We start from the raw sequence: 43,630 nt of genomic DNA, 5'->3' as shown, positions 1-43,630 counted from the left end.
TTAACAAATCAAAAGGGGTTTTAATAACTGGCTTAAAGCTGAAAGCTTTCCGGAACCCCCAGCCTAGCTGGGGGTTTTCTGTGCACAATAAAAAACCCCGCATCGCGGGGTTTTTTCACATCAGTGACGATGGATTACATCATCGGCAGGGCCAGTCGCACAATGCTGATCAGCGGCTGCGGGTAGATACCCAGCACCAGCACCAGCAGTGCGGAGATCAGCACCACGATACCGCCCGCGCTGTACTGCCAGTTAGACGGCGCATCGCGGTTTGGTTTTTCCGGCGCGCTCAGGTACAGGCTCACCGCCACACGCAGATAGTAGTAGAGACCAATCGCGGAACCGACAACCACTGCGCCAACCAGCCACCACAGGTGCGCCTGGACGCCGACGGCCAGCACGTAGAACTTACCGATAAAGCCAAGGGTCATTGGGATACCGGCCAGAGACAGCATCATCACGGTCATCACTGCCGCCAGAATCGGGCGGTGCCAGAACAGACCACGGTAGGCGTACAGAGATTCTGCATCCGGGCCACGGTATGGGCTGGACATCAGGCTAACAACGCCGAACGCGCCGAGGCTGCTGAACAGGTAGCCTGCCAGATACACGCCAACGGTTTCCATCGACATCTCGCCGCTGTGCAACGCAATCAGCGCCACCAGCAGGTAACCGAGGTGAGAGATAGAAGAGTAACCGAGCAGACGTTTAATGTTGGTCTGGCTCAGCGCCATCAGGTTACCGAAGATGATGGAGGCGAAGGCGATAAGGCCCAGCACCACGCGTACCGCTTCGCTGTCGCCAACCGGGGCGTACAGGAACAGACGCATCACCACGCCGAAGATAGCAATCTTGCTGGCGGTCGCCAGGAAGGTAGATACCGGCGCAGGCGCCCCCTGATAAACGTCCGGCGTCCACAGATGGAACGGCACCAGAGACAGTTTAAAGCCGAGGCCGACGATCATCATCCCCAGGCCTGCCAGCAGCAGCGGTTCGTGCAGCATGTTGTCGCTGAGGCTCTTACCGAGCGCCACGAAGGAGAGGCTACCGGATTCAGCGTACAGCAGCGCCATACCGAACAGCAGGAACGACGACGCGGCGGCGGACAGGATGGTGTACTTGATGCTCGCTTCCAGTGAACGCTTCTGCCGATAGGCGTAACCAATCAGGCCGAACAGCGGCAGGGAAATCAGTTCAATACCAAGGAACAGCGCCGCCAGATGGTTGGCGTTCGCCAGCAGAATGCCGCCCATCGCAGCAATCAGCACCAGCAGGTAGAACTCTTCCTTGTTGTCGGTATAGCCCTCAAGCCACGGGTAGGCAAAGGTACAGGTTGCAAGGCTCGCCAGCAGCACCAGGCCGGTGTAGAGCATCGCATAGGCATCAACGCGCATCAGCGGCGTGACGTCCATGGCCCCCGCCTGGCCAACAAACCAGAGCGAGACCAGCGCGGCGTTAAGCCCCAGCACCGACAGCGTGGCATTGAGGAAGTGATTGCGTCGCCACGCAATGGAGAGCATCACAACCACCACCGTCAAGCCGACGATCAGCAGCGGTAATAGCGCGATCAGTTGTTGTGGAGTTATTGTCATGGCGAATTACGGCCTTGTAGTTGAAACAGAATTAACAAACCACTGCTGGATGTTACTCATCGCAGAATGTGACGTGTCCAGAATCGGCTGCGGATAGAAGCCCAGCAGAACCAGAAGCACGACCAGCAACAGGACGATAAACAGCTCGCGCAGCGACATCCCTGGCAGTTCTTTTGCCGCGATTTCACTCTTCGCTTTACCAAAGTACGCACGGTGCAGCATCGCCAGCGAGTAGACGGAAGCGAACACCAGACCGAAGGTCGAAATCACCGTAATCACCGGAACCACATGGTAGCTGCCGAACAGGATCATGAATTCGCCGACGAAGTTACCGGTACCCGGCATCCCCAGCGTACAGACCGCGAAGAACAGCGACAGCGCAGGCAGCCATTTAATTTTGCTCCACAGGCCGCCCATCTGACGCATGTCGCGGGTGTGCAGACGTTCGTAAAGCTGACCACACAGGATGAACAGGCCGGCGGCGGACAGACCGTGCGCAATCATCTGGATAACCGCGCCCTGGTACGCCAGCTGGCTGCCGGTGTAGATAGCAATCAGCACGAAGCCCATGTGGGAAACGGAGGTGTAGGCAATCAGACGTTTGATGTCGTACTGGGTGAACGCCATCCATGCGCCGTAGAAGATACCAATCACACCCAGCCACATGGCGATAGGCGCGAACTCTGCAGAGGCGTTCGGGAACAGCGGCAGCGCGAAGCGCAGCAGACCGTAGGCCGCGGTTTTCAGCAAGATACCCGCAAGGTCAACGGAACCCGCAGTCGGTGCCTGCGAGTGCGCATCTGGCAGCCAGCCGTGCAGCGGCACCACCGGCATTTTCACCGCAAAGGCGATGAAGAAGCCCAGCATCAGCAGGTATTCCACGCCGTGGGACATTGGCGTCTTCAGCAGGTCCTGATAGTTGAAGGTCCATACGCCGGTCGCATTGTGGTGCACGAACACCAGCGCCAGGATGGCAATCAGCATCACCAGACCGCTCGCCTGGGTATAGATGAAGAACTTGGTGGCCGCCGTGATACGCGTTTTACCGTCAGAGGCTTTGTGGCCCCAGAGCGCTATCAGGAAGTACATCGGTACCAGCATCATCTCCCAGAAGAAGAAGAACAGGAACATGTCGATGGCCAGGAACACGCCGATAACGCCGCCCAGGATCCACATCAGGTTGAGGTGGAAGAAGCCCTGGTATTTCTGGATTTCATTCCAGGAACAGAGCACCGCCAGCACACCCAGCAGACCGGTCAACACCACCATCAGCAGCGACAGGCCGTCGAGCGCGAGGTGGATAGTAATCCCAAAGCGTGGAATCCACGGCAGGATGAACTCAGACTGCCACTGCGGCAGGCCGGTGGATTGGGTGAGTGAGTAGCCGCCCTGCAGCCACAGCTGCAGGCCAAGCGCCAGGGTCAGTCCCATGGTGATAAGCGCAATCCAGCGCGGCATCTTCACGCCAAAGCGTTCGGTCTGCCAGCAGAGGAAACCGCCGATAAAGGGAATCAGTATTAGCCAGGGTAATAACATGGCAATTCATTTCCTTATTAATCTATCCGGAGGCGACAAGCCTGCCAGAACAGGAAAACAGCACGACATTTTCATGGGGAGGAAGCTCCTCCCCAACGAATTAACGCAATACCATCAACAACGCCAGCACCACCACGGCACCGATGCTCATTGACGCCACATACCAGCGCAGATACCCGTTCTCGCTCAGTACCAGGCCTTTGCCTGCGAAGCGGGAGAGGATAGCCGGAATGTTCATCAAAGCATTGAGCGGGTCGCGCTTCAGCAGCCAGGCGATGCCAAGGAACGGCTTCACGAACACCTTGTCGTACAGCCAGTCAAAGCCCCAGGCGTTATACCACCAGGTCCCCAGCAGGCGGCCAGGCGCGCTGTTGGCGATGGAGGTCACCAGCGTGCGTTTGCCCAGCCACAGCCATGCGGCAATCAGGATACCGGCAATCGCCACGATGCCCGAGGTGATTTCCAGCGTCAGCACACGGCCGTGTTCCAACTCGGTCGTTGCCGGCAGTACGCCGTGCAGCGGTGGCACGATCAGCGCACCGATAAAGGTCGACAGCACCATCAGCACGATCAGCGGCAGGTGGTGGGTAATCCCCTTCCCTGCGTGGGCGTGGATCTGCTCTTTACCGTGGAAGACGATGAAGATCATACGGAAGGTATACAGCGAGGTCATGAATGCACCGACCAGGCCCGCTACCATCAGGTTGATATGACCGTTGGCCATCGCACCGGCTAAGATTTCGTCCTTACTGAAGAAGCCCGCGGTAATCAGCGGCAGCGCGGAGAGCGCGGCACCACCGACCAGGAAGCAGGCATACACCAGCGGAATCGACTTACGCAGGCCACCCATCTTGAAGATGTTCTGTTCGTGATGGCAGGCAAGGATCACCGAGCCGGACGCCAGGAACAGCAGCGCTTTGAAGAACGCGTGGGTCATCAGGTGGAAAATCGCCGCATCCCATGCCTGTACGCCAAGCGCCAGGAACATATAGCCAATCTGGCTCATGGTGGAGTAAGCGAGTACACGTTTGATGTCGGTCTGTACCAGCGCGGCAAAGCCTGCCAGCACCAGCGTTACCGCCCCAATAATACCAACCAGATGCAGCACTTCCGGCGTCAGCAGGAACAGGCCGTGGGTACGGGCAATCAGGTACACACCGGCGGTAACCATGGTCGCCGCGTGGATCAGTGCGGAAACAGGTGTTGGACCAGCCATCGCGTCCGCAAGCCAGGTCTGCAACGGCAGCTGCGCGGATTTACCCACCGCACCGCCCAGCAGCATCAGGGTTGCCCACATCAGCATGTTGTTGCCCGCCGCGAAGTGCGCAGGAGCCAGTTCAACCATTTCGCGGAAGTTCAGCGTGCCCAGCTCGTTGTAGAGAATGAACAGCGCGAACGCCAGGAATACATCACCGACACGGGTCACCACAAAGGCTTTCATTGCCGCGGCGCCGTTCTTCGGATCGGTGTAGTAGAAACCGATCAGCAGATAGGAGCACAGGCCCACGCCTTCCCAGCCGAGGTACATCAGCAGCAGGTTATCAGCCAGCACCAGCACCACCATGCTCGCGATAAACAGGTTGGTGTAGGCGAAGAAGCGGGAGTACCCCTCTTCCCCACGCATGTACCAGGAGGCGAACATGTGGATCAGGAAGCCGACGCCGGTAACCACGGAGAGCATGGTCAGGGACAGGCCGTCCAGCACCAGGCTAAAGCCGATGTTGAAGTCACCCACGGACATCCACGTCCACAGCGGCAGGCTAAATGCCTGTTTGCCGTTGGCGAAGAAATCCATGCCAGCATACGCCGTGACCAGCGCTGCGAGGCCAATTGACCCGACACCAACGGTGGCGGAGAGGTTCTCCGACCAGCGCCCGCGGGAGAAGGCCAGCAGGACAAAGCCAATAAATGGCAGAATAATGGTTAAGGCAAGCATGTTCATCCGCGCAACTCACTTACTGAATCGATGTTCAGGTTCTGGCGGCGACGATGGAGCTGCAGCAACAGCGCCAGGCCAATACTCGCTTCCGCAGCCGCGAGGGTAATGGCGAGGATATACATCACCTGACCGTCGGTCTGGCCCCAGTAGCTGCCGGCGACCACGAAGGCCAGCGCGGCGGCGTTAATCATAATTTCCAGCCCAATCAGCATAAACAGCAGGTTGCGGCGGATAACCAGACCGGTTAAACCCAGCACGAATAAAATCGCCGCGAGGATCAGCCCATGTTGTAAAGGAATCATGCGTGTTCCTCCGTTTTCCTTTTCGCGCTATCGCCAGTGCGGTTGCTCAGCACTTCGCCCACGCGGTCTTCACGACCGATATGGAAGGCCACAACCAGGCCTGCCAGCAGCAGCATCGATGCCAGTTCAACCGCCAGCACGTACGGCCCGAACAGGGCGATACCCACTTCTTTGGCGCTGATAGCGTTACCGTCAATACCCTGGTCGTTCAGGCCAATGATGGCGTACACCATCACCGCCAGCAGCACGGCAGAGAGAACCGCCGGGCCAATCCAGATTTGCGGCTTCAGCCACTGACGTTCCTGAGCGATTTCAGCACCGCCCAGGTTCAGCATCATCACCACGAAGACGAACAGCACCATGATGGCGCCCGCATAGACGATGATCTCCAGCGCACCAGCGAAGTAAGCGCCCAGCGAGAAGAACACCCCGGCAATAGCCAGCAGCGAGATGATCAGATACAGCAGCGCGTGTACCGGGTTAGTGTGCGTAATCACTCGCAGTGTCGCGAGGACAGCAATCAGGCCACAGATATAAAAAGCGAATTCCATTGCCCCTCTCCTTACGGTAACAGGCTCTTGACGTCGATAGGCTTAGCTTCGTTCTCTGCTTCGCCCTTATCTTTGCCGTCGATTGCCATACCCGCCATCCGGTAGAAGTTATATTCCGGGTATTTGCCCGGACCGGAAATCAGCAGATCCTCTTTTTCGTACACCAGATCCTGACGCTTGTATTCACCCAGTTCGAAGTCCGGGGTCAACTGAATCGCCGTGGTTGGGCACGCTTCTTCACACAGGCCGCAGAAGATGCAGCGTGAGAAGTTAATGCGGAAAAACTCCGGATACCAGCGGCCGTCTTTGGTCTCTGCTTTTTGCAGAGAGATACAGCCAACCGGGCAGGCTACCGCGCACAGGTTACAAGCAACGCAGCGCTCTTCGCCGTCCGGGTCGCGCGTCAGCACGATACGGCCACGATAGCGCGGCGGCAGGTAGACCGGCTCTTCCGGGTACATCTGCGTTTCGCGTTTGGCGAACGCATGCAGGCCGATCATCCAGATACTGCGTACCTGGGTGCCGAAGCCTACGAGTAATTCTTTTAAGGTCATGGTCTATAGCCCCTTATGGCTGCTGCCAGAGAATGACAGCCGCCGTTACCAGCAAGTTGATGAGCGTCAGCGGCAGGCAAACTTTCCAGCCGAAGGACATTACCTGGTCATAACGAGGACGCGGTAACGACGCACGAATCAAAATGAACATCATCATAAAGAACGCGGTTTTCAGCGCGAACCAGATGAATGGCGGTAAGAACGGGCCTTGCCAGCCACCGAAGAACAGCGTCACGATAAGCGCTGACACGGTGACGATACCGATGTATTCACCCACGAAGAACAGACCGAACTTCATGCCGGAATATTCAATGTGGTAACCATCGGCCAGTTCCTGCTCCGCTTCCGGTTGGTCAAACGGGTGACGGTGACAGACCGCCACGCCCGCAATCGCAAAGGTAATGAAGCCGAAGAACTGAGGAATGACGTTCCACAGGTGAGCCTGGTTATTGACGATGTCGGTCATGTTGAATGAACCGGCCTGCGCCACCACGCCCATCAGAGACAGACCCAGGAACACTTCGTAGCTCAGGGTCTGCGCAGACGCACGCATCGCACCCAGCAGCGAGTATTTGTTGTTGCTCGACCAGCCAGCGAACAGCACCGCGTAAACCGCAAGACCCGCCATCATCAGGAAGAACAGGATCCCGATGTTGAGGTCGGCGACCACCCAGCTTGGGCTGACCGGCACAATGGCGAAGGCCAGCAGCAGCGAGGTGAAGGCGATAACCGGCGCCAGCGTAAAGATCATGCGGTCCGTAAATTTCGGAACCCAGTCCTCTTTAAAGAACATTTTGATCATGTCGGCAACCAGCTGGAGCGAACCGCCCCAGCCTACGCGGTTTGGCCCGTAGCGGTTCTGGAACAGGCCCAGAAGGCGACGTTCGCCGAAGCTCATGAACGCCCCGCAGGTGACCACCACCAGCAGAATGACCACGGCCTTGACGATGCTAAGGAGGATCTCAATCAGATCCGGCGTTAACCAACTCATTGCTGTGCCTCCTGCAGATTATCAAGACGCGCGCCCGCCAGTGATGGAGCAATACCCGGCATGCCCATCGGCAAACCAACCTGCCCTGCCACCAGCCCGCTGGAAATCACCAGCGGCAGCGTGACGGTCTGACCATCAAAGCTGAACGCCATCTTCGCGCCTTCGTTTACGCCAAGCGCCGCGGCATCGGCCGGGTTGAGCTTGAGGTAAGGCTGCGGCATGCGGCTCTGGAACACCGGTGCGCGCTGTGACATCTCGTCGCTACCAAACAGATGGTAGTACGGAGCCACGCGCCATTTCCCGGCTTCAGCCTGGAAGCCTGCCGGTACGGTGGTGAAGTAATCCAGACCGTTTGCCGACGCTTCAATCAGACGTACGCCCGGGTCACCGTGACGCAGTTTGCCGCCCACTTCTGCCTGGAACTTGTTCCATGCCTGCGGGGAGTTCCAGCCAGGAGCCCAAGCGAATGGGATCTGCGAGCGCGGCGCGCCCGGCTGGTTGTTCCCTTCCATGGAGAAGGCGAACATGGTGTCTTTATCCTGCGGCTGACGCGGCTCGTGCACGCTAATGTTCGCACGCATCGCCGTACGACCGCTGTAGCGGTGCGGTTCACGCGCCAGCTTCTGGCCGCGAATACGGAAAGTTGCGTCCGGCGCGGCATCTTTAATGCCTGCCAGCTGCGGCAGCGCCGCGACGGCAGCGTCAATCACGTGGTCCAGCTGAGTCCAGTCAACCTGACGGTTTTCCAGGGTGCTGTGCAGCGAGTGCAGCCAGCGCCAGCTTTCCAGCATGATGGTTTTGCTGTCGTAGTAGCTTGGGTCATACACCTGGAAGAAGCGCTGTGCGCGGCCTTCGTTGTTGATGACCGTACCGTCGCTTTCAGCGAAGCTTGCCGCCGACAGCACCAGGTGCGCATGGTCCATAATCGCCGTGCGCTGATGGTCAATGACCATGACCAGCGGTGCTTTATCCAGCGCGGCGTTAACGCGGCTGGCAGCCGCATGACGGTGCAGGTCGTTTTCCAGCACGATAACCGCATCGGCAGCGCCGCTTTCCAGTTCATTCAGCGCCTCATCCAGAGAGCCGCCGCCAATCATGCCGAGGCCAACGCTGTTCACCGCACGGGCAATCATCGTCACGCCAACGTCAGAACCGCGGGCTTTCAGGGCTTTCGCCACGTTCGCTGCTGCCTGGATAACTTCCGCGCTACCGGCGTTGGTGCCGGAGATAATCAGCGGTTTTTTCGCCCCGGCCAGCGCCTGAACGATCACGTCGATCTTGCCCTGCAGGTCACTGCCGATACCGTCAACGGCCGGTGCGTTGTTGTCCAGCGCATGGGCAATGGCAAAGCCTAAACGCGCCTGGTCTTCAACCGGTGCGCGGTAGGTCCACGCGGCGATATCGTCCAGACGGGTGTCGTCGACGTTAGTGACAAACAGCGGGTGTTTCGCACGCTGGCCGATGTTGAGGATGGCCGCAATCTGCCAGTCAGCCACTTTCTGGGCCGCTGCCATTTCACGCGCTTTACCTTTCACCGCCTGGCGAACCGCCAGCGCGACGCGAGCGCCGGTCTGGGTAATGTCTTCACCCAGCACCAGTACCGCATCGTAAGATTCGATATCGCGCAGCGCAGGGGTATGAATGCCGCCTTCGCGCAGCACTTTCAGCGCCAGCTGCAGACGTTCCTGCTCGCCTTTAGCGATGCCGGTGTAGAAGTTATCCGCGCCCACCAGTTCACGCAGCGCGAAGTTGCTTTCCACGCTGGCGCGTGGGGAGCCGATACCAATCACTTTCTTCGACTGACGCAGAATATCCGCCGCGCCCTGCATCGCCTGTTCGGCGTTGAGGGTGATGAGGTCATCGCCACGGCGCTGAACCGGCTGACGCGGACGGTCTTTCAGGTTCACATAGCCATAGCCGAAACGACCGCGGTCGCAGAGGAAGTAGTGGTTCACGGTACCGTTGTAGCGGTTTTCGATACGACGCAGTTCGCCATAGCGCTCGCCCGGGCTGGTGTTACAGCCAATGGAGCACTGCTGGCAGATGCTTGGTGCAAACTGCATGTCCCACTTACGGTTGTAGCGCTCGGAGTGCGTCTTATCGGTAAATACGCCGGTCGGGCAAATTTCAACCAGGTTACCGGAGAATTCGCTTTCCAGGGTACCGTCTTCTGGACGGCCGAAGTAGACGTTGTCGTGCGCGCCGTACACACCAAGATCGGTGCCGTCAGCGTAGTCTTTGTAGTAACGCACGCAGCGGTAACAGGCGATGCAGCGGTTCATTTCGTGAGAGATGAACGGCCCCAGGTCCTGGTTGCGGTGGGTACGTTTAGTAAAGCGATAGCGACGGAAGCTATGGCCGGTCATTACGGTCATATCCTGAAGGTGGCAGTTACCGCCCTCTTCGCAGACCGGACAGTCGTGCGGGTGGTTAGTCATCAACCACTCCACCACGCTCTCGCGGAACTGCTTCGCTTCTGCGTCATCGATAGAAATAAAGGTGCCGTCGGATGCCGGTGTCATACAGGACATCACCAGGCGGCCACGCGTGTCTTCCGCGTTCTGATATTGCTTCACCGCACACTGGCGGCAAGCACCGACGCTCCCAAGCGCCGGGTGCCAGCAAAAGTAAGGAATATCAAGGCCCATAGAGAGACATGCCTGTAGCAGGTTGTCCGCTCCGTTGACCTCGTATTCTTTGCCGTCTACATGAATCGTAGCCATTAGCGTGCTTCCAGTTGGCTCAGCCGAGACCGAGCGTTAATCAAAATTCGTTCCCCTCACCCCGGCCCTCTCCCCAAAGGGGCGAGGGAGAAAACCGGACTGTTCCCTCTCCCCTTTGGGGAGAGGGTTAGGGTGAGGGGCAAAAATCACCAGCGCGTCTTTAGCAGGTTCGGCTGAATCCCGTTAATTGCATGGGTGTTGCTGAACTGCTGCTTGATGCCTGCTTCGAATTCTTCGCGGAAATATTTAATGGCGCTCTGCAGCGGCTCAACCGCACCAGGCGCGTGCGCGCAGAAGGTTTTACCCGGCCCTAAGAATCGACACAGTTGCTCAAGTGTCTCGATGTCGCCAGGCTGGCCTTCACCGCGCTCAAGGGCGCGCAGAATTTTGACGCTCCACGGCAAGCCGTCGCGGCATGGCGTACACCAACCGCAGGACTCGCGGGCGAAGAACTCTTCCAGGTTACGCACCAGCGGCACCATGCCAATCTCGTGGTCAACGGCCATCGCCAGCGCCGTACCCAGACGGCTGCCCGCTTTACCGATGCTTTCAAATTCCATCGGCAGATCAAGGTGCGATTCGGTCAGGAAGTCAGTCCCTGCGCCGCCCGGCTGCCAGGCCTTAAATTTCAGGCCATCACGCATGCCGCCAGCGTAGTCTTCAAGGATTTCACGTGCGGTGGTGCCAAACGGCAGTTCCCAGACGCCCGGGTTTTTCACACGCCCGGAGAAGCCCATCAGCTTGGTGCCGGCATCTTTACTGGTGGAGATGTTCTGATACCACTCAACGCCGTTGGCCAGAATCGCCGGAACGTTGCAGAGGGTTTCCACGTTGTTGACGCAGGTCGGTTTACCCCAGACGCCAGAGCTCGCCGGGAACGGCGGCTTGGAGCGTGGGTTAGCACGACGGCCTTCAAGGGAGTTAATCAGCGCGGTTTCTTCACCGCAGATGTAGCGCCCTGCCCCGGTGTGCACGAACAGCTCGAAGTCAAAACCGGTACCGAGAATGTTTTTCCCGAGCAGGCCCGCTTCGGTGGCTTCCGCAATGGCACGACGCAGGTGCTGCGCGGCTTCAATGTATTCGCCACGCAGGAAGATGTAACCGCGGTACGCCTTCAGGGCGAACGCGGAGATCAGCATGCCTTCCACCAGCAGGTGCGGCAGCTGTTCCATCAACAGGCGGTCTTTATAGGTGCCCGGCTCCATTTCATCGGCGTTACACAGCAGGTAACGGATGTTCATGGATTCGTCTTTCGGCATCAGGCTCCACTTCAGACCGGTGGAAAAGCCCGCGCCGCCGCGCCCTTTCAGGCCAGCGTCTTTTACCTGGTTGACGATTTCGTCCGGGGCCATCCCGGAGAGCGCTTTACGCGCACCGGCATAGCCGTTTTTCGCCTGATACTCTTCCAACCACACCGGCTGCTTGTCGTCGCGAAGACGCCAGGTCAGCGGGTGGGTTTCGGGAGTCAGAATAATATTTTTCATTATTTATACTGCTCCAGCAGGTCAGGAATGGCTTCCGGCGTCAGATGGCTGTGAGTGTCCTCATCAATCATCATGGTCGGCCCCTTGTCGCAGTTGCCCAGGCAGCAGGTCGGCAGCAGGGTGAAGCGGCCATCAAAAGTGGTTTGACCCGGTTTGATGTCGAGCTTCTTCTCAATCGCGGCCTGAATGCCCTGATAACCGGTGATGTGACACACCACGCTGTCGCAGTAGCGAATCACGTGACGGCCAACCGGCTGGCGGAAAATCTGGCTGTAGAACGTCGCCACACCTTCTACGTCGCTTGCCGGAATATCCAGAACTTCGGCAATCGCGTAAATCGCCCCGTCCGGCACCCAGCCACGCTGTTTCTGAACGATTTTCAGCGCTTCGATGGACGCCGCACGCGGGTCTTCGTAGTGGTGCTTCTCGTGCTCAATAGCTTCACGCTCTGCCGCACTCAGCTCAAAAGCCTCGGTTTGTGGTTGTTGATTCTCGTGCATAATTAGCGGTCCACGTCTGACATAACAAAATCAATACTACCCAGATAGACGATGAGGTCTGATACCAGGCTGCCACGGATCGCCGACGGAATCTGCTGCAGGTGCGCATAGCTCGGCGTACGGATACGGGTGCGGTAGCTCATGGTGCTGCCGTCGCTGGTCAGGTAGTAACTGTTAATACCCTTGGTCGCTTCCACCATCTGGAAGGACTCCTGCGCCGGCATAACCGGGCCCCAGGAAACCTGCAGGAAGTGGGTGATCAGGGTTTCGATGTGCTGCAGCGTGCGCTCTTTCGGTGGCGGCGTGGTCAGCGGGTGATCCGCCTTGAACGGGCCTTCCGGCATGTTGTCGAGGCACTGCTGAAGAATGCGCAGGCTCTGGCGCAGCTCTTCCACTTTCAGCATCACGCGGGTGTAGCAGTCAGAAACGCCACCGCCGGTCGGGATTTCGAAGTCGAAGTTTTCATAGCCAGAGTATGGACGCCATTTACGCACGTCGAAGCCGATACCGGTGGCACGCAGGCCGGCACCGGTGGTGCCCCACTCCAGCGCTTCTTTTGCGGTATAAGCAGCAACGCCGACGGAGCGACCTTTCAGAATGGTGTTACGCAGCGCGGCTTTCTCGTAGGAGTCCAGACGCTTTGGCATCCACTCAAGGAATTCACGCAGCAGACGATCCCAGCCGCGAGGCAGGTCGTGTGCCACGCCGCCGATGCGGAACCAGGCCGGGTGCATACGGAAACCGGTAATCGCTTCAACCAGGTCATAAATTTTCTGACGGTCGGTAAAGGCGAAGAAGACCGGGGTCATCGCGCCGACGTCCTGAATAAACGTCGAGATGTACAGCAGGTGGCTGTTGATGCGGAACAGTTCGGAGAGCATCACGCGAATCACGTTCACGCGGTCCGGCGTGGTGATTCCCGCCAGCTTCTCTACCGCCAGCACGTACGGCATTTCGTTCACGCAGCCGCCGAGGTACTCGATACGGTCGGTGTACGGAATGTAGCTGTGCCAGGATTGACGCTCGCCCATCTTCTCAGCGCCACGGTGGTGGTAGCCGATGTCCGGTACGCAGTCGACAATCTCTTCGCCATCAAGCTGCAGAATAATACGGAATGCACCGTGCGCAGACGGGTGGTTCGGGCCGAGGTTAAGGAACATGAAGTCCTCGTTTTCGGTCCCACGCTTCATGCCCCACTCTTCCGGTTTGAAGGTCAGCGCTTCCATTTCCAGATCCTGCTTGGCTTTGGTCAGCTCAAACGGATCGAATTCGGTGGCGCGCGCCGGATAGTCTTTACGCAGCGGATGGCCTTCCCAGGTCGGCGGCATCATGATGCGACGCAGGTTCGGGTGGCCGTTAAAGGTGATGCCGAACATTTCCCAGGTTTCACGCTCATACCAGTTGGCGTTCGGGAAAAGTTTGGTGATGGTCGCGACGTTCAGGTCGTTTTCAGACAATGCCACCTTGAGCATGATATCGCGATTGCGGTCTATTGAGATCAGGTGGTAGAAAACGGAAAAGTCCGCGGCAGGTAAACCTTCGCGGTGCGTACGCAGACGTTCGTCCATGCCGTGGAGATCGAAAAGCATGACGTAAGGCTTTGGCAATCTCTTCAGGAAGTCGACAATTTCAAGCAGCTGTTCGCGCTTAACCCAAACAACGGGAATCCCGGTGCGGGTGGCCTGAACGGTAAAAGCATCCGGCCCAAAACGGTTGCGCAGTTCGCCGATGACCGGATCATCAAGGTGATCGCGGGTTTGCCATGCGGCTGCGTCTTGCGCGGTTAAATCGGTCATATTGTTCACCATTGCAAAAGGTCCGTGGTGACTGCCGGGGTGGCCTTCGCGCTGTTGTATATTGATTTGCGAAGTCAAAAAGATGCCACCGCCCGCAGGCGCAAATTAAATCTCGTCCGGTGTCCGCAGATTCGTCACCGCAATGCGTTCGCCGCGTTTACGCTCGCGCTCCGATTGCATGTTGGCGCGGTAAACGCCCTGATCGCCAACAACCCACGACAGTGGGCGACGTTCTTTACCAATGGATTCCTGCAGCAGCATCAGCGCCTGCATGTAAGCTTCCGGGCGCGGAGGGCAGCCAGGAATGTACACGTCGACAGGAATGAATTTATCCACGCCCTGCACCACGGAGTAGATGTCATACATACCACCGGAGTTTGCGCAGGCGCCCATGGAGATAACCCATTTCGGTTCCAGCATCTGGTCGTACAGGCGCTGAATAACCGGAGCCATCTTGGTGAAGCAGGTACCGGCCACAACCATCAGGTCAGCCTGACGTGGGGACGCACGCAGTACTTCCGCACCAAAACGCGCAACGTCATGCACCGCAGTGAATGACGTCACCATTTCAACGTAGCAGCAAGAAAGGCCGAAGTTGTAAGGCCAGATTGAGTTCTTACGGCCCCAGTTGACCATGTCGTGAAGCGCGTGTTCGAGTTTCCCCATGTACACGCTTTTGTTCACCTCTTGCTCCAGGGGATCGGTAACAATCTCCTGTTTTTGCAGGGGGTAACGGTCGTTCTCACCGTTAGGATCTATGCGGGTGAGCGTATAATCCATCTTATTGCCTCGCTTTTACTGCGTATTACGGTTAGTGACGCTTTCGGTTTCTGAGTTAGCCAGCGTGCGGCGAGAACGCGCAGGCGTCCAATCAAGCGCGCCAATGCGAACGAGGTAAACCAGACCGGCCAGCAGCACAAATATGAAAATGGCGGCCTCGATAAAGCCAACCCAACCGCTTTCGCGAATAGACGTTGACCAGGCGTAGAGATAAAGCGCTTCCACGTCGAAGATGACGAAGAACATGGCGACCAGATAGAACTTCGCCGACAGACGCAAACGTGCGGAGCCAACGGAGTCGATACCCGATTCAAACGGGGTGTTTTTGCTTCTTGCGCGTGCGCGACCACCCAAGTACCAGCCGCCGATTAACATCAGGCAGCACAGGCCAATGGCAATGATCAGAAAGATAGCGAATGCCCAGTGATGAGCGATGATTTCAGTGGATGTTGACATACACAAAGCTTTACCAAATAGGTAGCATTACCACCTCTGCTCTTACCGGCAGATGGACGCTACATCGATTCATGGGGAGGATTAAAAAACCTGCAAACAGCCCAATTCGAAACATAGACCGCAAAATGTTGAGGTTTTTTACTCCTTTCTATAACCTTTTGTCAACTTTAACAAAAGTTTCCTCACATTAATTTACATCAAAAGCATTTCATTAACATTACGTGCCCTTTGATTTGATTCAGCTCAATAGACCCTGCGGTTTACGTGTTGTTGAATCGTGTCCGTTTTGTAGCGACAACAAGAATTACCCATCTATTTTGACAGGATTTTCTAATGATTCCTCCCCCTAATGAGGAGTATTTTCTTGATCTAAGACACGCTTTTGTTAATTCGCCCCGCAAAACGGCAACAATCTATCCGTTTTTTTAACATTAGCAGGTGATATGAAGTTGCGTTTGATGGTATGGCGTATGGATAGGAAAATAATTCTAATTACATGATTATTATCACATTATTAGATTTATTTTTTTTCTGGTTACCTGGAAGTACGAAAAAAGAACCGCAAACAGATTTTTCTTCGTCTACGATTCTTTTTTTGAATTTACATTTTGTTACTACATTTCGAGCGAGTTGTTAATCAAAGTCCCTTTCATGAATAAGGGGATTATCTCCCCCTTCCGAGGTATAGCTGCCCGCATTCGGCCACGGATCGTAACGCTGCTCCTGGGACTGGAAAATCATCTGCGCCAGTTCGTTTTCGCTCTCAACGTTGTAACTCAGCATATATTCCGTCTCCGGTAGATCCGGCATCCCCTCTCCTTTGCCAAGGGCGCGGAGATCCGGGCTCATCATCTCGGCCGGCCGGCCGGTAACGCCAAGACCCGCTTTAACCGCGGCGCGAACAGCGGAGAGCGTTGAGGCAACGTACGCCAGACGCCACGCAATACCGGCGTCATCCAGCGTTTGGATAATCATGTCGCGGAACGGGCTTGGATCGTCGAGCAACACCAGTGGTACCGGCTCTTCCGGGCGCAGGGTAAAGTCCGCCGCACAATACCAAAGCGTAGGCGACGTACGTAAAATCGTCGACTCAAAACCTTCCAGCGGATGCGTCGTCAGCGCCAGATCGACCTCTTTGCTTTTCAGCATCTCGGCCATCACGCAGTGACGTTTAACCCGCACATCCAGCGCCAGCTTTGGATAGGCAGAGCTAATGCGGTTCAACAGGAACGGGAGAATGGTATCAGAGGATTCATCCGATGAGCCAAGCGTTAGCTGCCCCTGCAGGGAACTAAACATTAGCGACGTGCATGCTTCATCATTGAAGCGCAGGATTTTCCGCGCATAGCCCAACAGCTGGATACCATGTTCGGTGAGGAGTTTATTCCGCCCATGGCGGGCAAAAAGCTCCTTCCCCACCAATTGTTCGAGGCGTTGCATTTGTTGGCTTACGGCGGATTGAGTACGGCACACTGCCGCCGCCGCCGCCGCGAAGGTGCTCAGGTCGGCAACAGCAACAAAGGTTCTCAGCAGATCGAGATCGAGATTCAGTATCGGACGATTGGCATTTATCATATTAATCCACTTACAGGTTCGGTGATCCGACCTGCCTAATTGATGCTGCACTCAAAAGTTCAGGCTAATCCTTTAAATCATCTTTCACCAATCATTGACGAATGACTGCCTGATGAGTGTCAGTATTAAATTTTCTGTTACTAACGTGAGTAACAGTTCCTTTTGCAATATATCCTTTGCCCTGAGGCTAATAATCCGTTTCGTTCTGGGTTCACTCTCGCGTAAGAAGTTGTAGGGGTGCCACCGCGATAATGCATCAGAATGAAGGTTGTACGTATAAAAGAAGCCAATAAATCCAATAAATAACATCAAGTTATGGAATCAGCTTTGATAATCATCAACAAAAACAGCTAATGAAAGTCTGGTGCTCATCCTCATATTAACCGAAAACCATAAGATTTATAAGCCTTAAATAAGTTCTATCTCAATAAAGAAAAAGGTTTAGATTCAAAACAATTTAAGAAATCTAACAATTCACAGGCATTACTTTTCAAAATATAAGAAAATATTAATTTTCATCATAAGCAATCCTTAACATCAACTTCACAAAAATGAGTATCATCCCTAATCCTTATTCGCCATTATTTAATTAAAAATTAAAAATGTTGAAGAATGCTTAAAGTATATCGAGTGGTCTTAGCACCTAAGCTAAATCACTTTCTTTTTACCAGATGTAAAACCTATACATCACTCAAAAGACAGTGATTTAAACTATTGAACAATAAATTAACAAAACATCCCACAATGATAGCCCGCATCAAGCAGTAAAAAACAATGTACCGGCAACGTAAGATGCACAAAATCTTCTACTGTTAACCCTTCAAAACCCCGGGGATGCGGAGTACATTGTTCCGTGCTGACTTCCACGGCAGGGAGTGGCAATAACAGCTAAAAAGGTCAACGATTCATGTCCCCCATTGAAAAATCCAGCAAGTTAGACAACGTCTGTTACGACATTCGTGGCCCAGTTCTTAAAGAGGCGAAGCGTCTTGAAGAAGAAGGCAATAAGGTCCTTAAACTTAACATCGGTAACCCGGCACCTTTCGGGTTCGACGCGCCGGATGAGATTCTGGTTGACGTGATCCGTAACCTGCCTACCGCCCAGGGCTACTGCGACTCCAAAGGGCTGTACTCCGCCCGTAAAGCCATCATGCAGCACTACCAGGCGCGCGGCATGCGCGACGTGACGGTAGAAGATATTTATATCGGCAACGGCGTGTCCGAGCTTATTGTTCAGGCGATGCAGGCGCTGCTGAACAGCGGTGATGAAATGCTGGTTCCCGCGCCGGATTACCCCCTGTGGACCGCGGCCGTTTCGCTCTCCAGCGGCAAAGCGGTGCATTACCTGTGCGACGAATCCGCCGACTGGTTCCCGGACTTAGACGATATTCGCGCTAAAATCACGCCACGCACCCGCGGGATTGTCATCATTAACCCCAACAACCCGACCGGCGCGGTCTATTCCAAAGAGCTGCTGCTGGAGATTGTTGAGATCGCCCGCGAGCACAACCTGATCATCTTCGCCGATGAAATCTACGACAAGATCCTCTATGACGAAGCGCAGCACCATTCGATCGCCGCGCTGGCACCGGATCTGCTGACCATTACCTTTAACGGTCTGTCCAAAACCTATCGCGTTGCCGGTTTCCGTCAGGGCTGGATGGTGCTGAACGGGCCGAAGAAACACGCCAAAGGCTATATTGAAGGGCTGGAAATGCTGGCCTCTATGCGCCTGTGCGCCAACGTGCCAGCGCAGCACGCTATTCAGACCGCGCTGGGCGGCTATCAAAGCATCAGCGAATTCATCACGCCGGGCGGTCGCCTGTACGAACAGCGCAACCGCGCGTGGGAGCTTATCAATGAGATCCCAGGCGTCTCCTGCGTGAAGCCGAAAGGTGCGCTGTACATGTTCCCGAAAATTGATGCTAAGCGCTTTAACATCCATGACGATCAGCGCATGGTGCTGGACTTCCTGCTGCAGGAGAAAGTGCTGTTGGTTCAGGGTACCGCCTTTAACTGGCCGTGGCCGGATCACGTGCGTATCGTGACCCTGCCGCGCGAAGATGATCTGGAGATGGCGATTACCCGCTTTGGTCGTTTCCTGTCGGGTTACCACCAGCTCTGATGCTGCTTATGGCCGCTGGTATTTGCATCCAGCGGCCATCTCTGCGCACAATGCCTTTACTGTTGTTAACGCGTAAGGGTCGTTATGAATCAGAGTCATTTTTTTGCCCACCTCTCCCGCCTCAAGTTAATCAACCGCTGGCCGCTGATGCGCAACGTGCGCACCGAAAACGTCTCTGAACACAGTCTGCAGGTCGCGATGGTCGCCCACGCGCTCGCCGCCATTAAAAACCGTAAGTTCAACGGTAAGGTTAACGCCGAACGTATTGCGCTGCTGGCGATGTATCACGACGCCTCTGAAGTCTTAACCGGGGATTTACCTACACCGGTGAAGTATTTCAACTCGCAGATTGCGCAGGAATATAAAGCGATTGAGAAAATCGCCCAGCAGAAGCTTATCGATATGGTGCCGGAAGAGTTGCACGATATTTTTGCGCCGCTTATCGACGAGCATCAGAGCAGCGATGAAGAAAAAGCCATTGTGAAACAGGCTGACGCGCTGTGCGCCTATCTGAAGTGTCTGGAGGAACTGTCGGCGGGCAACAATGAGTTCCTGCTGGCGAAAGGCCGCCTGGAGAAAACGCTGGCTTCACGCCGCAGCGAAGAGATGGACTATTTTATGGCGGTGTTTGTGCCAAGCTTCCATCTTTCGCTCGATGAAATAAGCCAGGATTCGCCGCTGTAGTCGTTCCCGCGATATTGTGTTTGTAGGCCGGATAAGACGTTTACGTCGCCATCCGGCACCGTGCGCCATTCTGCCATCCGGCACCGTGCGCCATTCTGCCTGATGGCGCTACGCTTATCGGGCCTACCATCGTGTGCTGCCCAGAAGCATCAGAACGGGAACAAAATCGGCACCAGCACTACGCAGACAATCATCACCAGCACGGTAAACGGCACGCCGATTTTCACAAAGTCGCTAAAGCTGTACTTCCCAGGCCCCAGCACCAGCGTATTCACCGGTGAAGAGACCGGCGTCATAAACGCAGCGGACGCGGCCATCGCCACTATCATCGCAAACGGATAGGGTGATACCCCCATCGATTTCGCCGTCGCCAGCGCAATTGGCGCCATCAGCACCGCCGTGGCGGTGTTGGAGATAAACAGGCCAATCGCTGCGCACATCACGAACAGGCAGCCCAGCATCAGATATGGCCCCTGCCCGCCGCCGATATCCATCAGCCCTTTCACCACCAGGTCAACCCCGCCGGTTTTTTGCAGCGCCAGCGCGAACGGCATCATGCCGACGATCAAAATAATACTCGGCCAGTGAATAGATTTGTAGGCGCTCTGGGCGTCGATACAGCGGAATTTCCCCATCAGCAGGCAGGCAATAATCGCCGCAATCGGGTTCGGAATTTCATCGGTCAGCATCAGCGCAACCATCAACACCAGGCAGAAGATGGCGTGGGGTGCCTGGCTGTGCGCCGGTGAGGCATCACTCACCTCCACCGGCAGATTCAGCACCACGAAGTCGCGGCCGTTTTGCGCCAGTTGGCTAATCAGCTTCCAGTTGCCCACCACCAGCACGATATCGCCCAACTGCAGCGGTTCATCAACCACCGAGCCGTCCAGCGCCTCGCCATCGCGCTTCATGCCAACCACATTCAGGCCGTAGCGGGTACGAAAGCCCATTTCACGCACGCTTTTTCCAAGCAGTTCAGATTCCGGGATCAGCGACACCTCCGCCATCCCTACGTCCAGCGCCTGGTCGGAGAAGTACTCACCGCGCAGCACCATCGGCTCCAGCATCTGCTCGCTGCAAAACTGGCGCAGGTCAATTTCCGCCGCCGACATATCAATTAGCAGCACGTCGCGGGCACGGAATTCCGACACCCCGTTCACGTTCACAATCACCCGGCGGAAACGACGCCAGCGTTCAACGCCAATAATGTTGGCCCCGTAACGTTCGCGCAACTTCATGTCGTCCAGTCGCTGACCAATCATCGGCGAGCCGGGGCGAATCGCCAGGCGACGAGCGCGCCCGGTAAGGTGATAATCGCGGATCAGGTCACGGAAGGTGCTGCGTTTGCGGCCATCGCGCGACGTATTGCCATCATCGCCTTTCAGCATAAAACGCATCACCAGCATGTAGAGGATGCCGAGCACCAGCACCACAAGGCCAATCGGCGTAACGCTGAAGAAACTAAAGCCTTCCAGCCCTTCACGAATCAGCTCACTGTTGATAACCAGGTTTGGCGGCGTGGCGACCAGCGTCATCATGCCGCTGATAAGCCCGGCGAAGCTGAGCGGCATCATCAGGCGAGAGGGAGAGATATTCATGCGCGCAGAGACGCTGAGCACCACAGGAATGAAGATGGCCACGACCCCGGTGGAGCTCATAAATGCCCCCAACCCGGCCACCGTCAGCATCAGGAAAACCAGCATTTTGGTTTCGCTGCTGCCCGCGGCCTGCACCAGCCAGGAGCCCATATTGGTTGCCACACCGGTTCGCACCAGGCCATCGCCGATGATAAACAGTGCGGCAATCAGAATAACGTTAGGATCGCTAAAACCAGAAAACGCTTCGCTAAGCGTCAATGTACCGCTGAGAACAAACGCGACAATAATGCCCAAAGCGATCGCATCCATGCGGACTTTACCGGTGGCAAAAAGCACAACCGCAATCGCTAACAGACAGAGCACCCAAATCAGTTCACCGTTCACAACATTTCCTTGTCATCAATTAAGCGGTTAGAGAATCAACTAAAAGGCGTTCACCATAGTGACAGAAAAAAGCCCCAACGGTGTGGGGCTAAATCATAAGATCAGGCATTCTGCGTGACGTTCACCGTGCCATCCGGCAGCTTCTCAACGCGAAGCGCCGATAGCGTAGAGAGCACAAAATCAACCTCAAGCAGCTCCGGCGTTTCCGGCGGCACGTTAACGGCAGCCACGTGGCAGCCAGCCGCGAGGCCCGACTGAACGCCCGCGGGCGCATCTTCCACCACCAGGCATGCCTGGGGCGGCAGCGCCAACTGTTCAGCCCCCAGCAGATAGGCATCTGGCTGCGGTTTACCACGCGTCACCTGCTCGGCGGTCACAAAGGCGTTCGGCTGCGGAAGCCCGGCCGCGCGGTGGCGCGCATAGGCCACCGGAATCGACCCCGAAGTGACAATCGCCCACGGAATCGCGTTGGCTTCCAGATACTCCAGCAGTTCAACGGCGCCCGGTAGTGCGCGGATACCGTTAAGATCTCCCGCTTCTATCTGCTCCAGCCGTAAGAACTCCGCCTGAATTTCCGCTTCCGATTTACCCGGCATAAAGTGGCGCAGCGTGGTGATCGCCTGCTTGCCGTGGATATAGTCCAGCACCGCTTCCGGGTCAACGCCGTAGCTGTCGGCCCAGAAGCGCCAGGAGCGTTCAATCACCGCCAGCGAGTCAACCAGCGTGCCGTCTAAATCAAAGAGGAAACCTCGACACTGCACGGAAGCCTCCATCAGGCGTTGATTATTTGGTTAATTTCGTTGCTGCTCAGATGATACTGGCGCGGGCAGCCGTGCCAGACGTTCAGCATGCGCTGGTATTTATCCCACATTGGGGTTTGCGCGTTAAAGCCGTGGGTGCCGGCATCAAAGTGGGTGTAACGGCCTTCAATGTTGACCATAAAGCGAACGTAGCCGAGGAAACGCGCTTCGGTCGCGGCATCAAAGCCCAGGAAGGTGACGCGGCGTTCGTCGATGGTGCTGGCGTCTTTCAGGTTAGTCCAGGAGACGTGCAGCGCGTGGTACATCTCCATGATGTCGATAACAATACGACAGGTCTCTTCTTTGAGTTCCCCAAATTCCCTATCCAGTTCACGCATCTGTAAACCATAACCACGTTCGATGATGGTCTGCAGGCGGCGGTAGCGCTCAGCGTTGTCGGGATCAAGCATGGTCATCATTTTGTATTGGTTAGACAAAATCAGACGTTGAGCATGGGTCATTTCCATTTTTCGACTCCTGTTGCGCTTTGCAGCATAAAAAAAGACACAATAATTGTGTCTTCTTTTATATGCGTTTTTCGCCCTCAATTACAAATCATCGAGGAAAGTTTTATCCAGTTGTTTGAAGGCGCGCTTAAGCGTGTCAGCCAGTGCCTGGTAATCCGGCTTGCCTTCGACCGGCGCCAGCGCCTGCCCCGACTCCTGCAATTTGCCGCGCACTTCATAAAACCACTGCAGTATAGAAGGGGGTAACGGCGTCACCGAGCGTTTACCCAGCCACCATAGCCCCTGCATTGGCAGGCTCAGCGCAAACAGCGCGGTAGCAACCGCAGGGCCAAGCTGGCCGCCAAGAGCGATTTGCCAGCACAGCGTAAAGATAGCCAGCGGCGGCATCAGACGGATGGCGTGGCGCGTTGCACGGATGACGCGGTTTTCAACAAACACCGGCGCGAGCCGTTTTTCCAGCGGCCACGTCTTTGCATAAAACTGCCCCCGGCTAAACAAACTGAAGAAACTGACCGGGCGTTGCTCGGGTGTCGACATGGCTTACCTCAACTTCACCTATAAAAATTAAAATATTTTTTAAAACAACAACTGAGTATGACATCGTTCAAAAAATTTTGGCATAGACCCTGCAATCGGGTATTCTGTGCCAGCTTGGGATAACGCGATTCTATACGCTCCAGCACTTCAAATTATCGCATATTCTGCCATTGGCGGAAAATTATGCAAAATGACTTAGAATCAATATGTATTTCTTAGATCATGCCTGAAAAGTGTCTCGGGCATGATGTTAATCATAAATGTCGGTGTCATCCTGCGCTACGCTTTATGACTCATTGACGTTTTTTTAGCCACGTATCATAAATAGGTACTTCCATGTCGAGTAAGTTAGTACTGGTTCTGAACTGCGGTAGCTCCTCCCTGAAATTTGCCATCATTGATGCAGTTAACGGTGAAGAATACCTCTCTGGTTTAGCCGAGTGTTTCCATCTTCCAGAAGCACGTATCAAGTGGAAAATGGATGGCGGTAAACAAGAGGCCGCTTTAGGTGCAGGCGCCGCTCACAGTGAAGCGCTGAACTTCATCGTTAATACTATTCTGGCACAAAAACCAGAACTGTCTGCTCAGCTGACCGCTATCGGCCACCGTATCGTACACGGCGGCGAGAAGTACACTAGCTCCGTTGTGATCGACGATTCCGTAATCCAGGGTATCAAAGACTCTGCGTCCTTCGCTCCGCTGCACAACCCGGCTCACCTGATCGGTATCGCAGAAGCGCTGAAATCCTTCCCTAACCTGAAAGACAAGAACGTTGCTGTGTTCGACACCGCGTTCCATCAGACCATGCCGGAAGAATCTTACCTTTATGCTCTGCCGTACAGCCTGTACAAAGAGCACGGCGTACGTCGCTACGGCGCACACGGCACCAGCCACTTCTATGTGACTCAGGAAGCCGCTAAAGTACTGAACAAGCCGGTTGAAGAAGTGAACATCATCACTTGTCACCTGGGCAACGGTGGTTCTGTTTCTGCTATCCGTAACGGTAAATGTGTTGATACCTCCATGGGTCTGACCCCACTGGAAGGTCTGGTAATGGGTACTCGCTCTGGCGACATCGACCCAGCCATCATTTTCCACCTGCATGACACTCTGGGCATGAGCATCGATCAGATCAACAAGATGCTGACTAAAGAGTCTGGCCTGCTGGGTCTGACCGAAGTGACCAGCGACTGCCGTTATGTAGAAGATAACTACAAAGAAAAAGCTGACGCTAAACGTGCAATGGACGTTTACTGCCACCGTCTGGCGAAATACATCGGTTCTTACACTGCACTGATGGAAGGTCGTCTGGATGCGGTTATCTTCACCGGTGGTATCGGTGAAAACGCCGCAATGGTTCGCGAACTGTCCCTGGGCAAACTGGGCGTTCTGGGCTTCGAAGTTGATCACGAACGCAACCTGGCTGCCCGTTTCGGCAAGTCTGGCTTCATCAACAAAGAAGGCACCCGTCCTGCCATCGTTATCCCGACCAACGAAGAACTGGTCATCGCACAAGACGCAAGCCGTCTGACTGCCTAATATCACACCGCCAGCTTAGCTGGCGGTGCTGTTTTGTATCCCGCCTGAAACTGGCGGTAACGAAAGAGGATAAACCGTGTCCCGTATTATTATGCTGATCCCTACCGGAACCAGCGTCGGCCTGACCAGCGTCAGCCTTGGCGTTATCCGTGCTATGGAACGCAAAGGCGTTCGTCTGAGCGTCTTTAAGCCAATCGCTCAGCCACGCACCGGTGGCGATGCGCCTGACCAGACTACCACTATCGTTCGCGCGAACTCATCTACCACGACTGCAGCTGAACCACTGAAGATGAGCCACGTAGAAGCCCTGCTCTCCAGCAATCAGAAAGATGTGCTGATGGAAGAGATCATCGCTAACTACCACGCGAATACCAAAGATGCTGAAGTGGTTCTGGTTGAAGGCCTGGTCCCAACCCGTAAACACCAGTTTGCTCAGTCTCTGAACTACGAAATTGCGAAAACGCTGAACGCGGAAATCGTCTTCGTCATGTCTCAGGGTACCGACACCCCAGAACAGCTGAACGAGCGTATTGAACTGACTCGTAACAGCTTCGGTGGCGCGAAAAACACCAACATCACCGGCGTTATCGTTAACAAACTGAACGCACCGGTTGATGAACAGGGCCGTACTCGCCCGGATCTGTCCGAGATCTTCGACGACTCTTCCAAAGCAAAAGTCGTTAAAATCGATGCCGACCAGCTGAAAACCTCCAGCACCCTGCCTGTTCTCGGCGCGGTACCATGGAGCTTCGATCTGATCGCCACTCGTGCTATCGATATGGCGCGTCACCTGAATGCGACCGTGATCAACGAAGGCGACATCAACACCCGCCGCGTGAAATCCGTCACCTTCTGCGCACGCAGCATCCCGCACATGCTGGAGCACTTCCGTGCAGGTTCCCTGCTGGTAACTTCCGCAGACCGTCCTGACGTTCTGGTTGCCGCTTGCCTCGCAGCAATGAACGGCGTGGAAATCGGTGCCCTGCTGCTGACCGGCGGCTACGAAATGGACGCGCGCATCACTAAGCTGTGCGAACGTGCATTCGAAACCGGCCTGCCGGTATTCATGGTGAACACCAACACCTGGCAGACCTCTCTGAGCCTGCAGAGCTTCAACCTGGAAGTTCCAGTTGATGACCGCGAGCGCATCGAGAAAGTTCAGGAATACGTGGCGAACTTTATCAATCCAGAGTGGATTGATTCCCTGACCGCGACTTCCGAACACAGCCGTCGTCTGTCTCCACCAGCGTTCCGCTACCAGCTGACCGAGCTGGCACGTAAAGCGGGCAAACGCGTTGTTCTGCCAGAAGGCGACGAACCACGTACCGTGAAAGCGGCTGCTATCTGTGCTGAACGCGGTATTGCGACCTGCGTACTGCTGGGTAACCCAGACGAGATCACCCGCGTTGCAGCGTCTCAGGGCGTTGAACTGGGCGCTGGCGTTGAAATCGTTGACCCAGAAGTGGTTCGCGAAAGCTACGTTGCTCGCCTGGTCGAACTGCGTAAGAACAAAGGCATGACCGAAACCGTTGCCCGCGAACAGCTGGAAGACAACGTGGTTCTCGGTACCCTGATGCTGGAACAAGACGACGTTGACGGTCTGGTTTCCGGTGCCGTTCACACCACTGCGAACACCATTCGTCCACCGCTGCAGCTTATTAAAACTGCGCCGGGCAGCTCTCTGGTGTCCTCCGTGTTCTTCATGCTGCTGCCAGAACAGGTTTACGTTTACGGCGACTGCGCGATCAACCCGGACCCAACTGCAGAGCAGCTGGCAGAAATCGCTATTCAGTCCGCTGAATCCGCGATTGCCTTCGGTATCGAACCACGCGTTGCGATGCTCTCCTACTCCACCGGTACCTCTGGTGCAGGTAGCGACGTAGAGAAAGTACGCGAAGCGACTCGTCTGGCGCAGGAAAAACGTCCTGACCTGATGATCGACGGCCCGCTGCAGTACGACGCCGCGGTTATGGCTGACGTTGCGAAATCCAAAGCACCGAACTCTCCGGTTGCAGGTCGCGCTACCGTGTTCATCTTCCCAGATCTGAACACCGGTAACACCACCTACAAAGCGGTACAGCGTTCTGCCGACCTGATCTCCATCGGGCCGATGCTGCAGGGTATGCGCAAGCCGGTGAACGATCTGTCTCGTGGCGCGCTGGTAGACGATATCGTCTACACCATCGCTCTGACCGCGATCCAGTCTTCACAGCAGCAGTAATCCTTATTCCGCCCGTTCGCGGGCGGTTTAAAGGCAAAAAAAATCCGGAGACGGGAAACCGCTCCGGATTTTTTATATCTGTCGTTTAGTCGCGCTTATTCCGCTTCTTCTTCAACGTGGGCTTCGTTGTTGGCATTGCGGGTCATCCACAGCGCCAGCGCCTTCAGCGAGTCGTCAGTAAACTCATCGCAGCGCGCGGTGATCTCTTCCGGCGTCATCCAGCGAACTTCGCTCACCTCTTCTTCCTGCAGCGCAAACGGCCCGTGAGAAACGCAGCTGAACAGGCTTCCCCAGACGCGACAGTTCTTATCTTCAAAGTAAAACTGCCCGTGATCGGCAAACGGTACGCCAGCGATACCCAACTCTTCTTCCGCTTCACGGCGAGCAGACTCCAGCAGCGGTTCGTCAGCCTGAACAACACCCCCAGCGGTGGCGTCCAGCTTACCCGGCTGATAGTCTTTCGTCTCCGTACGGCGCTGCACCAGAATGTTGCCCATACCGTCGTGGACGACGATATAGGTTGCCCGGTGCCGCAGACACTGCGCGCGCATCTGCTCACGGCTCGCTTGCGCGATGACCTCATTGTCTTCGTTGACAATATCGACCCATTCCGTGCTTGCCAAATGATTCTGCTCGACCATCCGTAAACCTTAAATTGAAAGCGCTCTTACGGCGCGTTTTATGATTGATGGGTAACTTACGGGTTAATGGCAACCTCTGCAATAACCTGTTGATCATTGAGTGCGAAAACCTGCAGCCTACCCTCGTCAAGCATCCCATAGCTTGCGGCAAAACCGCCTTTGGGAATGCTAACCGAACCGGGGTTAAATAAGAATATATCGCCGCGTTTTTCTGCCACCGGCAGGTGGGTATGACCATACGCCAGCACGTCTCCAGCCGACAGCGGCGGCAGATTATCAGGATGATAAAGATGGCCGTGGGTCAGAAACAGGCGCTGTGAATCGGTGAGTACCTGCTGCCAGGATACGGTAATGGGAAACGTAAGCAGCATCTGGTCAACTTCGCTATCGCAGTTGCCGCGCACCGCAATAATGCGATCGGCTATGGTGTTCAGCCGCTCTGCCACCTGTGCCGGGTCATAGCCTTCCGGTAACGCATTGCGCGGCCCGTGGTTAAGCACATCACCCAGAATAATCAGCCAGCGCGCGCCGCTCTCGGCAAACCGCGCTAGCACGCTTTCGGTGGCCGGTAGCGAGCCGTGAATATCCGATGCAAACATCAGTTTCATGAGTCAATTCCCCACAATGATAACCTTGCCATCATAATGGATTTCCACACTTTTTTCAGCCTGTGCGTTTTGCCGAAAGTGCAACATAGCGCTGCACGGAAGCCCGCTGCCACTGGAACGTAGCGTAGTCGGCGAGACGTTCCGGAACATCGTCGCCGTTCAGCACCAGGCGATTAATCATTAGCGCCAGGTCTGTATCGGCAAGACACCACTCACCGAACAAATTAGGCCGACCGTCGGCCAGTAATGCACTGGCAGTGTCAAACAGTTTAGCCGCGCTTTTGCGTCCTGCTTCGGTCAAAGGTGCTTTTTTCTCTCCGGCGAAAATCACCGCCGTGGATCGCTCTTCGCGAATGGGCATCAGATCGCTGCGTAGCCACGCCTGAATCTGGCGCGCGCGGGCGCGTTTTTGCAGGTCGTGAGGGTACAAACGCTCCCACTCCGGCGGCGCAAAGCGTTCATCAAGATATTCGGTAATCGCGGAGGATTCGCTGAGCTCGAAGCCATCAACATCCAGCAGCGGCACGCGACGGGTAGCAGAGTAACCGCGCCAGCCCGGCTGGAGATGTTCGCCAAGGCCAAGATTGACGGTTTTGAGGGTAAACGGCAGCCCCTTTTCCTGCAGGGCAACGTAGACGGACATCACGTAGGGCGAGAAAAAATCGGAATCAGACCAAAGCGTTATCACAGGCTGGCTCATAGCGTCCTCAATCACGGGCAGGAGATGCACGAACGATGGACGCAGAACGCGTCCATCCAACATGCAGTCAACATAGCCTGTCTGGCGGGCGATGTCACTTGCCCGCAACATGAGGATTTTGCAATCAGCCGACCACCAGCGTTTTCGGCTCCAGATAGGCCTGCATCCCCCATTTGCCCATCTCACGGCCCAAACCCGACTGCTTCACGCCGCCAAACGGCGCCAGCGGCTCATGTTCAAGCGTATTGACCATCACGCGGCCGGATTCAATCTGCATAGCCAGCGCTTCACCACGCTCGCGAGAACCGCTTAGCACCATGGCGTTGAGGCCATAATCGGTATCGTTAGCAATCGCCAACGCTTCGGCCTCGTCGCGGTAAGGGATAATAACCAGCACCGGCCCGAAGATCTCTTCGCGGGCGATACGCATCTGGTTGGTCACATCGGTAAAAATGGTCGGCTTCACGTACCAGCCCTTCTCTTGTCCCGCGACGCGCCCTTCTCCGCCAACCAGGATTCGCGCCCCTTCCTGCTGCCCCAACTGAATATAACCCTGCACGCGCTGCCACTGTTTCTGGCTGACCATCGGGCCAATCACCGTCTGGCTATCTCGGGGGTTGCCGGCGGTGAACCTGGCAACGGCAGCAGAGAACGCCTGTTCGAACTCAGCCTGACGAGTGGCTGGCACCAGAATGCGCGTTCCGGCAATACATGCCTGCCCGCTATTCATAAACCCAGCTTCCAGCGCCAGTTGTACCGCGGTGTTCACATCCGCATCGTCAAGGATCACCGTCGGTGATTTGCCGCCGAGTTCCAGCGTCACGCGTTTGAGCGTGCGGGCGCCGCTTTCCACAATATGTTTCCCCACAGCCGTCGATCCGGTAAAGGAGATTTTGGCGATGTCGGGATGGTGATTGATGGTGTCACCCACCACCTCGCCCCGCCCGGTGACAATGTTAAATACACCCGCTGGAATCTGCGCGGCGTGCAGCGCTTCGGTCACAATTTGCGTCTGCCAGGCGCTCATTTCGCTTGGTTTGATAACCGCAGTACAGCCAGAAGCCATCGCGGTCGCGAGCTTATTGCAGATAAAACCAGCATCGCTGTTCCATGGGGTAATCAGCCCGGCGACACCGACCGGCGTCATCACCACTTTGGCTCGGCCTACCCGCTCTTCAAAGCTAAATGATTTAAGCGCATCGATGGCACAGCGAATGGTCTGCGCCGGCCAGGCTGCCATCCAGTGTGCGCGTGCCGATGGCGCGCCGTACTCGGTGATAAGCGCTTCCAGCAGATCCGCTTCTCGCGCCTGTACGGCCAGATACATTCTCTCCAGCACTGCAATGCGCTCTTCACGAGAGGTCTTCGACCAGGCAGGAAACGCGGCTTTCGCAGCGGCAATGGCGCGCTGGGTGTCCTCTTCATCCGCCAGTCGTACCTGGCCAATCACCGCTTCGGTTGCTGGGTTAAACAGGTCAAAAAGCTCGCTGCCGTGTGGGGTAACAAACTCGCCGTTGATATAAATCTGGTTGATGTGCAGCATGATTCGGTCCTCTCATCGTGGGATGTCGTGCAGTATAGGAGCGCTATATCGTTACGATAAGAGGGTATAATATGGATAACCTGTCACGAAAATCGGAACAATCATGCACCGCAGCGGCCTTACCGAACTTAAAATCGTCCTTGCCGTCACCCGCCAGCAAAGCTTTCGCGCCGCTGCGCGCGAACTGGGAATGTCAGCGACGGCCGTCAGCAACGCCGTCGCCGGGCTGGAGTCACGGCTTAATGTCCGGCTTTTTAACCGTACCACCCGTAGCGTCGCGTTAACGGAACAGGGCCAGCGCTACGTGGCGCGCATCGCTCCGGCCCTGGCGGAAATTCAGCGCGCCGCCGAGGAGATTGCCTCCGAGCCGGGAAACCCAACGGGGACGCTGCGCATCAACGCCCCGCGCGAATGCGTTTCGCTCCTGTTCCGGCTGTTTGATACCTATCTGCAGCGCTACCCGCAGATGCGCCTGGATATCGCCACCGAGGCACGGCTTATCGACATTGTGGCGGAGGGATTTGACGCCGGTATTCGCCTCGCCGAGTCGGTACCCCAGGATATGATTGCCGTCACCCTGACCCCGGATGCGCGGATGCTGATTGTCGGCTCGCCGGACTACTTTGAGCGTCACGGCAAGCCGCGTACCCCCGATGACCTCCAGCAACATCAAAGCATCGGCATGCGCATGTCCCACGGCGGGGTTTATCACTGGGAACTGGAGCACCATCAGCAGAAGTTTACCGTGAATGTCCCACCACGGATTATCGTCAGCGAGATGCAGGCAATTCACCGTTCGGCGCTAGCCGGGTTGGGGCTGGCGTTTATCTCAGAGTGGTTTGTCCAGGAGGATCTCAACAGCGGCAAGCTTGTTAGCGTAATGGACGAGTGGTGCCCAACCTTTGGCGGCCTGCGTCTTTATTATCCGGGGCATCGACATGTGCTGCCCGCGCTGCGTGCGTTTGTTGAACTGGCGCACGAACTGAACGCGCGCCAGACCCTGCCGCGATAAAGATGCTTTAGTGTATGATGAACAGGAAAACAAAAATTACGGAGAACACCTGCAATGCCTCAGTCTGACGCCATCATTCGCATCAAAAATTTACGCCTGCGTACGTTTATCGGCATTAAGGAAGAGGAGATTGCCAACCGCCAGGACGTGGTTATCAATCTTGAAATTCGCTACCCGGCGGAAAAGTCACGCAACAGCGAAGATATTAACGATGCGCTGAACTATCGCACCATTACCAAGAGCATTATTCGTCACGTTGAGAATAACCGCTTCTCTTTACTGGAAAAATTAACTCAGGATGTGCTCGATATCGCACGCGAACATCACTGGGTCACTTATGCTGAAGTAGAGGTCGATAAAGTTCACGCGCTGCGCTATGCCGATTCGGTATCCATTACCCTGAGCTGGCAACGCTAAGCGCTCCCTTCGGGAGGTGGCATGAAAATTCTGATTACCGGCGGCACTGGGCTGATTGGCCGCCATTTAATTCCGCGTTTACTGACGCTCGGGCACACGGTCTGCGTGGTGACCCGCTCACCGGAAAAAGCCCGCCAGACGCTCGACCCGCGCGTTGAGCTGTGGCCTGGGCTACAGAACATGTCATCGCTCGACGGTATTGACGCCGTTATCAATCTTGCCGGTGAACCCATCGCCGACAAGCGCTGGACGGCGCAGCAAAAGCAGAAACTGTGCGACAGCCGCTGGGGGATCACCCAGCGAATTAGCGATTTAATTCAGGCGAGCGCGACGCCCCCTTCGGTCCTGATTTCTGGCTCGGCCACCGGCTATTACGGCGACCTCGGCGAGGTTGTGGTGACGGAGGAGGAGCCACCGCATAACGAATTTACCCATAAACTGTGCGCGCGCTGGGAGCAAATAGCCTGCACGGCACAAAGCGAATACACCCGCGTCTGTCTGCTGCGCACCGGCGTAGTGCTGGCGCCAAAAGGCGGCATCCTCGCTAAACTACTGCCACCGTTCAGGCTAGGCCTTGGCGGCCCCATTGGCAACGGCAGGCAGTATATGGCGTGGATCCATATCGACGATATGGTCAACGGTATTCTCTGGCTGCTGGATAATGATTTGCGCGGGCCGTTTAATCTGGTTTCGCCCTACCCGGTACATAACGAGCAGTTCTCCCACGCGCTGGGTCAGGCGCTGAATCGCCCGGCCATTCTTCGCGTCCCTGCCACCGCTATACGCTTGCTGATGGGCGAATCATCGGTGCTGGTGCTGGGCGGCCAGCGCGCGCTACCCAAACGGCTTGAAGCCGCCGGGTTTGCATTTCGCTGGTACGATTTAGATGAAGCGTTGGGCGATATTCTCGCCCACTGATACTCCACACGGCGGTGATGGCGCCTGGCTATCACCGTGCTTTTCCCACCTCTGGAATTCGCTACGCAGTTCCGTCATCAAGCGCCTATCCCTCTGATACAAACGTGAAGCCGCTTCCAACGCGTTACCTCCCGCTTTGCCATAACTCCCCTGCGGACTTTATTGCGCCTACTTAATATTGACAACCGTCAACACAGTATCAATACTCTACGGGACACATTGATGAAGGAACTTCCAGATAAACATATCAGGGCAGCCATTGATTACGTGCTAAGGCGAGGCTGGTTGTTCATCGCCAGCGGTAAAAGCGCCCACTGTTTTGGCCGCTTACAGTGCGGTACGGCCGAACATCGGGATCATATGATGAGCATATGGTCGACCCCAGCCGTTCCGTTGCACCACGCACGGCAAATTAAACGCATGGTCGACCGCTGCCAGCCCAAACATTCGTAGAGCAAGGGAGAAACAAAATGCCGTTATTCAACTTCACGCTAACGCTTTCCGGGGTCAGTCGCAGCACTCCGGGCCTTGAAGAGGCGCTGTATCACGCGCATTGCGCTGATGCGCTGATCTGCTTCTACGGAACGGCGGTCTATCTTGATTTCGACAGGGAAAGCGACACCTTAGAGCAGGCCATTCTTTGTGCCATTCGGGATATTGAATCTGCGCCATCGCTCAATGCGAGGGTAGAGTCGGTCGATTCGACCCTCGTCGGGCTCAGTGATATTGCCGAACTGACCGGCGTTTCCCGCCAGGCTATTTCGCTGCTTAAAGACGGTGCGCGCGGCACAGGTCAGTTTCCAGCGCCTATCCAGCGTGTGAAGGGCAATTCCCCACTCTGGCGCTGGCAAACTGTCGTGGAATGGCTGGTAACGGAGGAGCGCATTGACGAGAACTCACCAATGGTCGCGCATGCCCGCACGCTGGATAGCCTCAATCTGGCGCTACAGCTTCGCGCTTCTCAGGAGAGCCAAACGGTGTTGCACTATTTCCAGCGTCTGGAACGCACTACCGTTCTCAACGGCTAATTCCATGCCATTACGCCGCCTGCGGTGCTAAAGTACGGCCTCAGATTTTGCTTAATGGCATAGGAAAATGGCAACCCTCATCACCCGGCGACTACAGCTTTCTCCCTTTAATGACAGTGACTGGCCCTTCTTTCTTCATCTGCGACAAAATCATGAGGTGATGCAGTTTATGGGGGAGGTGCTTGACGAGGCGGCAATACGTGCAATTTTTGCCCTACGCTGCGACTCCCCTGCGATCTTTGTTATCCGCGATGAAAACGGTACGCCGCTTGGCGATATTGGGCTGCAGATCAGCAGTAAAAATCCCCATGAGGCGGATGTTGGCTATGCGCTGCTGCCAGAGGCGCAGGGCAAAGGGTTTGCCAGCGAGGCGCTCGGTGCAATATGCGATTATGGCTTTCAACAGCTTGGCCTATGGGCCATTAATGCCTGGGTACTGGGCGATAATCAAGGTTCGGCAAGGCTACTGGAAAAGCACGGTTTTATCCGCACACAGGTACTGACCAAAGCCTATAGGCTGAACGGTAAGGATTACGATGACTGGGTTTACCGGCGGGAAAATGCCCCCACGCATGCGTGAGGGCGAGTGAAACTTACTTTAATGCACCGCTCAGGAACTGCTGCAGACGCGGGCTCTTCGGATTGCCAAACAGCTCTTCCGGGTTACCTTCTTCCTCAATTTTGCCCTGATGCAGGAAAATCACGTGCGATGAAACATGGCGAGCAAAGCCCATTTCGTGGGTCACCACCACCATGGTTTTTCCCTCTTCCGCCAGCTTCTGCATAATGCGCAGCACCTCGCCCACCAGCTCAGGGTCAAGCGCGGAGGTCGGCTCATCAAATAACAGCACCTCCGGCTCCATCGCCAGCGCCCGGGCAATGGAAACGCGCTGCTGCTGGCCACCGGACAAATGCACCGGGTATTTACTCTGCTGGCGCTCGTCGATGCCTACTTTTGCCAGGTACTTCACCGCGCGATCGCGCGCTTCCTGCTTGCTCAAGCCCAGCACCTGAATCGGCGCTTCCATCACGTTTTCCAGCACCGTCATGTGGCTCCACAGGTTGAAGTGCTGAAACACCATCGTCAGGCGCGTGCGCAGCAGGCGAAGCTGGTTTTTATCCGCCACCTTCAGCTGACCGTCGCTATCGCGGACCAGGCCAATGTTCTCACCGTTAACGATAATGGTGCCTTCGCTTGGCTTCTCAAGGAAGTTAATGCAGCGCAAAAAGGTACTCTTACCGGAACCGGAAGAGCCGATGATGCTGATCACATCCCCGGCGTTTGCCTTCAGCGATACGCCCTTCAGCACCTCGTGCTCGCCATAGCGTTTGTGCAGGTCGATTACGTTTAGTTTTTTATCAGACATCATATTCTCAGTGCGTAGAAGACGGTTTCATGTGCTGTAACCAGCGCTTTTCCGCTTTGCGGAACAGGCTAATCAGTACATAAGAGATAGCCAAATAGAGCACCGCCGCAATGCCGAAGGCGGTAAAGGGTTGATAGGTAGCCGAGTTAATATCGCGCGCAATCTTCAGCAAGTCAGGCACGGTGGCGGTAAATGCCAGCGCCGTTGAATGCAGCATCAGGATAACTTCATTACTGTAGGCCGGCAGCGCAATGCGCAGCGCCGATGGCAGAATGATGCAGCGATAAAGCTTAAACGACGAGAAACCATAGGCGCGCGCTGCTTCCACTTCTCCCGCCGGAACCGAGCGAATCGCCCCGGCAAAAATCTCGGTGGTGTAAGCGCAGGTATTGAGCGTCAGCGCCAGCACCGTACAGTTCAGGCCGCTGCGGAAGAAGGCGTTTAACAGCTCCGTGCCTTTGACGATTTCCAGCGTATACATGCCGGAATAGAACACCAGCAGCTGCACATAGAGCGGCGTACCGCGGAAAATATAGGTAAATAGCCACACCGGGAATTTGATGTATTTATTGCTGGAGACGCGGGCAATGGCCAGAAACAGCGCCAACACGCCGCCCATCACCACCGACAGCACCAGCAGCCAGAGGGTAATCGCGACGCCGGTAAAGCGATAGCCATCGGTCCACAGCAGCGATTTCCAATACTCCTGAATGATCTCAATCACAGGTCAGCCCTCTTCACGCCCACGGAGTAGCGGCGTTCGAGCAGCAGCAACACGCCATTGGAAACGGTAGTAAATAGCAGATAAATCAAGCCACAGACGATGGCGAAGTAGAACGGTTCCCAGGTGCTTTTACCGGCAAGTTGGGTCGCTTTGACCACGTCTTCCAGACCCAGCAGCGAGACCAGCGCGGTCGCTTTGAGGATAACCTGCCAGTTATTGCCAATACCCGGCAGCGCATAGCGCATCATCGCGGGGAACAGAATACGCCGGAAGGTTTGTGCGCCGGTGAAGCCAAAAGCCGTCGCGGCTTCGATATGACCTTTAGGCACCGCCATAAACGCACCGCGGAAGGTTTCGGTGAAATAAGCGCCGTAGATAAAACCAAGGGTGATGATACCGGCGATCATCGGATCGATATCAAACTGCGCCAGCCCGAGCGCGTCGGTCAGCACGTTGAGCGCCATCTGCAGCCCGTAGAAAATCAGCAGCATCAGCACCAAATCGGGTACGCCACGAATCAGCGTGGTGTAGCCCTCAAAAATTAACGCCAGTACGCGATTTCGGGAGAGCTTTGCTCCCGCGCCCACCAGACCAATAAGCACGGCAAGAACCACTGAGCTGATAGCCAGCTCAAGGGTGACAAGAGCGCCCTGAAAAATTACCTGTGAAAACCCGTACAGCATGCTGCCAGTCCTGTCTTTACGCCCACCGTTTTGTGCGTGCAAAACGGTGGGTTACTCGTGATGATTACTCGCCGTAAACGTTAAAATCGAAGTACTTCTTCGCCAGCTTGTCGTAGGTGCCGTCGGCACGCATATCAGCAAACGCTTTGTTCAGCGCGTTCAGCAGCTCGGTGTCGTCTTTACGCAGACCCATACCGGTACCCACACCGAACAGCTTCACGTCTTTAATGGACGGGCCGCCGAACTGGTAGTCTTTACCGATAGGCTGTTTCAGGAAACCTTCACTTGCCGCCACTTCGTCCTGGAACGCTGCATCAATACGACCAGCGGTCAGGTCAGAGTAGATATTGTCCTGCCCCTGATAAGAGACAATTTCAATACCCTTCGGCGCCCAGTGTTCGTTACCGTACGTCTCCTGAGTGGTGCCCTGCAGTACGCCCACGCGCTTGCCTTTCAGCGTGGCGAGGTCCGGCGTAATTGGAGCACCTTTTTTTACTACCAGACGGGAGTCAGCAGCATAGAGTTTGTCGGTAAAGGCGATTTCCTGCTGACGTTTTTCAGTGATCGACAGCGAGGACATGATGGCATCGATTTTCTTCGCTTTCAGCGAGGGGATCAGGGCGTCCAGCGGGTTTTCTACGAAGGTACATTGTGCCTGGATGCGCTTACACAGCTCTTTTGCCAGATCAATGTCGAAACCCACTAATTCACCCTGCGCATTCTTTGATTCGAACGGTGCATACGTTGGGTCAGTACCGATACGCACTTTTTGCGGGATTGCTGCAAATGCGCTTGATGCAGAAGCAAGCGCTAATACCAGAGAAAAAGACAACGCCAGTTTTTTCATATCATCCTCTACAAGCTGTGATTCTTGTGTGTTTTTTAGAAATAATCTGAGCAGTTATCGTGCCATCTTTCGGCCCTTCAAGGCAAAGCATTCTGCCCTTCAGGCTGGCTTTTTTCTCATTAAAAATGCTTAATTATGCAACCTCGCGCAACTTTCGAACAAAAAACGCACCATCGTGGTGCAAGAACAAATATATGCACCACGATGATACATGCTACCGGTTAGTCGCCGTAGACGTTGAAGTTAAAATACTTCTTCGCCATCTTGTCGTAGGTACCGTCCGCGCGCAGCTCCGCTAACGCTTTATCGAACGCCGCTTTCAGCTCTACGTCATCTTTACGCAGCCCAACACCGGTGCCGTCACCGAAGTATTTCTTGTCTTTTACCGACGGGCCAGCAAACTCAAAATCTTTACCGGCAGGCTGTTTCAGGAAGCCTTCGCTGGCGGCGACTTCATCCTGCAATGCCGCATCCAGTCGGCCAGCGGCCAGGTCGGCGTAGATCAGATCCTGGTTTTGATAGGCCACCACGTCCACGCCTTTGCTGCGCCAGTTTTCATTGGCGTAAGCTTCCTGCGTTGAACCCTGAAGCACACCGATGTGCTTGCCCTTCAGACCGTCCAGCGTCGGTTTAACCGAAGAACCTTTGGCTGCAATCAGGCGGGAATCTGCCGCGTACAGCTTGTTGGAGAAGGCAATCTCCTGCTGGCGCTTTTCGGTGATCGACAGCGAAGAGATAATCGCGTCAATTTTCTTCGCCTTCAGTGACGGGATCAGCGCGTCAAAATCGCTGCCAACCCAGGTGCACTTGATGCTGGCGCGTTTACACATTTCGTTGCCCAGATCGATATCAAAGCCAATAAAATCGCCTTTGGCATCTTTCGATGAGAACGGTGCGTAGGTGGTATCGGTACCAATGCGGATGCTCTGTGGCAGTGCGGCAAATACGCTGGAGGCGCTGCTGAGACCCAGCAGCAAAGAGAGAGCCAGAACCGTCTTTTTCATACGTTCCCCTATTAAACCGTGATGTCGTTAACTGCTAATAGTTATGTTGTGTTGTGTCTGCAAAACCTACTCTGCATCTTCCGTGCCATCTTTAACGTTGCAAAAACAGTCGATGTTAAATTTGTTAACAAAAAGATAATGAGAGGTGATCATCAGGAAAGATATCAGCCGCAGCGTATAAATCGAGTACAAAAGTGCAAACGGGATGATTAAATATCGAGGATTTGATCGGTGTTACACAATTGCCCTGAAACAGGGCAAAAGCGACATCATGCACGATGGTGGCGCAGAGTTATGCGCCGGTCCAACGAGTAAAGAGATCTTCTGGCAGGGTGATATCGAAAAGATCGAGCACGCGGTTAACGGTCTGGTTAATCACGTCATCCAGCGTTTGCGGGCGATGATAAAACGCCGGAACCGGCGGCATGATCACCGCGCCGATTTCCGCCGCTTGGGTCATCAGCCGCAGATGGCCTAAATGCAGCGGCGTTTCGCGCACGCACAGCACCAGCGGGCGGCGCTCTTTCAGCACCACGTCGGCCGCGCGGGTCAGCAGGCCGTCGGTATAGCTGTTCACGATGCCGGAGAGCGTTTTTATCGAGCACGGCAGGATAACCATACCAGCGGTTTTGAACGAGCCAGAAGAGATGCTTGCGGCGATATCTCGCGCATCGTACACCACGTCCGCCAGCGCCTGAACCTCACGCAGCGAGAAATCCGTTTCCAGCGCCAGCGTCTGCCTTGCCGCCTGGCTCATCACCAGATGCGTTTCGACGTCCGCCACAGTTTGCAGCACCTGCAGCAGGCGCACGCCGTAAATAGCGCCGCTTGCGCCGGAAATACCAATGATGAGTCGTTTCACACGAACCGCCCTGTAGCCATAATGGGGCAAACTTTGCCGGATTACGGCGCCAGACGCAACCGCAACGCGTCGCTATCCGTCACCGAACTGCCGCGCGCCACCAGCCGCACTGGGAGCAGCAGATTGCGTTCGCTTTCGTCGTTCATCAGCAACTGAAAGGCATCTCGCCCCAGTTCACGCTTATCAACCGCTACCGTGGTCAGCGGCGGATGGGCCCAGGCCGCGGCATCGATGTCATCGAACCCGACGATGGCCACCTCTTCCGGCACGCGAATGCCCCGACGGGCGCACTCGCGCATCGCCACCAGCGCGGCTACGTCGTTATAGGCAAAAATCGCATCCGGCGGCTGCGGTAGCGCCAGCAGTCGTGACATTCCTTCAACCAGAGCCTGCTCGATCTCTTTAATCGGCGGCACCTCAACACAGTATTCTGGCGCGAGCGTCATCCCGGCATCAAACAGCGCCTGCTGATAACCCTCGACGCGCTGACGAATACTGTAGTGGCGCTGTGAAGTCCCCAGAAATGCAATGCGGGTTCTCCCCTGCTCCAGCAGATGACGCGTGGCAATGAAACCGCCGTGGAAATTATCCGGGTTCACGCAGGGAAAATCAGCTGCCCATAAATCGACCAGCGCCACCGGCAGGGCCGTCTGGCGTAGTTCGGCCAGCACCTCTGGCTCAAGGTAGCCGGCGCAAACCAACGCATCCGGCTGGTGCAGTTGAATCAGTTCAGTCACCGAATCCTGTGGGCCAATAGGTTGAAAACTCATGGCGATATCATTTTCCCGGCAGGCATCCGCCACGCCCAGCATCACCGTCGAGTAGAACGGCAGCGCGCTGGCGATATTGTGTTCCCGGTGGAGTAAAAACATCAGCCGCTTAATACGGCCGCTACGCAGACGGCTAAAGTCATAGCCCTCTGCCTGAGCAATCGCCAGGATGCGCTGCCGCGTTTCATCACCGAGCCCCGGTTGCCCTTTGAGGGCGCGGGAGACCGCCGCAATCGAAACGCCGCACGCCGTGGCAATATCTTTGATTCTAATTTTCTTCGCCATTCCGTTCGTTTCCGCCTGTTCGCTATCATGCCGGACAGAGGATACCACGCCCCCTATTCTGCTCGTAAAGTAAGATTTCTATTTACTAAACAAACTAACGCCACACTACCAATAACTCCTAAAAATGACTTTCGCCTTAACAAAATCATCAATGATTGTGACATGCATCACTAATTAAAGTTTATTTATAGTAAAAACAAGATCAAATTCACTCTTTAAAACGTACGCTATATACCCGCTTTTCGCTCAGGATCTATGCTCAGCGCCGTTAGTTATTTACTAAAAATCGTCAGAGATACGCCGTAATGACTTTTTGAATCATCACACCCTGTTCGAGGATTGGTTATGACCATTGCTGATAACCTGGATACTGATGTACAGACCGTTGATGCGGGAGAGACGCTCTCTACCCGCGAAAAGATAGGCTATGGATTAGGCGATGCAGGCGGGCATTGCATCTCAGATTTGATTAGCGGCTTTTTGCTCTTTTTCTACACCGATGTCTTTGGGCTGAGCCCCGCTATCGTCGGTGCGATGTTCTTCACTCTGCGTATCTTTGATGCCGTTTCTGACCCGGTCATGGGCGTGATTGCCGACCGTACCCGCAGCCGCTGGGGTCGTTTTCGCCCATGGCAACTCTGGACTGCCGTGCCGCTGGGCATCATCGGCATTCTGACCTTTACCGTCCCGGACATGAGCGCGAACGCAAAAATCGCCTGGGCGTTCGGCACCTACTTCCTGCTCTCCATCGGCTACACCGCCAACAACGTGCCTTACTGCGCGTTGATCAACGCCATCACCAACCGTCACGATCAGGTGATGTCCTGCCAGTCCTGGCGCTTCGTGTTAAGCGGCATTGCCGGTTTCCTCGTCTCGGTGGGTCTGCCGTGGATGGTGGAATATTTTGGTCAAGGCAACCTGGCTAAGGGTTATCAGTATGGCGTTACCGTACTGTGCACCATCGGCATGGTGCTGTTCCTGCTGTGCTTCTTCTGGGTGAAAGAGCGTGTGCCGCTATCGCTGGCGGGTAACTTTACCCTGCGCGAACACCTGGCCGGGCTGCGCAAAAATGACCAACTGCTGATGATGCTAGTAATGTCCTTCCTGCTGGTGAATATTCTCTGTATTCGCGGCGGCGGCTACATGTACTTTATCTCCTACGCGCTTGAGGGCGGCGCTGGGTATATGTCGATGTTCTTCGGTATCCTCACCGTTTCCGGGATTGCCGGGGCCATGATCGTCAACCCGCTCTCGCGCCGCGTCGATATGGTGCGCCTCTACTACTGGACTAACCTCGTGCTGGTCGCCTTCGGAATTGGCATGTACTTTCTGCCGGTTGGCCCGCAATACCAGGTGCTGTGGCTGGTCTGCATTGCGGTTAACAGCGTGATTCAGGGCTTCACCCTGCCGCTGCACTTCTCGATTATGGCCTTCGCCGATGATTACGGCGAATGGAAAACCGGCGTGCGTTCCTCCGGGATGAACTTCGCCTTTAACCTCTTTTTCATCAAGCTCTCCTGGGCCTCTTCCGGCGGAATTATCAGCCTGATCCTGATTATGGTGGCCTATCAGCCTGGGCTTGGAAACCAGACGCCAGCGTCTATCCATGGCATCACCCTGCTGCAAAGCCTGGTACCAGCGCTGTTCCACTTTGTGCTCGCCATGTGCCTGCTGAAGTGCCGTCTTAACGGCCCAATGATGAAACGTATTTCTACCGACCTTCACCAACGCCATTCACACATTTCCTGAGGTAAACATGATGCAGTCTGATGTGATTGAAGCCGATCTGAACCGAATCACCATTACCGACCCATTTTTAGGGGAATACCAGCGCCTCATCCGCGATGTGGTTATCCCTTATCAGTGGGAAGCGCTGAATGACAATCTTCCGGAGGCGGAACCCAGCCACGCGCTGGCTAACTACCGCATTGCCGCCGGTCTTGAGCAGGGTGATTTTTATGGGATGGTCTTTCAGGACAGCGATGTCACCAAATGGCTGGAAGCGGTTGCCTGGTCACTCAGCCAGAAGCCTGACGCCCAACTGGAAAAGACCGCCGATGAGGTGATTGAACTGCTGGCGCAGGCGCAGTGTGAAGATGGTTATCTGAATACCTGGTATACCGTAAAAGAGCCGGGCTTACGCTGGACCAACGTGGCTGAGTGCCACGAGCTTTACTGCGCCGGACACCTGTTCGAAGCGGCGGTGGCGTTTTACCACGCCACCGGCAAGCGTCGCCTGCTCGATATTTCCTGCCGCTTTGCCGATCACATCGACACGGTTTTCGGCCCCACCCCCGGGAAGCTGCGCGGCTATCCGGGGCATCCGGAAATCGAACTGGCGCTGATGCGTCTGTATGAAGTTACCCAGGAACCACGCTATCAGACGCTGGCCCGCTTCTTCGTCGAAGAGCGCGGCCAGCAGCCGTACTACTACGATATTGAGTTTGAAAAACGCGGCGGCACTCGCCACTGGGTCGGCTGGGGCGATGCCTGGCCTGGCATGATTAAAGACAAATCGTACACCCATGCGCACAAGCCGCTTTCCGAGCAGCACGAAGCGGTCGGCCACGCCGTCCGCTCGGTGTACCTGATGACAGGGCTGGCGCATATCGCCCGTATGACCCACGACGAAGATAAGCGCCAGACCTGTCTGCGCATCTGGGACAACATGGTGCAGCGCCGCATGTACATCACCGGCGGCATCGGATCGCAGGGAATTGGCGAAGCCTTCACCAGCGACTATGACCTGCCGAACGACACCGCCTACGGCGAAAGCTGCGCCTCAATTGGCCTGATGATGTTCGCCCGGCGCATGTTAGAAATGGAGGGCGATGCTCACTACGCCGATGTAATGGAGCGCGCGTTCTACAATACGGTGCTTGGCGGAATGGCGCTGGACGGTAAGCACTTCTTCTACGTCAACCCGCTGGAGACGCACCCGAAAAGCATTCCACATAATCATATCTACGATCACATTAAACCGGTTCGCCAGCGCTGGTTCGGCTGCGCCTGCTGCCCGCCGAATATTGCGCGCACGCTGGTTGCTATCGGCCACTACATTTTCACCCCACGCCCGGATGCGCTATT

The 43,630-nt window shown here is 55.6% G+C and carries 41 protein-coding genes (1 of these 41 cut by a window edge); 12 read left to right on the top strand and 29 right to left on the bottom strand.

The genetic code is table 11. The annotated features are described in order from the left end of the window. Window positions 1-134: 134 nt before the first annotated feature. The 14 genes from nuoN to lrhA form a co-directional block, all read right to left on the bottom strand. Window positions 135-1,592, bottom strand: coding sequence for an NADH-quinone oxidoreductase subunit NuoN (nuoN, locus tag ACLGE8_RS10490; RefSeq protein ID WP_410998381.1), 1,458 nt, complete (start codon window positions 1,590-1,592; stop codon window positions 135-137). Between the two features lie 6 nt (window positions 1,593-1,598). Next, entirely contained in the window at window positions 1,599-3,128 is a 1,530-nt protein-coding gene (gene nuoM / locus ACLGE8_RS10485) for an NADH-quinone oxidoreductase subunit M (protein WP_410998380.1), read from the bottom strand. Between the two features lie 100 nt (window positions 3,129-3,228). Further along, entirely contained in the window at window positions 3,229-5,070 is a 1,842-nt protein-coding gene (nuoL, locus tag ACLGE8_RS10480) for an NADH-quinone oxidoreductase subunit L (protein ID WP_410998379.1), read from the bottom strand. Continuing rightward, on the bottom strand, window positions 5,067-5,369 hold the full coding sequence (gene nuoK, locus ACLGE8_RS10475; RefSeq protein WP_035892477.1) for an NADH-quinone oxidoreductase subunit NuoK: 303 nt from the start codon (window positions 5,367-5,369) through the stop codon (window positions 5,067-5,069). Before nuoK ends, nuoL begins: the two co-directional genes overlap by 4 nt. Beyond that, a complete protein-coding gene (gene nuoJ / locus ACLGE8_RS10470; RefSeq protein ID WP_410998378.1) occupies window positions 5,366-5,920 on the bottom strand; it encodes an NADH-quinone oxidoreductase subunit J in 555 nt (184 codons plus the stop codon). Before nuoJ ends, nuoK begins: the two co-directional genes overlap by 4 nt. An 11-nt stretch (window positions 5,921-5,931) precedes the next feature. Beyond that, window positions 5,932-6,474 (bottom strand): NADH-quinone oxidoreductase subunit NuoI, encoded by a 543-nt coding sequence (nuoI, locus tag ACLGE8_RS10465; protein WP_000172742.1) that lies wholly within the window; start codon window positions 6,472-6,474, stop codon window positions 5,932-5,934. Window positions 6,475-6,487: 13 nt separating this feature from the next. Further along, on the bottom strand, window positions 6,488-7,465 hold the full coding sequence (gene nuoH / locus ACLGE8_RS10460) for an NADH-quinone oxidoreductase subunit NuoH (protein WP_035892479.1): 978 nt from the start codon (window positions 7,463-7,465) through the stop codon (window positions 6,488-6,490). Further along, entirely contained in the window at window positions 7,462-10,188 is a 2,727-nt protein-coding gene (nuoG, locus tag ACLGE8_RS10455) for an NADH-quinone oxidoreductase subunit NuoG (protein ID WP_410998377.1), read from the bottom strand. Before nuoG ends, nuoH begins: the two co-directional genes overlap by 4 nt. Window positions 10,189-10,334: 146 nt before the next feature. Continuing rightward, window positions 10,335-11,672: an NADH-quinone oxidoreductase subunit NuoF gene (gene nuoF / locus ACLGE8_RS10450; protein ID WP_115073851.1), complete on the bottom strand. Its 1,338-nt coding sequence runs from the start codon at window positions 11,670-11,672 to the stop codon at window positions 10,335-10,337. Further along, on the bottom strand, window positions 11,672-12,172 hold the full coding sequence (gene nuoE / locus ACLGE8_RS10445) for an NADH-quinone oxidoreductase subunit NuoE (RefSeq protein ID WP_035892483.1): 501 nt from the start codon (window positions 12,170-12,172) through the stop codon (window positions 11,672-11,674). Before nuoE ends, nuoF begins: the two co-directional genes overlap by 1 nt. 2 nt (window positions 12,173-12,174) lie before the next feature. Then, window positions 12,175-13,980 (bottom strand): NADH-quinone oxidoreductase subunit C/D, encoded by a 1,806-nt coding sequence (gene nuoC / locus ACLGE8_RS10440; RefSeq protein WP_115073849.1) that lies wholly within the window; start codon window positions 13,978-13,980, stop codon window positions 12,175-12,177. Window positions 13,981-14,073: 93 nt separating this feature from the next. Continuing rightward, window positions 14,074-14,748, bottom strand: coding sequence for an NADH-quinone oxidoreductase subunit NuoB (gene nuoB, locus ACLGE8_RS10435; protein ID WP_002913178.1), 675 nt, complete (start codon window positions 14,746-14,748; stop codon window positions 14,074-14,076). Window positions 14,749-14,763: 15 nt separating this feature from the next. Then, a complete protein-coding gene (gene nuoA / locus ACLGE8_RS10430; protein WP_410998376.1) occupies window positions 14,764-15,210 on the bottom strand; it encodes an NADH-quinone oxidoreductase subunit NuoA in 447 nt (148 codons plus the stop codon). 627 nt (window positions 15,211-15,837) lie between these two features. Next, on the bottom strand, window positions 15,838-16,779 hold the full coding sequence (gene lrhA, locus ACLGE8_RS10425) for a transcriptional regulator LrhA (protein WP_410998375.1): 942 nt from the start codon (window positions 16,777-16,779) through the stop codon (window positions 15,838-15,840). Window positions 16,780-17,686: 907 nt separating this feature from the next. Here lrhA and alaA point away from each other — a divergent pair. Both alaA and yfbR read left to right on the top strand, forming a co-directional pair. Beyond that, window positions 17,687-18,904, top strand: a complete 1,218-nt coding sequence (gene alaA / locus ACLGE8_RS10420) for an alanine transaminase AlaA (RefSeq protein WP_185666808.1) — start codon at window positions 17,687-17,689, stop codon at window positions 18,902-18,904. An 84-nt stretch (window positions 18,905-18,988) separates the two neighbouring features. Beyond that, window positions 18,989-19,588 carry a 5'-deoxynucleotidase gene (gene yfbR / locus ACLGE8_RS10415; RefSeq protein ID WP_410998374.1) on the top strand — a complete coding sequence of 200 codons (600 nt, stop codon included), beginning with the start codon at window positions 18,989-18,991 and terminating at the stop codon, window positions 19,586-19,588. A 149-nt stretch (window positions 19,589-19,737) separates the two neighbouring features. Here the strand turns inward: yfbR and ACLGE8_RS10410 are convergent, their stop codons facing one another. From ACLGE8_RS10410 to yfbV, 4 genes are all read right to left on the bottom strand, one after another. Beyond that, window positions 19,738-21,570, bottom strand: coding sequence for an SLC13 family permease (locus tag ACLGE8_RS10410; protein ID WP_410998373.1), 1,833 nt, complete (start codon window positions 21,568-21,570; stop codon window positions 19,738-19,740). A 101-nt stretch (window positions 21,571-21,671) separates the two neighbouring features. Further along, window positions 21,672-22,343 (bottom strand): sugar phosphatase, encoded by a 672-nt coding sequence (locus ACLGE8_RS10405; RefSeq protein ID WP_410998372.1) that lies wholly within the window; start codon window positions 22,341-22,343, stop codon window positions 21,672-21,674. After that, complete coding sequence (locus ACLGE8_RS10400; RefSeq protein ID WP_410998371.1) at window positions 22,343-22,837, bottom strand: YfbU family protein; 495 nt, start codon at window positions 22,835-22,837, stop codon at window positions 22,343-22,345. The genes ACLGE8_RS10405 and ACLGE8_RS10400 overlap by 1 nt, the downstream gene beginning before the upstream one ends. 81 nt (window positions 22,838-22,918) lie before the next feature. Then, window positions 22,919-23,374, bottom strand: a complete 456-nt coding sequence (gene yfbV / locus ACLGE8_RS10395; RefSeq protein WP_333497828.1) for a terminus macrodomain insulation protein YfbV — start codon at window positions 23,372-23,374, stop codon at window positions 22,919-22,921. A 336-nt stretch (window positions 23,375-23,710) separates the two neighbouring features. Here yfbV and ackA point away from each other — a divergent pair, with 336 nt between their 5' ends. After that, window positions 23,711-24,913: an acetate kinase gene (gene ackA, locus ACLGE8_RS10390; protein ID WP_035892493.1), complete on the top strand. Its 1,203-nt coding sequence runs from the start codon at window positions 23,711-23,713 to the stop codon at window positions 24,911-24,913. A 76-nt stretch (window positions 24,914-24,989) separates the two neighbouring features. Then, window positions 24,990-27,134 (top strand): phosphate acetyltransferase, encoded by a 2,145-nt coding sequence (gene pta / locus ACLGE8_RS10385; protein WP_185666802.1) that lies wholly within the window; start codon window positions 24,990-24,992, stop codon window positions 27,132-27,134. Window positions 27,135-27,229: 95 nt separating this feature from the next. Here pta and yfcD read toward each other — a convergent pair whose 3' ends face one another. From yfcD to ACLGE8_RS10365, 4 genes are all read right to left on the bottom strand, one after another. Beyond that, window positions 27,230-27,775 carry an NUDIX hydrolase YfcD gene (gene yfcD / locus ACLGE8_RS10380; protein ID WP_333494418.1) on the bottom strand — a complete coding sequence of 182 codons (546 nt, stop codon included), beginning with the start codon at window positions 27,773-27,775 and terminating at the stop codon, window positions 27,230-27,232. 56 nt (window positions 27,776-27,831) lie between these two features. Further along, complete coding sequence (yfcE, locus tag ACLGE8_RS10375) at window positions 27,832-28,383, bottom strand: phosphodiesterase (protein WP_410998370.1); 552 nt, start codon at window positions 28,381-28,383, stop codon at window positions 27,832-27,834. 55 nt (window positions 28,384-28,438) lie between these two features. Further along, the gene (yfcF, locus tag ACLGE8_RS10370; protein WP_410998369.1) at window positions 28,439-29,083 is read right to left on the bottom strand and encodes a glutathione transferase; all 645 of its coding nucleotides are present in this window, start codon (window positions 29,081-29,083) and stop codon (window positions 28,439-28,441) included. A 124-nt stretch (window positions 29,084-29,207) separates the two neighbouring features. Further along, window positions 29,208-30,626 (bottom strand): aldehyde dehydrogenase family protein, encoded by a 1,419-nt coding sequence (locus ACLGE8_RS10365; RefSeq protein ID WP_410998367.1) that lies wholly within the window; start codon window positions 30,624-30,626, stop codon window positions 29,208-29,210. Between the two features lie 103 nt (window positions 30,627-30,729). On the opposite strand from ACLGE8_RS10365, the gene ACLGE8_RS10360 reads away from it, so the two are divergent. The 6 genes from ACLGE8_RS10360 to ACLGE8_RS10335 all read left to right on the top strand — a co-directional run bounded on the left by ACLGE8_RS10360 (window position 30,730) and on the right by ACLGE8_RS10335 (window position 34,581). Then, entirely contained in the window at window positions 30,730-31,638 is a 909-nt protein-coding gene (locus tag ACLGE8_RS10360; protein ID WP_410998365.1) for a LysR family transcriptional regulator, read from the top strand. A gap of 54 nt (window positions 31,639-31,692) precedes the next feature. Beyond that, window positions 31,693-32,055: a dihydroneopterin triphosphate 2'-epimerase gene (gene folX, locus ACLGE8_RS10355; RefSeq protein WP_410998363.1), complete on the top strand. Its 363-nt coding sequence runs from the start codon at window positions 31,693-31,695 to the stop codon at window positions 32,053-32,055. Between the two features lie 21 nt (window positions 32,056-32,076). Continuing rightward, window positions 32,077-32,973 (top strand): TIGR01777 family oxidoreductase, encoded by an 897-nt coding sequence (locus tag ACLGE8_RS10350; RefSeq protein WP_410998361.1) that lies wholly within the window; start codon window positions 32,077-32,079, stop codon window positions 32,971-32,973. A 222-nt stretch (window positions 32,974-33,195) separates the two neighbouring features. Further along, a complete protein-coding gene (locus ACLGE8_RS10345; protein WP_410998359.1) occupies window positions 33,196-33,426 on the top strand; it encodes a hypothetical protein in 231 nt (76 codons plus the stop codon). A gap of 17 nt (window positions 33,427-33,443) precedes the next feature. Further along, window positions 33,444-34,001: a helix-turn-helix transcriptional regulator gene (locus ACLGE8_RS10340; protein WP_410998357.1), complete on the top strand. Its 558-nt coding sequence runs from the start codon at window positions 33,444-33,446 to the stop codon at window positions 33,999-34,001. A gap of 67 nt (window positions 34,002-34,068) precedes the next feature. Further along, window positions 34,069-34,581: a GNAT family N-acetyltransferase gene (locus ACLGE8_RS10335; RefSeq protein ID WP_410998355.1), complete on the top strand. Its 513-nt coding sequence runs from the start codon at window positions 34,069-34,071 to the stop codon at window positions 34,579-34,581. A gap of 13 nt (window positions 34,582-34,594) precedes the next feature. Here the strand turns inward: ACLGE8_RS10335 and hisP are convergent, their stop codons facing one another. The 7 genes from hisP to ACLGE8_RS10300 form a co-directional block, all read right to left on the bottom strand. Next, window positions 34,595-35,368 (bottom strand): histidine ABC transporter ATP-binding protein HisP, encoded by a 774-nt coding sequence (gene hisP, locus ACLGE8_RS10330; protein WP_410998353.1) that lies wholly within the window; start codon window positions 35,366-35,368, stop codon window positions 34,595-34,597. A gap of 7 nt (window positions 35,369-35,375) precedes the next feature. After that, a complete protein-coding gene (locus ACLGE8_RS10325; protein ID WP_333494409.1) occupies window positions 35,376-36,092 on the bottom strand; it encodes an ABC transporter permease in 717 nt (238 codons plus the stop codon). Continuing rightward, entirely contained in the window at window positions 36,089-36,775 is a 687-nt protein-coding gene (locus tag ACLGE8_RS10320; RefSeq protein WP_185666789.1) for a histidine ABC transporter permease HisQ, read from the bottom strand. The genes ACLGE8_RS10325 and ACLGE8_RS10320 overlap by 4 nt, the downstream gene beginning before the upstream one ends. A gap of 64 nt (window positions 36,776-36,839) precedes the next feature. Further along, a complete protein-coding gene (gene hisJ, locus ACLGE8_RS10315; protein ID WP_410998351.1) occupies window positions 36,840-37,622 on the bottom strand; it encodes a histidine ABC transporter substrate-binding protein HisJ in 783 nt (260 codons plus the stop codon). A 221-nt stretch (window positions 37,623-37,843) separates the two neighbouring features. Next, window positions 37,844-38,626 carry a lysine/arginine/ornithine ABC transporter substrate-binding protein ArgT gene (argT, locus tag ACLGE8_RS10310; RefSeq protein WP_220439677.1) on the bottom strand — a complete coding sequence of 261 codons (783 nt, stop codon included), beginning with the start codon at window positions 38,624-38,626 and terminating at the stop codon, window positions 37,844-37,846. 292 nt (window positions 38,627-38,918) lie between these two features. Beyond that, window positions 38,919-39,488, bottom strand: coding sequence for a UbiX family flavin prenyltransferase (locus ACLGE8_RS10305; RefSeq protein ID WP_410998349.1), 570 nt, complete (start codon window positions 39,486-39,488; stop codon window positions 38,919-38,921). A gap of 41 nt (window positions 39,489-39,529) precedes the next feature. Next, window positions 39,530-40,543 (bottom strand): LacI family DNA-binding transcriptional regulator, encoded by a 1,014-nt coding sequence (locus tag ACLGE8_RS10300; protein ID WP_410998347.1) that lies wholly within the window; start codon window positions 40,541-40,543, stop codon window positions 39,530-39,532. Between the two features lie 345 nt (window positions 40,544-40,888). Here ACLGE8_RS10300 and ACLGE8_RS10295 point away from each other — a divergent pair, with 345 nt between their 5' ends. Next, a complete protein-coding gene (locus tag ACLGE8_RS10295; protein ID WP_410998345.1) occupies window positions 40,889-42,292 on the top strand; it encodes an MFS transporter in 1,404 nt (467 codons plus the stop codon). A gap of 7 nt (window positions 42,293-42,299) precedes the next feature. Continuing rightward, window positions 42,300-43,630: the 5' portion of a glycoside hydrolase family 127 protein gene (locus tag ACLGE8_RS10290; protein WP_410998343.1), read on the top strand. 637 nt of this gene lie beyond the right edge of the window; 1,331 of the gene's 1,968 nt are visible here — the first part of the coding sequence; its start codon is at window positions 42,300-42,302; its stop codon lies beyond the right edge, outside the window.

It is taken from the genome of Kluyvera sp. 142486, assembly GCF_046569695.1.
Lineage (GTDB): Bacteria > Pseudomonadota > Gammaproteobacteria > Enterobacterales > Enterobacteriaceae > Kluyvera.
The sequence above is the reverse complement of the archived record's forward strand: the minus strand, read 5'-3'. Positions and strand labels throughout refer to the sequence as shown.

Excerpts from the sequence above, each read along its gene's own strand:
- ACLGE8_RS10405 (WP_410998372.1), bottom strand. The coding sequence starts at position 22,343 with ATGGAGGCTTCCGTGCAGTGTCGAGGTTTCCTCTTTGATTTAGACGGC.
- yfbV (WP_333497828.1), bottom strand. The coding sequence starts at position 23,374 with ATGTCGACACCCGAGCAACGCCCGGTCAGTTTCTTCAGTTTGTTTAGC.
- argT (WP_220439677.1), bottom strand. The coding sequence starts at position 38,626 with ATGAAAAAGACGGTTCTGGCTCTCTCTTTGCTGCTGGGTCTCAGCAGC.
- alaA (WP_185666808.1), top strand. The coding sequence starts at position 17,687 with ATGTCCCCCATTGAAAAATCCAGCAAGTTAGACAACGTCTGTTACGAC.
- nuoJ (WP_410998378.1), bottom strand. The coding sequence starts at position 5,920 with ATGGAATTCGCTTTTTATATCTGTGGCCTGATTGCTGTCCTCGCGACA.
- nuoE (WP_035892483.1), bottom strand. The coding sequence starts at position 12,172 with ATGCACGAGAATCAACAACCACAAACCGAGGCTTTTGAGCTGAGTGCG.
- nuoM (WP_410998380.1), bottom strand. The coding sequence starts at position 3,128 with ATGTTATTACCCTGGCTAATACTGATTCCCTTTATCGGCGGTTTCCTC.
- yfcD (WP_333494418.1), bottom strand. The coding sequence starts at position 27,775 with ATGGTCGAGCAGAATCATTTGGCAAGCACGGAATGGGTCGATATTGTC.
- nuoH (WP_035892479.1), bottom strand. The coding sequence starts at position 7,465 with ATGAGTTGGTTAACGCCGGATCTGATTGAGATCCTCCTTAGCATCGTC.
- nuoG (WP_410998377.1), bottom strand. The coding sequence starts at position 10,188 with ATGGCTACGATTCATGTAGACGGCAAAGAATACGAGGTCAACGGAGCG.
- nuoL (WP_410998379.1), bottom strand. The coding sequence starts at position 5,070 with ATGAACATGCTTGCCTTAACCATTATTCTGCCATTTATTGGCTTTGTC.
- ACLGE8_RS10365 (WP_410998367.1), bottom strand. The coding sequence starts at position 30,626 with ATGCTGCACATCAACCAGATTTATATCAACGGCGAGTTTGTTACCCCA.
- nuoI (WP_000172742.1), bottom strand. The coding sequence starts at position 6,474 with ATGACCTTAAAAGAATTACTCGTAGGCTTCGGCACCCAGGTACGCAGT.
- yfbR (WP_410998374.1), top strand. The coding sequence starts at position 18,989 with ATGAATCAGAGTCATTTTTTTGCCCACCTCTCCCGCCTCAAGTTAATC.
- nuoB (WP_002913178.1), bottom strand. The coding sequence starts at position 14,748 with ATGGATTATACGCTCACCCGCATAGATCCTAACGGTGAGAACGACCGT.
- lrhA (WP_410998375.1), bottom strand. The coding sequence starts at position 16,779 with ATGATAAATGCCAATCGTCCGATACTGAATCTCGATCTCGATCTGCTG.
- ACLGE8_RS10360 (WP_410998365.1), top strand. The coding sequence starts at position 30,730 with ATGCACCGCAGCGGCCTTACCGAACTTAAAATCGTCCTTGCCGTCACC.
- nuoF (WP_115073851.1), bottom strand. The coding sequence starts at position 11,672 with ATGAAAAATATTATTCTGACTCCCGAAACCCACCCGCTGACCTGGCGT.
- hisJ (WP_410998351.1), bottom strand. The coding sequence starts at position 37,622 with ATGAAAAAACTGGCGTTGTCTTTTTCTCTGGTATTAGCGCTTGCTTCT.
- ACLGE8_RS10400 (WP_410998371.1), bottom strand. The coding sequence starts at position 22,837 with ATGGAAATGACCCATGCTCAACGTCTGATTTTGTCTAACCAATACAAA.
- yfcE (WP_410998370.1), bottom strand. The coding sequence starts at position 28,383 with ATGAAACTGATGTTTGCATCGGATATTCACGGCTCGCTACCGGCCACC.
- hisP (WP_410998353.1), bottom strand. The coding sequence starts at position 35,368 with ATGTCTGATAAAAAACTAAACGTAATCGACCTGCACAAACGCTATGGC.
- yfcF (WP_410998369.1), bottom strand. The coding sequence starts at position 29,083 with ATGAGCCAGCCTGTGATAACGCTTTGGTCTGATTCCGATTTTTTCTCG.
- ACLGE8_RS10300 (WP_410998347.1), bottom strand. The coding sequence starts at position 40,543 with ATGGCGAAGAAAATTAGAATCAAAGATATTGCCACGGCGTGCGGCGTT.
- nuoN (WP_410998381.1), bottom strand. The coding sequence starts at position 1,592 with ATGACAATAACTCCACAACAACTGATCGCGCTATTACCGCTGCTGATC.
- ACLGE8_RS10345 (WP_410998359.1), top strand. The coding sequence starts at position 33,196 with ATGAAGGAACTTCCAGATAAACATATCAGGGCAGCCATTGATTACGTG.
- ACLGE8_RS10335 (WP_410998355.1), top strand. The coding sequence starts at position 34,069 with ATGGCAACCCTCATCACCCGGCGACTACAGCTTTCTCCCTTTAATGAC.
- ACLGE8_RS10350 (WP_410998361.1), top strand. The coding sequence starts at position 32,077 with ATGAAAATTCTGATTACCGGCGGCACTGGGCTGATTGGCCGCCATTTA.
- ackA (WP_035892493.1), top strand. The coding sequence starts at position 23,711 with ATGTCGAGTAAGTTAGTACTGGTTCTGAACTGCGGTAGCTCCTCCCTG.
- nuoK (WP_035892477.1), bottom strand. The coding sequence starts at position 5,369 with ATGATTCCTTTACAACATGGGCTGATCCTCGCGGCGATTTTATTCGTG.
- ACLGE8_RS10320 (WP_185666789.1), bottom strand. The coding sequence starts at position 36,775 with ATGCTGTACGGGTTTTCACAGGTAATTTTTCAGGGCGCTCTTGTCACC.
- folX (WP_410998363.1), top strand. The coding sequence starts at position 31,693 with ATGCCTCAGTCTGACGCCATCATTCGCATCAAAAATTTACGCCTGCGT.
- ACLGE8_RS10295 (WP_410998345.1), top strand. The coding sequence starts at position 40,889 with ATGACCATTGCTGATAACCTGGATACTGATGTACAGACCGTTGATGCG.
- ACLGE8_RS10340 (WP_410998357.1), top strand. The coding sequence starts at position 33,444 with ATGCCGTTATTCAACTTCACGCTAACGCTTTCCGGGGTCAGTCGCAGC.
- nuoC (WP_115073849.1), bottom strand. The coding sequence starts at position 13,980 with ATGGTGAACAATATGACCGATTTAACCGCGCAAGACGCAGCCGCATGG.